This is a genomic window from Acinetobacter sp. GFQ9D191M, from assembly GCF_011174875.1.
Taxonomy (GTDB): Bacteria; Pseudomonadota; Gammaproteobacteria; order Pseudomonadales; family Moraxellaceae; genus Acinetobacter.
Map to the genome: position 1 here is coordinate 1 of NZ_JAALGV010000017.1, position 56,525 is coordinate 56,525.

Consider the following 56,525-nt stretch of genomic DNA (forward strand, 5'->3'; position numbering starts at 1 on the left):
AAAATTGTGGGACAGCAATGGGGCACTCTCTCCTTTTTCAAAGGAGGATTGGAGAGAATAAAATTACTTCAATAACGGCTTTAAGAATTTCCCTGTATGTGAAGCCTTAACTTTCACAACATCTTCCGGAGTACCTTCCGCGATAATCATACCGCCACCCGCACCACCTTCAGGCCCAAGGTCTACCACCCAGTCTGCAGTCTTGATCACATCCAAGTTATGTTCAATCACAACAATGGTATTCCCTTTATTGCGTAGCTCATGCAGGATGTCCAGCAGCTTGGCAATATCATGGAAATGCAGACCAGTGGTTGGCTCATCCAGGACATACAGGGTTTTACCGGTATCCCGTTTGGCCAGCTCACGTGCCAGTTTTACCCGTTGTGCTTCACCACCAGAAAGGGTCGTCGCTGACTGACCTAAACGGATATAGCCCAGACCAACCTGATGCAAGGTTTCCAGACGACGATGAATCACTGGAATCGCATCAAAGAAATGCATGGCATCTTCAACGGTCATCTGCAATACATCAGAAATATTCTTGCCTTTGTAGTTCACTTCCAGCGTTTCACGGTTATAACGCTTGCCATGACAGGCGTCACACGGCACATACATATCCGGCAGAAAGTGCATCGCTACCTTAATCATGCCATCACCTTCACAGGCCTCACAGCGTCCGCCTTTCACGTTAAACGAGAAACGGCCAGCGGTATAACCACGCGCTTTGGCTTCCGGAGTCTGTGAAAACAGTTCACGAATTGGAGTAAACAAACCGGTATAAGTTGCTGGGTTCGAACGTGGCGTACGGCCAATCGGGCTCTGGTCAATATCAACCACTTTATCCAGAAATTGCAGACCATCAATTGAGTCAAACTTCTCAGCAGTTAGCGTGGTTGCACCATTCAGCTGAGTCGCTGCTAGTGGCAACAGAGTCCGGTTAATCAACGTAGATTTACCAGAACCTGAAACACCGGTGACACAAGTCATGATTCCCAATGGAATGGTCAGATCGACTTTCTTCAGGTTATGCCCGGCAGCACCCATCAATTTGATCTGTTCTTCCGGTTTTGGTGGCTGAACCCGTTTTTTCGGTACTTCAATTTTCAGTTTGCCAGACAGGTATTTACCGGTCAGGGAATCTTTGTTTTCAGCGAGTTCCTGATAAGTTCCTTCTGCAATCACATGACCGCCATGCACACCGGCACCCGGACCAATATCAATAATATGGTCTGCAGCACGAATTGCATCTTCATCATGTTCGACCACTAAAACAGTATTACCGAGGTCACGTAGACGAATCAGGGTTTGTAACAGGCGATCATTATCACGCTGATGCAGACCAATCGAAGGTTCATCCAGCACATACATCACACCCATGAGGCCAGCACCAATTTGTGAAGCCAGACGGATACGCTGTGCTTCACCACCAGACAAGGTTTCGGCAGAACGGGACAGACTCAAATAGTTCAGACCGACAGATACCAGGAAGTGCAGGCGTTCACGGATTTCCTTGAAAATCTTGTCCGCAATTTCACCACGCGCACCTTCCAGATTAATGCCCTGATAATAGCTCTCGGCATCGCCAATCGACATACGGGTAACGTCGGCAATGGTCTTGTCCAGAATTTTCACATTACGTGAGATTTCATTCAGACGTGAACCATCACAAGCATCACAAGCGGCATTGGATAGATACTGCGCCAGATCATCACGCACATAATTGCTTTCGGTTTCGCGGTAACGGCGTTCCAGATGCGGCAAAATACCTTCAAATGGCATCACCCGGTTATGACGACGACCACGTTCATCAATATAGCTTAGGTCAATTTTTTCTTTGCCGGTACCGTACAGGAATTTTTTCTTGGTATTGGCATCCAGTTCATTCCAAGGCATTTCCAGAGAAAAACCAAAATGCTCAGCTACTTTTTGCAGCATGCCATAATAATATGGACGCTGACGGTCCCAGCCACGAATCGCACCCTGGCTAATGCTGACCTCCTGATTGGGAATCAGTTTGTCTGCACTAAAATGGCTACGGGTACCCAAACCATCACAGACCGGGCAGGCACCGAAGGGATTGTTAAATGAAAACAGGCGTGGCTCCAGTTCAGCCACAGCGCGGTCACATTCCGGACAGGAGTGTTTGGCAGAAAACACGCGATCATCATTTTCGCCTTTCATCCAGGACAGGATCGCAATATCTCCACCGAGACGCAGTGCAGTTTCAAAACTTTCTGCAATCCGGTTACCGAGATCATCACGTACCTTAAAGCGGTCAACCACGACTTCAATAGTATGTTTTTTCTTTTTGTCCAACTCGGGTGGTGGATCAATTTCCATGATCTCGCCATCAACACGCGCACGCACAAAGCCTTGGCTTTGCAGTTGTTCAAATAGCGCTGTGTACTCACCCTTACGTTCACGCACGACAGGCGCTAGCAATAACAGTGCAGTACCTTCTTCCAGTTCTTTAACCGCATCGACCATTTCAGTTACGGTCTGTGCCACCATAGGCAGGTCGTGTTCCGGACAGTAAGGTGTACCTACGCGTGCATAGAGCAGACGTAAATAGTCATAGATTTCGGTAATGGTACCTACAGTCGAACGCGGGTTGTGGCTAGTCGATTTCTGTTCGATAGCAATGGCCGGGCTTAAGCCCTCAATCGAATCAACTTCCGGCTTTTCCATTTGCGAAAGGAATTGACGCGCATAGGCAGACAAAGATTCTACATAACGACGTTGACCTTCCGCATATAACGTATCGAATGCCAATGAGGACTTACCTGAACCAGACAGTCCCGTAATCACCACAAACTTGTCGCGTGGAATATCAAGGTTCACATTTTTCAGGTTATGGGTACGTGCACCTCGAATACGGATGTGACTTTGGCTCATGCAATGATCCTAGAAAATTCATCAAAAACCTTTATATGATACCGAATGAAAAATGTTCAAGTGCAAATAAAAGTATTTTAAACGTCAAGTTGTGTCGGATATTGGTCAAAAGATCAGTACTAAAGCAACTGGGGGAAAACGTAGATTAGATTTGCTCTTTTCCAAACATCTAATAGATAAAATTTCATGATGCATAACGACATCAAAATTAGCTTCACTTTCCATCATTTAGGGTTTGGTTTAAAAATAAAAAAGCCCTGCATTGGACAGGGCGTAGTCAATAGAAACTAAAATTAATCATCCAGACCTGGCCACTGGCGCTGTTCATAAGCACTGTCCCAGAACAACCATTCCAGACGTGCTGCATGGGTATAGGCCTGATGCATTTTTTCCAGAGTATCGGCATCGACCCGCGCTGCCACCCGATCCACAGTAGCAATTACATTGCGTACCGCTGTATGAAAATCTTCACCAGCATAAGTATCAATCCAGGCCTGATATGGATTATTCGGCGCCGCCTTATCGACAATATCCTTACCGACTTCTGCATAGATCCAGAAACATGGCAAGAGGGTAGCCAGAACCACCGGATAACTTTCTGCCCAAGCTGTTGCCTGTAAATAAGAGGTGTAATGATGGCAGGCCAGAGTCAAAGGTGTATTTTCAAATTGGGTTTTGCTGATGCCAAAATCCTGCATAAAGCCATCATGCAGGCTACGTTCGACCACAATGGCAGTTTTAGCGGCTTCACTAAACTGGATCACGTCATCTGCTTCAAAAGCTTTGGCTGCACACACCGCCAGCGCACGGCCATAGGCCAGCAGATAATGCGCATCCTGAATCACATAATGACTAAAAGCTTCACGGCTTAATGTTCCCTGCGCCAGTTGCTGGTTAAAAGGCAGCGCCAATGTCTTTTGATAAAGTCCGAGATTACGTTGCCATACGTCTTGAGAGAAACTCATACTGAAATCCTTAGCAGTTGAAGTCAAAACATCCAGCACTATAGCAAAGATGAATCTGTTTAAAAGATCAGCAAATCTGAAAAGCAGAAAATACCTAAAAATGGTTCAGGAAGTGCTTTGGTTTATACGGCAAAAGTTTCATAATTGGGACAACTTTGAGTCTTAGTATTTCTCTACGTTTAAAGAAATGCATTTAATGAAATTTATCTAAGGTCGATATATATGTTGAAACACTTTGGTTTCTCAATCGTATTTTCGATCGTGTGCCTTGGTTTGTCTGCTTATTGGGGATTCACCCATGGTCCGGAAGCGGGCCTGCAAACCATGTTCACAGCACTGACCATTACCGCTATTCTGGCGATTATGGAAGTGTCGTTGTCGTTTGATAACGCGGTTGTCAATGCATCCGTCCTGCGCGGTTGGGATCATTTCTGGAAAATGATTTTCCTGACGGTCGGGATTCTGGTTGCAGTTTTCGGGATGCGCCTGATTTTCCCGGTGGTCATTGTGGCCGTGACTGCGGATATGGGCTTTATGGAAGTGGTGCAGCTCGCCTTAAATGCACCCAAAGAATATTCGGCCAAACTGATGGCACATCATGCCGAGATTTCTGCCTTTGGTGGTGCCTTCCTGATGCTGGTATTTCTGAACTTCTTCCTGGATGAAGAAAAAGACACCCACTGGTTCCGCATGCTGGAACGCCGTCTGGCGCATCTGGCGAATGTTCCGGCGATGTCAGTCTTTATTACCCTGATTGCCTTATTAATCATGGATTTCCAGGTCGAAGAAGCGAAACGTCTGGATGTTATTCTGGCGGGGATCTGGGGAATCGTGATTTATATCGGGGTACAGGTCCTAAGCCATATGTTAGGTGGGGAACCGGAAGTAGACGAAGAGGGTAATGCCGTTCGTCATGATGCTGAAGGCGTACCGACTGGCGTGGTAAAAGCCGGCTTTGGTGGCTTTCTTTACCTGGAAGTGCTGGACGCATCTTTCAGTTTTGACGGTGTAATCGGTGCCTTTGCGATTACGTCTGACGTGGTAATCATCATGTTAGGCTTGGCCATCGGTGCGATGTTCGTGCGTTCGATGACCATTTACCTGGTCGATAAAGGCACGCTGGATGCCTATATCTATTTGGAACATGGCGCGCACTATGCGATTGGTGCTCTGGCATTTATCATGCTGGCAAGCAGTACCGGTGTACATATTCCTGAAGTAGTGACCGGTCTGATCGGTGTGGCTTTCATTATCTGGGCAGTCATTGCTTCGATTCAATATACCAAGCGTCAGTTATTAAAAGCAGGCAAATAGCCCCGTGATCGCTGAACAGAAGCGTAGCTCCGGCTACGCTTTTTTATCCATTGGAGCGTAAAACCTCGTGGTTCAGCACGAGGATATAAGCGACTGGAGTAAACCACATGAACGACACGAAATGTCGTTTTAAATATTTGTACTATAGTCACTATTAAGAAAAATACTGTTAAAATAATTGGATGAAGACACTCAAATTACGCATAAAAGACAAACATTGCAAGGTGCTAAATCAGTTAGCATCCGAAGTAAATTTTGTTTGGAATTATGTCAATGATTTGTGTTTTAAACATCTTCAAAAAAAACAACAATTCTTTTCAGCATACGATATTGCAAAATACACGAAAGGCACATCGAAAGAATGCAACTTGCACAGTCAAACTATTCAGGCAGTGACAGAAGAATTGGTCACAAGACGCAAGCAGTTCAAAAAAGCAAAACTAAAATGGCGTGTCAGTAATAAAAAATCAGCTAGACGTTCACTAGGTTGGATACCGTTTAAAAAGGTTGCAATCAAATATGCTGATGGCTGTGTTCAATATGGTAAACACCAATTCAAGTTATGGGATAGTTACGGTTTAAGTCAATACAGGGTTAAAACAGGCTCATTCGTTGAAGATAGCCGAGGCCGTTGGTATGTATGTCTTGTAGTTGACAATGCTAAAACAGAGAAAACCACCGCTAAAACCTCAATTGGCATAGATTTAGGTTTAAAAGATTTAGCCACTTGTTCAGATGGTGTAAAACTTAAAGCCCCTCAAATCTATCGGAAATATGAACAAAAACTTGGTATTGCTCAACGTGCAAAAAATAAAAAACGAGTGAAAGCAATTCACGCCAAGATTAAAAATGTAAGACAAAACATGCTGCATCAATTCAGCCATAAACTAGTAAAAGAACATGCAGCAATCTTCGTTGGCAATGTGAATGGCAAAGCATTAGCGCAAACCAAACTAGCCAAGTCTGTGTTAGATGCCAGTTGGACAACACTAAGAACCATGCTCAAGTATAAATGCGAGAACGCAGGGGTATGGTATGAAGAAGTCAATGAAGCCTATACCACCCAAACTTGTTCGTGCTGTGGCTCACGCTCCAGTAGTCCGAAAGGTAGAGCAGGTTTAGGAATAAGAGAGTGGCAGTGTGGTGAGTGTGGTAGCTCATGGGATCGGGATGTAAATTCCGCACTGAATATTCTTGCGCTCGGGCATGAGCGTCTAGCAGTAGGAATCCCCTTGCTTTAGCTGGGGGAGGATGTCAATTTTCAGATAGTCCTCATCTTTATTTCAAATAAAATTCATGCATTCCTTTGAGCGGAATGGCCTATAATCTACGCATCAAGATTAACTAACTCGATCGCCAGACTTTATGATGAATGCCTTAGAACGTCGCTCGACCTTTGCCCTGAGCAGTATTTTCGCACTGCGCATGCTGGGGTTGTTTATGATCATCCCTGTATTCTCTGTAGCAGGGCAGTCATATGAATATGCTACGCCTGCACTGATTGGTCTGGCGGTGGGTATTTATGGCCTGACACAGGCCATTTTACAGATTCCGTTTAGCCTGATTGCGGACCGTTATAGCCGTAAGCCACTGGTGGTTTTAGGCTTGTTACTATTCGCTCTAGGTGGTGCGATTGCTGCAATGTCTGACACCATTTATGGCGTGATCATTGGTCGTGCGATTGCCGGTGGTGGGGCAGTTTCAGCAGTGGTAATGGCCTTATTGGCTGATGTGACCCGTGAAGAAAACCGCATGAAAGCCATGGCGGTGATGGGCATGAGTATCGGCCTGTCCTTTGTGGTGGCCTTTACCATGGGGCCGTGGGTGACAGGACTGGTCGGCATTTCTGGTCTGTTCTGGGTGACTACCGTAATGGGCTTGGCTGCGATTGCGATGCTGTTGATGGTTCCTAAAGTCACTCGTCATCATAAAAATTTTCAGCAAGGTTATGTAGAGCAGCTAAAACAGGTCCTGAAAATGGGAGACCTGAACCGTCTGCATATTTCAGTATTTACCCTGCATTTGCTACTTACAGCGATGTTTATTTATGTGCCATCGCAACTGATTGAAGTTGCTGAACTGCCATTATCGAGCCATGGCTGGGTCTATCTGCCGCTGCTGGTCGTGAGCTTGTTTTTTGCCTTCCCAAGCATTGTACTGGCAGAAAAATACCGCAAGATGCGCAGCATTTTCCTGACAGCGATTGGCGGGATTATCCTGGGTCTGCTGATCATGATTTTTGGTTTTGAGTCTAAATATGTGCTGATCGGTGGATTGGGATTATTCTTTATTGCTTTTAATGTCATGGAAGCCTTACTGCCCTCCTGGCTATCCAAAGCAGCCCCGATTCAATCCAAAGCCACTGCGATGGGCGTGAATGCCAGTAGTCAGTTCCTGGGCGCATTCTTTGGCGGGATCATTGGTGGACAATTGTTGTTACTCAACAACACTTCGCTCGGTTGGAGTATTTTATCGGCAATTGCTATAATTTGGCTGCTCATGAGTTTTGGGTTGGCTCAACCACGCTATCTTTCATCGCTCGTGCTTCGTCTGCCAGAGAGTAAACAAACAGATGAATGGACTTCTCAACTTTTGGCGATTCGTGGTATTGAAGAGGTTGTGGTCATGTCTGAACAGCAAGTCGCCTTTGTAAAGGTCGATAAACAGCAGGTTGATGATGTTTCGCGACAACAATTAACGCACTTGTTAGGTAAAGAGGTAGCCATTTAAACATAACTCTTATAAAGTAAAATATAGAAATAAATAGGAAGTGTACGTCTGATGCGTGGTGTTAATAAGGTCATTTTAGTTGGTACTTTAGGTCGAGATCCTGAGACCAAAACTTTCCCAAATGGTGGTTCTCTCACTCAATTCTCTATCGCAACCAGCGATTCATGGACTGATAAAAATACGGGCGAACGTAAAGAGCAAACCGAATGGCACCGTATTGTGCTGCATAACCGTTTAGGTGAAATTGCACAGCAATATCTGCGCAAAGGTTCTAAAGTTTATATCGAAGGTTCATTACGTACCCGTCAATGGACAGATCAAAGCGGTCAAGAACGCTACACAACGGAAATCCGTGGTGAGCAAATGCAAATGCTGGATTCTGGTCGTCCACAAGGCGAGCAGGGCGATAACGGGTTTAACCAGCCACGTTTTAATAACAATAACCAGGGTGGCGGTTATAGCAATAATTCACAAGGTGGTTATGGCTCAGCGCCTCAGCAAGGCGGTTTTAACAATAATCAGGGCAGTGGTTATGGCAACAATAACCAAAATAACCAGGGTGGTTATGCGCCGAAGTCTGCACCTGCTCCAGTAGCAGCACCTGCAGCCGATCTGGATGATGATCTTCCGTTCTAATCCCGACATTAGAAAGGCAAATCATCATCAAAACCCGCCATTTGGCGGGTTTTTCATATCTGGGTTCTTCTATTTTTTCACCGAGACCCACATGGTGATCACCGCCCGAAACACAACTTCTTCTGTAGTATCTTTAATTTCTACATTGACCAGATAATCGCTGCCTTCATTCCATATAAAGTTAGGCTCGGCGGGTGTCGCAATCGCAACCAAGTCAGTAGTAGCTTTTTTGACATATTCGACCTGCATGCCTTTAGGAATCCAGCGATGGGTCTTTGGAACGGTTGCATCGGTCATGGTACCGCCTGCCAGTTCAGCCATGTTACACATGGCAATCGCGTGTACAGTGCCTAAATGATTCAGTACGGCACGATGTTTCTTAATGCTCACTGCACAATAACCAGGCTTTAAATCTTCAAACAATGGAGAAATACTGCCGAAATAAGGTGCTTTTAGACAAAGTAATTTAGAAAAAAGATATTTACCGGCTGGCTTATTTTCTAAGCTTTTCCAGATTTTTAGGGCTTGGCTCATTTATAACTTCCTGTATATTATTTTTTAATCAGAATAATATTCTCATACAGAATATTATTCTGTATTGGCGCATCTGACAAAAACCAGACATCAGGCTGCCAGCCTGCTTTTAAAAATAGAGAGGATTTAAATATTAAAGATGCAAAACATGGAATTGCTGGAAAGGATTTTTAAGGGAAGACGGGCTTTACTCAAACGTCAGATTCTGGAATACGCATTGACAGAGTTTCTGCGTACAGGCATTGCTGCGACTACGATTGAAATGATCCGTGATCAGGCCGATACCAGTATCGGGGCGATTTATCATCATTTTAAAAACAAGGAGGGGATCATTGCGGCACTATATATTGCAGCGCTCACAGATCAGTCAACGCAGCGTTTGCAGGCTCTGTCACAAGTTCAGGGTATTGAACGAGGTATACAGGCGGTTATTCAGAGTTATATCGATTGGGTTGTAGCGTATCCTGATTTTGCCCGCTTTCTTTATGCCGCGCATCATACAGTTCAAAGCAGTGACTTCGGAGAAGAATTGCAGCAGTCGAATCAGCAGCGCAATCAGGACTTACAACAATGGCTGGCTCAGCAGGCAGATATCGGGCAATTACAAGCTGTTCCCTTAGAACTGCTTATGTCACTGATCATTGGACCCACTGAAAGTTATTGCCGGAGCTGGTTATCTGGTCGAGTTCAAACCTGCCCTAAATACTATGCAGCAGCCTTAGCAAAATCGGCCTGGCAATCTATACAGCATTTTCAAGAAAGTGAAGCCGCCAAAATCGATTAAACAAATCAGAAAGATAAAAATAAAAGGAATTATAAATCTAAAAATCCGATAGTTTTTATGAAAAGTTACGGTTTTACCTGTTGGTGGTTTTTGCGTATTCTTAACTACATCAAATGAACACACACTTTCACGAATAGATAGGAATAGACTTATGAGTTTAATCAATACTGAAGTTAAGCCATTCAACGCAACTGCTTACCACAATGGCCAATTTATTGAAGTGTCTGAGCAAGACATGAAAGGCAAATGGTCTGTAGTATTTTTCTATCCTGCTGACTTCACATTTGTTTGTCCAACAGAATTAGGCGATCTTGCTGATCAGTATGCTGAATTCCAGAAACTGGGCGTAGAAATCTACTCAGTATCTACCGACACGCACTTCACGCACAAAGCTTGGCACGATACTTCTGACGTGATTGGTAAAATCCAGTATCCAATGATCGGCGATCCAACCTGGACTTTGGCGAAAAACTTTGAAGTGCTGATTGAAGCTGATGGTCTGGCGGATCGTGGTACTTTCGTGATCGATCCAGACGGTAAAATCCAGATCGTTGAAATCAACGCGGGCGGTATCGGTCGTGACGCGCAAGAACTGCTTCGTAAAGTAAAAGCGGCTCAATATGTACACGCTCACCCAGGTGAAGTATGTCCTGCAAAATGGAAAGAAGGTGAAGCGACTCTTGCTCCTTCAATCGACCTGGTCGGTAAAATCTAATTCGATAACACTTTATCGAAATTAAAAAACCCAGCCCTCAGCGCTGGGTTTTTTATTATCTACTGCTCATGACTACCTAAATTAACGTCTTATAGCAAAGCTAAAGTTATAAGTAGCTACACAGAAATCTAAGAGTCGAACCGTCTTATATTTGAAATACTGCATTCTAGAAGTACGGTATTGATGACTGCTGATAAAGCTTAAAATGGCTGCATGTTCATCCTATTGTGTATAGGAGTAAAAGATGAAAAAAATTATTGGTGTTTACCGTAATCAAAACATGCACTGGGTTGGTGACGGCTTCCCGGTGAAAAACCTGTTTTCTTATGACCGTTTGGGGCAGGCCATTAGTCCATTTTTATTGCTGGATTATGCAGCGCCGTATCACTTTGCGCCAACCACTGAGCAGCATGGTGTAGGTTCACATCCGCATCGTGGTTTTGAAACTGTAACCTTGGCTTATCAGGGTGCAGTGACCCACCAGGACTCCAGTGGCGGTGGTGGTACGATTCAGACCAGCGATGTGCAGTGGATGACAGCGGGTGCAGGGGTGGTGCATGAAGAATTTCATTCTCCAGATTTTGCGCAAAAGGGCGGCCTGTTTGAAATGGTTCAACTCTGGGTCAACTTGCCAGCCAAAGACAAAATGACCGCGCCACGTTATCAGGCCATTACTGCAGCTAAGATTCCACGGATTGAAATGGATGAAGGTGCAGGACATATCCGGGTGATTGCCGGAGAATTCGGAGGTCATCATGGCCCTGCGCATACCTTTAGTCCGGTGAATGTCTGGGATGGCGAGCTAAAAGCGGAGTATGAAACTACGTTGCATGTACCTACCGGACATAATGCTTTGCTGGTTGTACTGGCGGGTGAGCTGGTGGTAAATGGCAGTCAAAAAGTCCTGGATAGCTCTATTGTGATGTTTGCGCGCGATGATGATCCTGAAATTCAGCTACAGGCCGATCAGGACACTAAATTTTTGCTTTTGACCGGTGAGCCGCTGAATGAACCTATTCAAGGCTATGGCCCATTTGTAATGAATACCAAGGAAGAAATTATTCAGGCATTTCAAGATTTTAATCAGGGTAAATTTGGTGAAATCGCGGTACAGGCCGAATAATACAGTCAGTCTTAAAACAAAGAAGCCTCTGCGCAAGCAGAGGCTTTTTTTTCTAATGCGCTGGAATTTCTTGTCGTTTTTACGAGTTTCTTGGATAAATTCATTTTGTTTATCTCTATGAATTTATCTCTTTCTTGTGCTGCATATTATAGAGTGTTTTGCGGTCTTTGTAAACCGATGATTAAAAAATCGGTTAATTAAATCATTTGTTTTTTAAAGATTTATTTTTAAATATTTAAATATAATGGCGGTTTAAGTTACTCTATATAAAGACGTTTTTTGCTATTCAAAAAATGTAATTTATTTGTAAAGTTACGTTAACTCAGACTTACGAAAAAAAAGTATTCTGGAAGATTTTAATAACCTATTTGCCGAAAGCATGGTTCATAATTTCTTTTAGTTTTTCAATGACGGATGATCAGATTGGATATCGCAGTAATTGGTAGTGGCATGGCTGGACTGGCTACTGCCAGAATTCTTCAGGACGCAGGACATCGCATTACTATTTTTGAAGCGCTTCAAGGTCGCGGCATGGACAGTCATAGTCTCGAATTTGAAGGAGGCCTCATTGACGCACCTTTACGTGTGATGAATCCTTATCTGTGGAAAAATACCTTAAGTCTGGCGACTCATCTGGGCATTAAAACTTACCCGGTACGTACCTATATGGCCTGTAGCTGGCTGTTTGAAGACCGGGTAGAAACCTGGCTAACCACGTCACGTAGCCGGATTGGCAATATTCCGATTATCAATAACCGCAAAGGCATCCAGCAATATGGCTGGCGTCTGGTTAAAGGTTTGCTGCAACTCAAAACAGCCTTGGCAAAATTCTTTAAATCCAAAAATCAGGACATCAGCCTGGCAGAATTTATCAATCGCAATGAGATTGAAGAAGTGTTCTGGCATGGTGCGGTGATGCCGGTGCTGTATACCATCTGTACCTGTAATCCAAAAACCATTGGTGAATGGCCAGCCAAACCTTTATTGATTTTCCTGCGTCAGCTAACGGATGGTGATGCCTTATTACGTATGCAGGGCGGTACTCCGGCTTTGGTAGACAAGCTGATTGAAGGCATTCACATTGAAAGTGGTGCGCCGATCGTTTCGGTAAAAGAGCAGGGCGACAAAGTACTGGTAGAAAATGCAGCTGGTCTGTCGAAAACCTTTGATCGTGTGGTTGTGGCGACACCAACCAATCATATTGATGAATTCCTGGATCATGAACAGTTTGGCCGTGATATCGAGCTGTTAAAGAAATTCAAATTTGAACAGGGTGAATTGGTCATTCACCGCGATAGCAGCGTGATGCCACCGAAACGTAAGGATTGGGCTGTACTCAGCTATATGATGGATCGCAAGTTTACCCGTCAGCAATTTACGGTTTGGCTGAATGCGGTTGAACCGAGTCTGGTGGGTAAATCACCAGTATTCCAGACCTGGCGTCCTGTGACTGAGATTGATCCGAAAAAAGTGATTTCATCAGTGACCTTGACCCGTGCGGTAGTAGATGCCAATACCATCGCCCTCAATAAAGAATTACAGCATCGTCATCTGGAAATGAACCGTAAAGTGTTCTACTGCGGCTCATGGTCATCGGACGGTTTACCAATCTTGGAATCTGCAGTGACTTCTGCCATGAAAATTGCTGCAATTATGGGAGCACCGTTGCCATTTGAAGGACTTAAACCTAAGATCGAGGTAGCACCCCAACTCGGTTATTGATTGATGCAATGGTTTCAGGCACTTCGTCAGCGTCTTCCTCAACATAAATATGCAATTGATGCTTCGTTGCTGGGAGACCAGTCGCAGTTGCCCTGGAGCAATCTGGGTTATTGGCGGGAAGGGCAGCAGGATTATGTAGCTGCCTGTCGAACTTTGGCCGACCATTTGGCAGAAATGGTCGGTTTAAATTCAAAGGATAAATTGCTGGATCTGGGCTGTGGCCAGGGTGCCAGCCTGTTGCACTGGCAGCAACACTATCAGGTGCAATATCTGGCCGGTGTAGAACTTCAGCCTGCTTGTGTGGCGAATATTCAGCAACATTTACCTAATCTCAATGCCATCTATCCGGCTTCTTTCCTGCGTTTAAAAGACATGCATTTTTCCCAGCGCTTTGATGTGGTGCTATGTCTGGATGCTGCCTATCATAGTTCCGTTCCCGAACTTCTAGATCAGGTACGCAGTGTTTTGAACACCAATGCACGGATTGGCTTTCATCATCTGATCTTGTCTGAAAAATGGAACAGCTTGAATGCGCTGCAAAAGCGTAAATATCAGTTTCTGCTGACATCCGCCGATGTCAATTTAAAAAACCTGATGTTGAAAAATGAGCTTTATCATTGTTTGGAAAATTTTGAATTTAAGAATATTCAGATTGAAGATCTGTCCGAAGCGGTATTTTCAGGTTTTGCTGATTATGTAAATCAGAATTTAAATACAAAGAAATTGAAACAAAAAGGCAAAAGACTGGATCAGTTTAAAATCCAGATGACGGCAAAGCTTTGTCAGAAGTTATATCAGGATGGGATTGTAAGATATGTGCAGGTGACGGCACAGGCGATCTGAGTATTCAAGGCAAAAAACAGCTATATAAAAATGCCAAACCCAGAAACATCAAAGCCTCACTAAAAAGCGAGGCTAAGAAAATGGTGCCGGCACACGGATTCGAACTGTGGACCTACTGATTACAAGTCAGTTGCTCTACCAACTGAGCTATGCCGGCGTTGTGGAGTGCATTTTACAGATTTTTCTTAAGGGCGCAAGCCAAAAAATAACCGTTCAATCTTATAACCAATTTTTTATTGCTGATCATTGAATCATCTTCACTCAGGCATCTACATTTAAATCATGAAATTGCCCATATCAGTGATATGGGCAAGGATAAGGGGTTGATATTTAAAATCTATTATGAGTGAGTTAAAAGGGAATTATCTGCTTTTGAGTATCCGATCCAGGTCTTGTGCGCATTCCTCTAAAGTAAAGGCCATATCAAACTGCATTTGAGGTTTGAGTTCTTGAGCAAGACTTCTCCACTGTTCAATTAATTTTAGGGCTTTTTGAATCTTATGTTTGTTGACGTCTTTGGCAATGGTCGGGGTATAACCACCGCGTTTGGCATTTTTTATCTGTTTCATGTAGTTTGCGCTGTTATTCATGTCCACTCTCCGAATAGCAGTGTTTCCACTTTTTTCTAACCCAAATAAGGAAGACTCAAGCAATAACGTTTTCTATCTTTAGGTTTTTATTCTCCTTTTATCCTGTTTTGATTCCACCATAACATAGCGATGATGACAATTAAATTAAGCTATTTTTATGCCAGTTTTTGTCTCCATCATATAAATAAACTAAAAGAAGAACATAAAGTTAAGAAATTAATAAAAATGGATATATCATGGTTTTATCCAGAGAATTTATTTCAATATATCTCAACCTATATCCTTACATCTTTAAATCTATCAAAAGAAAAGGCAAGCAATACTCATCTCAAAAATAACCAGTAGAATGAATTATCCTTTTTCAATTCATCTGTCCAAGATGCTCACTTTTAAGGTTTTAGACTATAAAAAAAGCCCAATATAAAATTGGGCTAGGGCTTAAGGCTCGACTTCTAGCGGATCACCATCTTCAGGACGAAGATGACGTGTGCCATCATCCGCAGGATCTACACTTGATCCATCTTTGGTGATCGGATTGTACATTTCATCCTCTTTTTTATCGTCAGTGAACTCCTCATCTTCGAAATCCAGAGGCTCATTATCATCATCAAAATTTAGGGGTTTTTCATCATCTTTCATAGCGATCCATCATTTTTTACCAAGATAGGATCATGCTCGAATATTCCTCAGTGTCATTCAACAGCCATCCGGCATCATTTATGTAACTTGTATAGTTATTCTTTTATTTTTAATCCATTCCCTAATAATTTCGGCAACAAAAAAGGCTCAACCCCTTTAAGATCAAGCCTTTTGCACTACGGTGAACTACCGTAAAAGTCGAATTTGGCGGTGAGAGAGGGATTCGAACCCTCGATACGCTATAAACGTATACACACTTTCCAGGCGTGCTCCTTCAGCCACTCGGACACCTCACCATGGCCGTGGATGATATAGAAAAAAAGCCAGTCTGCCAAGCTTGAAACAATTGATTTGCGGAAAAACTTTGAGCGCAATGCTATGATTCGCAAAAATGCTTGTTAAAAACGAAGACGATATATGCAAAGCACTGCACAGAAAGCAGCTCTCCCGGTAATTACGCTGGCTGCGCTTGGGGTTGTTTTTGGAGATATTGGAACCAGTCCATTGTATGCACTACGCCAATGTTTCTTGACGTCGCACCTTGCCATTAGTGAAGCTTCGGTGTTGGGCATTTTGTCCTTGATCTTCTGGTGCATCATGCTGACGGTGAGCTTCAAATACGTCACTATTATCATGCGTGCCGATAACAACGGTGAGGGCGGAATCATGTCCTTACTAGCTCTCAATTTGCGAACTACACGCATTTCTGATGACAAGAAAATTTACCTGATTGCGCTTGGCTTTATTGGGGCATCGCTGTTTTTTGGTGATGGAATTATTACCCCGGCGATTTCCGTATTATCTGCGGTTGAAGGGCTGAGTATTGCCACGCCTGTGTTTAATCAATGGTTAGAACCTCTATCGATCGGGATTATTGCGGGACTCTTTCTGGTGCAACGTCATGGTACCGGAACCATGGGTAAATTTTTTGGTCCACTGACCTTACTCTGGTTCCTGTCGATTGGTGGTTTTGGTTTATGGAGCATTATCCAGACCCCGACAGTACTGGCCATGGTGAATCCATACTGGGCCTATCATTTTGTGGTCGATCAGCCTTTTGTAGCCTTCTTGACCATGGGCGCCGTGATTCTGACCATGACCGGGGGTGAAGCTATTTATGCTGATATGGGGCACTTTGGTCGTCTGCCGATTCGTCTGGCCTGGTTCATTATTGTGTTGCCCTGTTTGTTACTGAATTATGCTGGGCAGGGCGCGTTGTTGCTGCGCCGTCCTGAAGCACTGGAAAATCCTTTTTATATGCTGCTTCCAGAATGGGGCTTATATCCAATGATTGGTTTGGCAACGGCAGCTGCTGTGATTGCCTCACAGGCGGTGATTACCGGGGTGTTCTCCATGGTGAATCAGGCTATTCAACTGCGCTATTTACCGCGTCTGAGCGTAAAACATACCTCAGCTGAAGAGCGTGGACAGATTTATCTGCCATTCATTAACTGGATGCTGTTTATTTCCGTGGTGATTCTGATTTTACTCTTTGAAAATAGTGCCCGGCTAGCAAGTGCTTATGGGGTTGCAGTCACCATGACTATGCTCTGTGGCACCATTTTAATCAGCATTCTGGCTTATGGTTTCTGGCGCTGGCCAATCTGGAAAGTGGTGTTATTTGCTACACCATTCCTGATGCTGGATCTAGTTTTTGTAGCCTCAACCTCTTTAAAAATTGCATCAGGTGGCTGGGTACCGATTATGCTCGGGGCAGCATTATTTACGATTCTGATGACCTGGAAAGATGGTCGTGCATTGGTCCTGAACCGTCTGGAAAAAGATGCACTACCGATTGACTTGTTTATTAAGAGTATCTCAATTGGGGGAGGCACCAAGTTTGTACCGGGTGAAGCGATTTTTCTGACCGGAACCCCGACCATTGTACCGCATGCGATGTTGCATAATATCAAGCACAATAAGGTGCTACATGAGCGCAATATTCTGGTAACAGTCATTACCCGGGATATTCCTTTTGTAGGCGATGAAGAACGCATCAAACTGGAAAAACTCAGTGAACATTTTTATCGAGTCACGATGTATTACGGGTTTAAGGATCAGCCAAATATCCCGGAAGCATTGCAGCATGCGTATGCAGAATGGGGCTTTGAATATGACCTGATGCAGATCAGTTTCTTTATCTCCCGGGAACGGATTATGCATACGGTGGGAGAGGGAATGGCACCTTGGCGGGAAAAACTGTTTGTTTCCATGCAGCGTAATACCAGTCCGGTCAGCGACTTCTACCAGATTCCGACCAACCGGGTGGTTGAACTGGGTAGCCAGATCGAGATGTAAAAATAGAAAAACCAGAGCTAGGCTCTGGTTTTTTTTAGGGAAGAGAATTTAGAAAGCTTTATAACAAATTATTGTTCTGTTGCTTCTGTCTCAACCGGCATTTCAGGGGCTGCGTTTAAAGGTGCATCTACCGCAGGATCAGCTTCAGCTTCTACTGCAATTTCAGTTTGCTCAGTCATCGCAGCCGCTTCAGGTGCAGCAGCTTGCTGTTCTTCAAGAGCTGGTTGCTCTACAGCTTCACCCATAGTCATTTCCTGTTCTGTAGCAGGGGCTGCTGGTTCAGACTCAAGATTGGCTGGAGCTGGATTGGTATCCGGCATTTCTGGTTGTGCAACAGGTGCATCAGGCATGCCTGGTGTTGGCATTGGCTGATTTGGCATTGATTGTTGTGGCTGCTGGCCTGGCTGAGCAGGTGCAGACATTGGCTGGTTTACCAGACGGATCTGTCCAGAGTTCACCAGGCTTTCCAGTGAGGCTTGCTGACCATTTACAGTGGTACTAATTTTAGCTTTAGATAAGCTTTCAAGTGTTTCACCCGCTTGTACAGGAGGCTCAGCGAATGCGCCGACACTGATCACACTTGTAAATATTCCGAGACCTAATAACTTAGATAGTTTGGAATTCATAAATTAACTCCATTGCTAATAATTGTACGTAATTTGAGTAGTCAGATAGCTTTGCACACTCAAGACGAGGTCACAATCAAAGCTACTTAAAGGTTAAAAAACCGCGCTGAAAGCTCACTAAAAAAACGACACTTTGTTACAAGATTTAAGAATATAGGGGTGGATTGTGTAATTATTAGGCAAATAAAGAGGGTAAGATATACTTCATATACATGGCTTGTTAAGCTCGCAAAACCCCCGATTTTGATCTTAAAAGCACGTGTAGCATGGCAAAGAAGCAGCGTAAGTCGAAGAATTCAGTTTTTCAGTTTTTTAATGAAAATAGCGTGAAAGTGATCCTGGCAATGGTCGCTTCCGGGAGTTTCGCGATTGCGTTTGGCCAGGAAAAAATCAGTCAGTGGATTTCTCTGCCGTCTACATCGAATTCGAGCTGTCTGGAACAGTTTTACCGGGACATCCCGCCTTACTTAATGAAAGACAGCCTGAAAAAAGACAGTTATTCACTGTGTTTTAATGGCTTTAATGTGGGTTATTCTGGGGTATCCAAAACGCCACTTTGGGTGGCGGAGGCCTTAACACCGAAGCGTCTGAGCCAGAAAATTCCACGTGAAGACAACTTCCATGAAGAAACACGACTAAATGCTGCTCATCGTGCGACTTTGGCTGACTACCGGGGTTCAGGCTATGACCGAGGCCATATGGCGCCAAATGCGGATATGCCAAATAAAGCTGCACAGTCTGACAGTTTCTCGCTGGCCAATATGGTCCCGCAGGCACCAAAGAACAATCAGCAGGTCTGGCGCGAGCTGGAAGAAGCGACCCGAGCAATTGTGACCAAGCAGAAGCAGGACGTGTATGTAGTGACCGGGCCAGTCTTTGCTGCCAAAAAGCTGAAAACTATTGGCAAGGGTGTAATTGTACCAACTGCCGTGTACAAAGCGATCTACATGCCGAAAACTGGTGCCATTGGTGCCTACTATGCACCTAATGATAATTCGCTCAAGGTTCGCATTGTCAGTGTCTGCTATCTGGAAGAGCAGCTTGGCATTAACCTGTTTCCTCAGTTAACTGAAGAACAGAAACGCAATACCTATCATCTGCCGTTGACTGCAAATGCTGTGAAGGCCAACCAGAAAATTGCCTATTCGAATTGGGATGCAGAAAGCCAGTGTGCTGAAGATGTGCCGAAAGAAGATCTGGAAAAACTGCAGCGTGAGTTCAAACCGTCGGCTTCAAGTTCGGCCAGTACAAGCAATACCAGCTCATCAGTTAATAAGAGCGGGATCGATCATGATACTCAGGATACGATTGTTAAACAGCTGATTGAGGCCTTGTTGCAATACATCCTGCAGCTGCTGAAATAGTGAAAAGGAGCTTGCTGTAAAAAGCAGGCTTCAGGTAGCATGCTGAAGACAGGTGAGTAAAAATAATAAAACAGAGTAGAAATTAATGTTTAAAGCATTTGAAAATGGAACCGAATCGCATGCGATTCATGATCTGACAGTTGAGAATGATCTGGACTGTGTCAGTCTGTATGGCAATCTGCAAATTACCAAAGACCAGGCTGGTCTCAAGGCAGCCAAAGTCTTGCAGGCACTGTTAAATGATATTGTGCAGCAGCTCGAAGAAACACCGGATCTGCCAGAAAAAATTGAACGCAATGATGCAGATGAAATTGAAAATCCATTTTTATAGAAATTTCTTAAATCACTATTCCGGCTAGAAAAAAGCTTCTTTAATGAGGAGCTTTTTTATTTTATTCAAATTTTTAAATCTGATATGGGACATTAATCTCTGCAGTAGCAGGATAGTCCAGAAATTTTTCCTGCACCTGGGTTTCCAGGTATTCTGAGCGCCATTGTTGTGGGGTCTGAGCCGTCCACTGCTTGAAGGCACGCTGAAATGCGCTCTGCTCAGAATAGCCAAGCAGCATGCTGATTTCCTGCAGACTCAGATGAGGATCTTTCAGATATTGCATGGCCATCATGCAGCGGATTTCCTGCATACGCTGCTGATAGGTCTGGCCCTGTTTTTGCAGGTAACGTTGTAGCTGACGTACAGAAAAATTCATCTGTTTGGCGATATGTTCAATCTGGAACATATTTTTCTGCAGACCCACCAGAATCGCCTGTTGCAAGCGTTGATCAATCTGAGTGGAGTTCGGGAGTTTTTCCAGCACCGCTTCTGCCTGTTGCATCAGTAATTTCTGTAAGGTCTGATCGCCTTTCTTTAAAGGCGTAGACATTTCACTCACAGGAATCAGTACCTGGTTTCTGGCCTGACCAAAACGGACCTTGCAGCGGAAATACTGTTCATAGACCGCAATATTTTTATTGACCGGATGTTGAAAATGGACTTCATGCAGATGCAGTTGATGCTGGTCAAGAATGCTTGAGCGAATAAATTCTGTCATGAGCGCGATAGCAATCTCATCTGTGAGTTGCGTACTCACTTTAAACGGAATCTCGCTCCAGGAAATGGACAGGTAATCTCGATCCAGACTGACCTGTAAAGGACTGCCATCATAGATCAGGCGATGATAGTCATGATAACGCATAAAGGCTTCGCCCAGCGTTTCACTGGATAATGCCAGATAGCCAATAATACCCAGATGTTTGGCCTGCACCAGTTGCGCGATTTCCAGGCCGAGTGCCGGCCGCTGCAACTCCTGGTCCAGCTGGCTGAGCAGATCGCGCCAGAGAATATAATCAAAACGCTCCAGGTTCTGGATCGCAAATAATTTCTTGGGGATGTCCAGTTGTTTGAGCTGGTAATAGTCCAAAAGCAAATGTCCTAAACCACCATATACCGAACCGACATAATCTTGGGGAACGTGCATTTTTTAATTCTTTTGTTCTGTCGTTTTTTGTCAATGATATTGAAATTATCGGTCAATATCTAGCCCTTTGTTTGACCTATAGTGTAAACAAACAGGGAGGAAAAGATCATGTGGAAAGGCTTTCTAGCAGGACTGGTCGTAGCCAATGGCTTTGAATGGTTTGCGCATAAATATGTGCTGCATGGTACGCATCGAGCAGGGCAGACGCGTTATAGCCCAGTGCCGGACAGCATGCGTTCACATTGGGAACATCATCGTGAAGTTCGCAAGACCAGATTTTCTGATTATGCCTATGTGGAAGGTTTGAAAAACTGGCGAATCCGCAATGAAATCGGTTCACTGGCCGTCGCAGCAAGCGTATTCGGGCTGGCTTTTTATCCCTTGTCCAAAGGTATGTTTTTGGCCACGCTGTATAGTGCAGGCAATTATTTCTATATGCATCGGCGAGCACATCTGGAGCCAGAATGGGCCAGAAAAAAAATTCCCTGGCATTATGATCACCATATGAATAGTAACCAAGACGCCAACTGGTGTGTAACCAAGCCCTGGTTTGATTATTTGATGGGAACCCGGGTGATTTCCTCAGCAGATTTACAGGAAAAAAATCCCCTTGGTATTGTCTTGCCGGAACAGATCTCTACGCGCTTAACCCACTTAACCCAGCGTTATTTCCCGGCTAAATGGGCTAAAGATCGTGATTAAATAACTTAAAATTCGAGTAATCTGCCACATAAAATGTTAACCATTTCTCACTTTGGTTAGCCCTGTCGTGATTTGTCAATAAATTCTGCATATATTGTCAATATTGTGCTCAGGATATCACCTATATTTGCGTCTGTTGATGATTGAAAGTCTTATCAACCTGCATACAGATTGAGTTATATTGTAAATGTCAAAGATACCAAGTGCTGTAGTTCTTCTTGGTTTTTATAGGGAGTCGCAAGACTCCTTTTTTTTGTCCAGAATTTAAATGATTTCTAAGAATAATGCATAAAAAAAGAGCGTGATATTCACGCTCTTTTTCATTTGAAGGCTGTCGTTTAAAGACGCATTTCAATACCTTGATCAGCTAGATAAGCCTTGGCCTCAGGAATGGTATGCTGGCCAAAGTGGAAAATAGAGGCGGCAAGTACTGCATCGGCACCACCATGGATAATCCCGTCAGCCAGATGCTGCAAATTGCCTACGCCACCTGAAGCAATCGTTGGCACAGTGACGCGGTCATTGATGGCGCGCATGAGGGGAATGTCATAACCTGCTTTGGTGCCATCGGCATCCATGGAAGTAATTAACAGTTCACCTGCGCCATAGCTGGCCATTTTCTCTGCCCATTCCAGTGCATCAATACCAGTCGGTTTGCGTCCGCCGTGGGTAAAGATTTCCCATTTATTCTCGCCAGTTTTTTTGGCATCAATCGCTACTACGATACATTGCGCACCAAAACGCTGTGAGGCTTCCTGTACAAACTCAGGGTTGAAGACTGCTGCCGAGTTAATACTGACTTTATCCGCACCTGCATTTAATAGTAGACGAATATCTTCGACTTTACGCACGCCACCGCCTACGGTAAGCGGTACGAATACAGATTCAGCCATACGCTCAACGGTACGGTAAGTGGTGTCGCGTCCATGATGTGTAGCGGTAATATCAAGGAAAGTAATTTCATCGGCACCTTGTTCATTATAACGGCGTGCCACTTCTACCGGGTCACCCGCATCACGAATATCAAGGAACTGAACACCCTTGACTACGCGACCGTTGTCGACGTCCAGACAAGGAATAATACGTTTAGCTAGCATAAATTTTTCCAATTATTACAGCCGATTATGAAACTCACCCACGCAAGCGCTACACCTTGGTAGATGGAAACGGTATTCTAGCAAAAATATGTAAGTTTTTTCGCAGGTTTTCTATGTCGGTTTATACCACTTTGACTTTAAAGGAAGTTCAGGATTTCGCAGCACCTTATGGACTTGAGGTGATTGATCTGATTCCCATTCAAGGAGGTATCCAGAATACAAACTATTTTCTGGTCTGCGAAAACCAGCAATATGTGCTGACCGTTTTTGAAGATATGGATGAACAGGCCGCCGGAGAAATGGTGCCGGTTTTGCAGCATCTGGGGCAGGCAGGTCTGGCCGTACCGGTGCCTTTATCCCATTCAGGCAAAGCCATTCATACGCTAAAAAATAAGCCGGCACAAATTGCACCACGCATGATGGGCGAGCATCCGATGCCATCTACCGTTGCGCAGGCGGAAGCGATTGCCATTGCTCAGGCCAAAATGCATGTCGCACTGAAAGATTTTAAACTTGAGCGTGCCTTTGTCCGTGACCATGCCTACTGGTATAACGTAGCACAGGAAATTAAACCGAGTCTGAACGCAGCAGATAAAGTCTTACTGGGTAAACTTCTGGGCTTGTATGAAGCTTTAACCGCAGTTTATCCGGATCGTCCACGTGGCTTTATCCATTCGGATCTGTTTCGTGACAATACCCTGTTTGAGGGTGATCAGCTGAAAGGAATTCTGGACTTTTATGAACTGAATAAAGATGAATTCCTGTTTGATATCGCGATTACTTTAAATGACTTCTGTACCAATTATCCGGAAGTTACTTTAAATGAAGAAAAGGCCAATGCCTTTTTAAAAGCCTATGAAACTGTTCGTCCTTTAACTGCAGATGAAAAATCATGTCTGGAGCTTTACCTAGCGATGGCTGCGGGCCGTTTCTGGATGATGCGTTTACAAGTGGCACAGAAAAATGCAGCTGAAGGTCGTACCGGTGAAGATATCTTGCAAAAAAATCCGGAAGAGATGCGTAACATGCTGATTGAACGTTTAAAATTCGTGACAGCTTAAATTTAGAATAAACAGGAACAGGCAAAATGCGCGATCAGGGACGTTTAGTGGAATGGTTTGATGACAAAGGCTATGGCTTTATTCAGCCTAATGATCCGGCCAAAGATCGCGTGTTTTTGCATATCAAGGATTTTGCCCGTCCCGGTCCACGGCCGATTGTTGGTTGTGCGCTGGAGTATCTGGTGATTCTGGACGAGCAGGGACGTTATCGTGCCCAGCAGGTTATGTACCTGAAAGCATCGCAAACCAAAACGGCAAAAGTAAAAACTAAAACATCAGGCCGAAGCCAGCCAGAAAAACTACAGCCGATGCAGGTTGCTTCTGTGGCCTATATTTTGGTACTGGCGGGACTCAGTTTAGCCGGATTGTTGAGTGGAATGATCCTGTTACTGGTGAGCCTGATGAATGTCCTCAGTTACTGGCTGTATGCCCAGGATAAGGAAGCGGCACAATTGGGCAATCGCCGTATTCCAGAAAATACCCTGCATCTGGTGGCATTTCTAGGAGGGTGGCCGGCAGCCTGGCTGGCACAGCAAAAATTACGTCATAAAACACAAAAACAACCCTTCCGGCAAATTTATTTTTGTACTATAGCTTTTAACATCATTTTGATTATATGGCTGATTTCTCCCTTTAACAGCCTGAATATCTAGAAACAACCACAGGAGCGTAGATGAACTATTCAATTGATAAAGACTCAAATCGCACGCTAACCCTGATTCTTTATATCTTATATATCGTGGCCATTTTTAGTGGTGGCTTGCTGGCAGTGATTGCACTGATTATTAACTATATGAAGCGCTCGGATGTACGAGGCTCGATTTTTGAAAGCCACTTTACCTGGCAAATCCGCAGTTTCTGGTGGTATCTATTCTGGAATATTGTAGCCTTTGTGCCGTTCCTATTCCTGTTCTTTACCCATGAAGATCCGGACCTGTTTGCAGGCGTCGCTTTTGGTGCATCTACTTTCTGTCTGGTTGTGGTCTTTGTTTCCTGGATCTGGATTGTCTATCGCGCGATTCGCGGCATTATGCGTCTGAATGACAATCGACCGATGTATACCAAATAAGATTAGCTATATTTCTCTAGATAAAAAACTCCCCCTTTTCTAAGAGGGGGAGCTCATAAGCTTAGGAAAGATCTTCCTTCAACTCTTCTATTTTTTCTTTTCTGAAAAATTTTGGTTTCCATTCGCTGGCAATTACTCCAAGTACGACCATTAAGCCTCCCATAAGTGCTAAAGCAGGTAAGCGTTCTCCCGCCATATGTCCAAATAAACTTGCCCAGATCGGTTCACCGGCATAAATGATCGCAGCTTGAGAAGGATCTACCATTTCCTGTGCCCAGTTCATCACCAGCTGAATACAGGCACTGGCGATACCGAGACCGACCAAAATACCTGCCAGATGCCAGTGGAAGCCAGGTAACTGAGATTCACCCAGTATCGGTGCCATCAGAAAACAAAATAGCGAGGCAAAAATGAGTTGTAGCACGGTGACACGCCGGGTATTCACCTTCGGAGCAAAATGACTGATAAAAATAATCTCAAGCGCAATGGCAATCGAGCCGAGCAAAGTCAGCGCCTGACCAAAATTCAGCTGGATGGCACCAAAGCCATTACCGGTTAAAAACACCAGACCGAGAAAGGCAAACAGGGCACCGACCCAGGTCATGAAATATGGTTTTTTACGGAACAGTAGCCATAGCAGTAGCGGCACTAAGGGAACATACAGCGCAGTCAGAAAGGCCGATTCACTGCTACTAATCGTTTGCAAGCCCACCGTTTGGGTTCCATAACCGATTGCAATTACAGCCCCGATGATGGCACCCGCTGCCACTTCTTTAAGTGTCATGCCTTTCAAGTGCTTCAGGGACAGCATAGTTACGGCAATTGCCGCTGCTGCAAAACGTAATCCGACAAAGATCACCGGACTACTGAAATTCAGGCCATATTGTACGGTAATAAAACTGCCACCCCAGATGATGGTAATCAGGATCAGAGCAAGTTGAGGAACTTTCGTCCTCCAGGTAGAGGGTGTTTGGGAAACAGATGTCGACATGGGAGAGAGGATCAAAAAATTGAACAATAAAAAAAGAGGTCCACAGACCTCTTTTTCAGCAGATGCTATTATAGCGCTTCTTGTTCATCCAGCAATAATTGTGCTTCACGCAGATTTAAAGTGCCTTCATAGATCGCACGACCGGTAATCGCACCTAAAATGCCAGGCTGATCTTTCAGGTTACGTACATCATCCATATTGGTTACGCCACCTGAAGCAATCACAGGCAGACCTGAATATTGTGCCAGATGTACGGTTTGTTCGATGTTGACACCCTGCATCATGCCATCACGAGCAATATCGGTATAAACAATACTAGACACGCCTGCATCCGCAAAACGTTTTGCCAGATCAGTCGCTTTTACATCAGTCACATTCGCCCAGCCATCCGTTGCCACCATGCCGTTCATGGCATCGATACCCACAATAATATGGCCTGCAAATTTTTTGCATGCTTCTTCTACAAATTCAGGATTTTGCACTGCTTTTGTACCAATAATCACAAAAGATACACCTGCTTCCAGATAATGCTCGATAGTTTCCAGTGAGCGGATCCCGCCACCAATCTGGATAGGCAATTCTGGCTGTGATTTGGCAATGGCTTCTACCACTGGCTTATGAATAGGTGTACCTGCGAAAGCACCATTTAAATCTACTAAATGCAAGCGGCGAGCGCCTTCATTTACCCAATGCTGTGCTGTTGCCACCGGATCGTCAGAAAATACGGTATCGTCTTCCATACGACCTTGTTTTAAACGGACACATTTGCCATCTTTCAGGTCAATTGCAGGGATGATCAGCATGCTTTCGCTCCTTGCTCAATCTTTAGAATGAATTACAGTGAGTTCATCTTAGCAAATAAAGTCGAAATTTCTAACTCTTAAACGGTATGAAAAAAGAAAACCTGTCTGAAGATATGCTGGAATGACAGGATTTTATTCTTCAATTTTTTTATTTATTCCAATACTCCTGAGGGAGTCTGATATCAAAATGATATTTCGCTAGAAAACTGATCTTCTGTTTGTTCAAATTTTTGAATGCGGGCGAATTTTCAATTTTAGTGAAGTATTGGGAACTTCCTTGGGTCCCAAGCCACGGTGCAGCAATTCTTCAAAGACCAGTAAAGGTGCATAGGCATCTGCAGCCGCATATTCAATCTGTGCCTGACTGAGATGTTTTTTCGCCCAGTTCGATGTCGTAACCCGTTTCGATTTAGGAAAATTCACCTGAAATAGCAAAGCCATCGCATTTTTTAATCCAAGAGGATTTTTAATGCCGAACGCACCAAAGCACTTTGACAGTTCAATCACACTGTTCAGCTCAATGCCTCTTTTACGGAAAAGATGCGCATCATTTTTCAGGCCAAAACCAACTTTAATCTGGTCTCGATTGGCAAAAATCGGTTTCAGAAAATCCCAAATGGCAGCATTCATTTGAAACAGGTAGGCCTTTTCCAGAGTGGCCAGCTGAATCAGATGCGGACCAGTGGACACTTCACCGACCTTGAAGGTCGGTTTGGACTCAGTGTCCAGACCAAAGACCGCGATCTGCTCAAGTTCTTCGCGTAGAGCTTCACATTGCTGAATGCTGTTAATCACCGCAATATTTTCAGGCGCGATATTTTGAAAAGGTGGAAAAGTCGCTATTGCCTCTTTACTCGGCAGAATATCGTTAAGCTGGGTATCCATGATTAAAGCATCTTCCATTGATGAATATTCAGGTTGAATAGAGCATACCTTAGAGAAGGAAGCTTGGATGTGAATTATTTTTCAAAAATAAAATTTTAAGCTGTAGCCCATAAAAAAGCCCGCATGATGCGAGCTTTTTAAATGTATTGGATTAGATATTCCAATCCACAAAGTTTTTTAGCAATTGAAGGCCTGCAGTATGGCTCTTTTCCGGATGGAACTGGGTCGCAAACAGGTTGTCTTTATGCAGGGCAGTACAGAAATCAATACCATAGTTACAGGTCGCTGCCACGATGCTTGGATCTTGTGGTTCCACATAGTAACTGTGCACGAAATAGAAACGTGCATCCTGAGCAATGTCTTTCCACATTGGATGGCTTGGATCGGCCTGATGTACCTGGTTCCAGCCCATATGCGGTACTTTTAAACCTGCCATTTCCGGGAAGTGTTTCACTTCACCTGCAAAAATGCCCAGTGCATCCGCACCGCCATTTTCTTCAGAGCGTTGCATCAGGGCCTGCATACCGACACAGATGGCCAATACCGGTTTGTTAAACACGGCATTACGTACCACTTCATCAATTCCGGCTTCATGCATGCCTTGCATGCAGTCACGCATTGCACCCACACCCGGAAAAACGATTTTGTCGGCTTGGGCAATCAGTTTTGGATCATTAGTCACATCTACCGTTGCACCGACGTGTTCAAGTGCTTTGGCTGCTGAGTGTAGGTTTCCCATGCCATAGTCAAGAAGGGCAATACGGGTCATTACAAGGTACCTTTGGTTGAAGCAACAGTATTCGCAGCACGTGGATCAACTTCACATGCCATACGCAGTGCACGGGCAAATGCCTTAAATACACTTTCGATCTGGTGGTGACTGTTTTTACCTTTCAGGTTGTCAATGTGTACAGTCATCAGCGAGTGGTTGACAAAGCCCTGGAAAAACTCAGAAAACAGGTCTACATCAAAACGGCCAATCATGGCACGGGTAAATGGAATGTCCATAAACAGACCCGGACGGCCAGACAGATCCACCACGACACGGCTTAAAGATTCATCAAGCGGCGCATAGAAGTGTCCATAACGGCGTAGGCCCTTTTTATCACCCAAAGCCTGAGCGAAGGCTTGACCTAAGGTAATACCACAGTCTTCTACGGTATGATGGTCATCAATTTCCAGATCTCCATCACAATGAATATCAATATCAAACAGACCATGTCGCTTGATTTGATCAATCATATGATCTAAAAATGGAATACCAGTGTTTAAAGTGCCTTGACCAGTACCATCGAGGTTCAAACGAACTCGAATTTTGGTTTCGTTGGTATTTCTTACCACTTCACTGATACGATCTGTCATAGACACGTTCCTCAAATACGTCAAAATGATTGATGTAGAAAATATTTTCGCCGTGACGACGTCACCGCATATTAGATTGCTCAGGAGGGTTTATCAATGCCTATTACCGTACATGCTTATACTTCTCTAGAAAACGACGAAGTGCGCAGCCAGCTTGAGCGACTGTATGACACTAGCCCTGAATTTAGTGATGGGGCAGATGCCATTGAACATCTAGAGCAAAACCTTGCACAGTATACCTTACTTTATACCGCAGAATTTAACACCAAAATCATCGGCGCCATCTGGTGCACGGGACAAGGCGAAAGCCGGACCCTGGAAAATATTGTGGTGCATCCGGCCAACCGTGGACGCGGGGTTGCAGAAAGGCTGGTGAGTGAGGCATGCTGTATGGAAGAGGAAAAAGGAGTAAAAGCATTCGTACCGGGATGCGGAGCCATTCACCGTTGTCTGGCAAATCTTGAAAAAATTTAAATACAGATAAATTTCAAGCAGCCTTCGGGCTGCTTTTTTTATAAATACCGGATTCAATTTGTTTTATTAGTCAGGTATTTGCTGAGAATATTGAAAATATTGCTGTATAAATATGCAAATCGATGGAAAAGTAAACATTTGATGAATTTTATACGTTATGTACTTGACGATTAAGAGCTGAAACTGTTTAATACGCGACATCGGCGTGATAGCTCAGTTGGTAGAGCAACGGATTGAAAATCCGTGTGTCCCCAGTTCGATCCTGGGTCTCGCCACCATATTCAAAACGGTTTTAAAGTTTTCAATCCCTGATCCCATCAGGGATTTTTTTTAGGCCAAAATTCAGACACTCAATCTTTTTTTTCATAATTTCGATTGACTAATGTGTCCAGATACGGCTTAATACACCGCATCGGCGTGATAGCTCAGTTGGTAGAGCAACGGATTGAAAATCCGTGTGTCCCCAGTTCGATCCTGGGTCTCGCCACCATATTCGAAAAAACCTCAAACATTGTTTGAGGTTTTTTTTCGCCTGTGATTTTTGATTCAGCCTAAGAATTAACTTGTTTTGCCATTCATCTGAGCAAGAATGAGTTCTCTAAATAATCAAGGTAATCTAATAGATAATTAAATTAAATACAGACTTTAGCAACCGATGAAGGCATTCAGGTTGTGAAATTTGAAGTAGGGGAAAGCCCATGAATAGTCTAAAAACATCTTTATTTGGGGCTCTGTTAGGTACATTTAGCATAGCAGTGCATGCGGAAGAACAGAAACCGGTGCTTACCTTGCCTACGATGACCATTATGGCTGAACCTGAAATGAGTAATGAGACTGGCTATGTTCCATTTATTGAGAATGAAGCCAATCGTCTTGCCTTACAGCATCAGGTAATCCGGGGAACCAAAGATGCAGAAAATTTCATGGTCAATCCAAATGTGCTGGCAAATCTCGATATTAAGCCGACCCAAGCTCCAGATTTGAGTTTACTGTCACCTGCACTGCAACAGTATGTGATGACCATTGCCCAGGGCTTACAATCTGGTGATCCAACCCAGGGGCTGTATACACTGCTGGAGAATGTCGGGATCGATCGAAGCAGCAGCATGCAACCAGGACGCGGTCTTCAACTACAGATTAATCTGGACAAGGTGAATCTGGGCTTATTAGAAAACTACAACAATCCATCTCCTGTAGCGCAATTTCCAAGATCTCCTTAAAGGATGAGCCAGTAATGCAAATCAATCCCCATATTGGGGATTTTTGCTTTTTTAAATCTAACTTCTGAATAATTCATATTTTTTAGGAGCTTTGTTCCTGATTTAATGGTTGGTTTTATCAGGGTGTAATGGGTTCGATTGACCGTTTATCAAACTTAACAATAAGAAGCTGTATTACTTGTAAGATTTAATCTGACGCTTTCCCTTTTCCAACCGAGGGGTAATAAGATGAATCTCCTAAAATCCATTCAAAGCTTGGGCCTGATGCTGACCTGTACTGCTTTTACTCTCCCTGTACTGAGTCATGCAGCTCCTGCTCATTCTGAAGCAACGGTACTTCCCACCTTAACTGTCATGGCAGAGCCTGAAATGCGTGCTGTGACGGAAATAACGCCTTATCAGGAAGGTGCCAGCCAGCGTAAGGCTTTGCAGATGCGCCTGATGAAAATTGAACGCGATATCCAGGCTTATAGTGTCGATGGTGATGTCGTTGCAAATATTGACATGGGGGCAGCAGCGCCTAATCCAGATCTGGACAGTCTGCCTACTGTGTTCCGGGAATATGTACTGGCAGTAGCGCAAGGCTTGCAGTCCTCAGATCCAAGAAACGGAATCTATGTGATTTTGCAACCTTTCGGTATTGACCGGAATGCAACCAATGTCCAGATCGTCCGGGAACAGTTTGATCCGAATCGGCTTGAGCTCAGTCTGCCTTTTGGTTCACGCTAGCACACAATCCGATGGGCCAGGCTGATCAGGCCATTCAGTTCTGCCATAGCTAGATCACGTCATGAAGAAAGGAAGTCTGAAAACTTATTTCCTTTCTTCAGGCTTTTTACTGGATTCATTTTTTCAGTATTGAGAAAGCACGTTCACAAATGTGAAAAGCTCTATGTCTTGAATTATGCTGGAAAAATAAGCATAGTGTAAAAAATCAATAAGATCTGGATGACAGACCTGGAGCGTGTAGATGCCCCGTGTTTTTATGATTATCGCTGGAGTGGTACTGGCAATTTTGATCTGGTTATTTTATCAAAATTCTGTAGAGCAAAAACAGCAGGCCGATTTGCAGGAATATGAAACGGTACTGGAAGAAAAAACCGGATCTATTTTGCAACAGGCACAGGATTGGTCTAAACCGATTCAGATTGATCTGGAAGATGATCGTCTGGATGGGGATTATGCCGTGATGGCCCAATTTATTCTGGGTCAGATGCGTGATCGTGCCGAGGCTCGTAATCAGTATTTACGTGACCTCAAAGCAGCGAACTGGGATCGTTTTCTGGACATTGACCGTTTAGCCAAAGATCAGGCTCAAGACTATAAAGAAACTGAAGCCATGCTGAAGCGCGTGCATGAAATTGTCGATGGTTATGAACAGACAATTCAACAGCGGGCAACCCAGCAGTTAGAGCAGGTGAAACAGCTGGACATTAAAAACCGTTATCGTCAGCAACTGGCAGATAATCTGAAAGCCAATCAGCAGCAGGATAATGCCCATGCAATTTTTGAAATTGAAAAACAGAGTCTGGCCAAAGCAGACCAGTTATTTCTGGTGCTGAAAAACAATAAATGGGAAAAGAAAAACCAGACCTTTATGTTCTATGAAGATGCACCCTTAAAGCAATTCAATAAGCTGTATCAGGAAATAGTGCAGCTCAACCAGCAAATGACTCAAGTGGAACAGCAGGCACTTAAAGAGGCGGAGAATAAACTCTAAGCATAAAGATATTATGGCTTCTTATGCCCTAAATTGTATGATGTTTTCTTGCTAGATCGATTAGTCCTGCTGCATTGCTTACATCAAAGATGTACCAGTTCTCATCTGTAATAGAACCAGCTATGCTTGAGAAAAATGAATATCCAGAAGCATGCTTGCAGACGGAAAGCGAGAAGAGGGAGCACAATCTTTTATGCAACAATTGAAATGTTATAAAGAATTTCCGGTCTGGACGCAGCAAGCTATCCCACAAGGGTTCAAGCAGCCACACAATACCAAAGCAGGCACTTGGGCAAAGCTGACTGTGCTCAAAGGTGAGCTGCATTTTGCCATGCTGGATCCGTCAGGTCATATACAGTCTGAACATGTATTTACGCCAGAGCAGCAACCACCGTTCATTGAGCCACAGGCATGGCATAAGATTATTTCTGCCAGTGAAGATGCAGAATGTCAGCTGCGTTTTTACTGCAAACCTGAGGATTACTTTAACAAGAAATATCAGCTAAGCCCGACCCATTCGGAAATTCTGGCAGCTATGCCGTATTTAAAGGGTGGTCGTGTGCTGGATGTCGGTTGTGGTTCAGGCCGCAATTCGTTGTATTTGAGTCAGAACAGTTTTGAAGTCGACGCCTGGGATGTGAATGAAAATAGTCTACAGACCTTAAGACAGATCATTCAGAATGAAGAAATCGGGAATATTCAGGTTCAGCAACGGGATTTAAATCTTGACCCCAGTATTCAGGGTCAATATGACTTCATTTGCTGTACAGTGGTGATGATGTTCCTGCAGGCCGATACCATTCCACCACTTATTGCACAGATGCAGCAGGCGACAGTGCCGGGCGGTTATAACCTGATTGTCTGTGCGATGGATACCGATGATATTCCGGTACAGCCAGACTTTCCGTTTAGTTTTAAGCCGGGACAGCTTAGTGCCTATTATGAAGGCTGGAATCTGGTGAAATATAATGAAAATGTCGGTGAATTACACCGAGTAGATGAGCAGGGCAACCGGATCAAGCAGCATTTTGCGACTATGCTAGCCCGAAAGGTCTAATAAGAGATTTATAGGTCTTTATATTTTTGACTTTAAATCTGAAAGAGCCAAAAAACAAAAAAAAGATGTCACTCGGACATCTTTTTTTATGGATTTAAAATATCTTAAGCAGATTTTTTAAACCAAGAGAACCACCCTTTTTTCTCGGCTTTTACAGCTGCTTCGGCAGGTGCTGCTTTTACTTCTTCAGCTTTTGCTACAGTTGCTTCTTTTACTTCAGCAGTTTTTACAGCTGCATCAGTTTTCACGGCTTCTACTTTAGAATCCGCTACTTTTTTCATATCTGCAGGTGCAGCTTTTGCAGCTTCTACTTTTTGAGCCGCTTCAGTTTTTGCTGCTTCTTTAGTTTGAGCAGCTTGTTGTTGAGTTGCTTCTACTTTAGCGACAGCCGCTTGTTTCTCAGCAGTAGCTTTGGCAGCAGAGTCTTGTGCTTTAACAGTCGCAGTCGCTACTTTTGCTTGTGCAGGCGCAGTTGCTTGTTGAGCAGTTTGAGCGGCAACAGTTTTTGCTTGTTCTTTCATTGCAGCAACAGGAGAAACTGTTGCAGAAGCCATAGCAGAAGCTGAAGTTGCAACGATTGCAGTTGCTAGAAGTGTTTTAAGCATTTTCATGCATAACCCCATAAATAAAGGAGAGAAATGTGGGGTTATGATACGCCTGTCAAATATAAGTGGCTGATGGATAAGTTTTTATTGGTTGAATATTCAACTAAATTTACAAAGGGATAACATTCTTTTAAAATAAAAAAACCTGTTATTAAACAGGGTTTTTTATTTATTTCTATTTTAAAGACCCAAAGGTTTTAGCATATTTGGTGTCGTTACGCTAACTGGGCCGGTCTGATAAAGTTTTCCATCGAATTTTTGATGCTTAGACCATAAAATTTGTTTCTTATCCAAATCAACATAAGAAAGTACATAGTATTGGCCTTCCGTAGGTACTGGATCATCTGCTACAACTACACCCATTGTTAAAACTGCGAAAGCAGCTGTGCCGGCAATATTACCAATCCGTTTTCCTAAAGAAGGCTGTTGTCCTAAGACCTGGATGACCAGAACCTTAGATGTGCCTAACACAGGCTTGAGATGGTCAGTTAGGCGATCTGTAATATCAATATCTACAGGTTGATAGTTATTGCTTAACGCATAACGCCCATGGCTGGCTTTAAAACTCTTTTGAAGCAGCAGTTGGATACTTGCACCATCCAGATCAGTAATTGCAGGTTGGTTGGCTGCCAAAACAGGATAAGTGCCTAAATATTCAGGTTGCGACTCTAAAGTATTACGTTTTTTATAAGTCTGAATGGTACGCTTTTCAAAGAAACCGCAATGTGTTGGCTGGAAGGTTTTGGTCACTTGAACCGCATTCTGGTTTAACTGTTTTACCAATGATTGAGATATTGCTTCGGCAGTACGATTAGATTGATCCAGTAAAATATGACTGTCACCAAGTTCTTTACGTAGTAGGCAGGCATCTGTCAAGATAGCCACAGGTTGGGTTTTAAATTCTTTTTGAATTCTTGCAAAGTAATCAGATTGTGGTGCTTTTGGTGTGCTGGCACATCCTACCAAGCTTAGACTCAGAACTGTAAATGCTAAATATTTTTTCATAATTATTTTAAATTTATATTTAATATTCAACTTTATCATAAATAAGGCTATGTGTATTTTACAAAACTTTGAATGATAGTTCGCAATAAAGAAACCCCGCAATAAGCGGGGTTTTCTGTCTCGAATTATTTAAGAATTAAACACGTTCGATCACTGTTGCAATACCTTGACCTAGGCCGATACACATCGTCGCAAGACCGATTTGCGTATCTTGTTGCTCCATTACGTTTAGCAATGTCGTCGTGATACGCGCGCCAGAACAACCAAGCGGGTGACCCAACGCAATCGCGCCACCGTTATGGTTCACGATGTCTTGCTTGTCATAAATGCCTAAGCCTTTAAGAACAGACAGACCTTGTGCAGCAAAAGCTTCGTTTAACTCAACAGTTTGCATATCTTCAATGGTCAGACCAGCACGTTTCAATGCTTTTTGAGTTGCTGGAACAGGGCCATAACCCATGATCGCAGCGTCACAACCTGCAACCGCCATAGAGCGAATCACAGCACGTGGTTTCAAACCAAGCGCTTGAGCACGTTCAGCAGACATTAACAGCATTGCAGATGCACCGTCAGACAATGCTGAAGAAGTCGCAGCAGTCACTGTCCCGCCTTTAGGGTCAAATACTGGACGTAAAGCACGGAAAGTTTCGGTGTTGGCATCCGGACGGATCACTTCATCGATATCGCACAGAACTTTATAACCGTCAGCATTATGACCTTCAATGCCTACGATCTCGTTCTGGAACAGACCATTTTCAGTTGCAGCCCAGGCACGGCGGTGAGATTCCACACCAAACGCATCCTGTTCTTCACGAGTAATGCCGTTCATGCGACCTAGCATTTCAGCCGTCAGGCCCATCATATTTGATGCTTTTGCGTAGTGCTTAGATGCAGCAGGGTTCAGGTCGATGCCGTGCATCATACCTACGTGGCCCATATGCTCTACACCACCGATGATGAAGATATCACCCTGGTTAGTCGCAATCTGTGCAGCCGCAGTGTGGATTGCCTGCATAGAAGAACCACACAGACGGTTAACCGTTTGACCTGCAACAGTCTTAGGAAGGTCAGCTAACAATGCGATGTTACGCGCAATGTTCATACCTTGTTCCAGAGTCTGGTTCACACAGCCCCAGATCACATCTTCGACTTCATTCGGGTCGAATTCGTTACGAATCATCAACGCACGGATAAGTTCAGCTGACATGCTGTCGGCACGTACATTGCGGAACATACCGTTTTTCGATTTGCCCATGGCAGTACGTACGCCATCAACAATCACAACGTCACGTGGATTTAAAGTAGCCATTCACGTCACTCCTTAACCGTAGAATTTTTTGTTGTTAGCAGCCATGTCGCGCAATGATTGCGGCGCTTCATAAGCCTTACCTAAGTGCGCGTATTTGTCGCAAAGTGCAACATACTCAGCTACACCAGTTTGGTCGATATAACGGCATGGACCACCACGGAATGGAGGGAAGCCTACACCCATGATCATCGCCATATCTGCTTCAGCCGGAGTTGCAACAATGTTGTCTTCCAGGCAACGAACAGTTTCGTTACAGAAAGCCAGCATCATACGGTCAATGATCTCTTGAGGATCAAATTCACGTTTTTCAGCAGTTGCAACAGATGCCACAAGCTCGTATGCAGTTGGATCAACCACTTTGGCTTTTTTGCCTTTACGGTCAAGTTCGTATTTGTAGAAACCAACATCATTCTTTTGACCCAGACGGTTGTTTTCGTACATCACTTGGATTGAACCTTTGAAATCAGGTTTCATACGATCCGGGAAGCCTTCAGCCATCACTTCTGCACCGTGAACGCCAGTATCGATACCGACCACGTCCATCAGGTAAGCAGGGCCCATAGGCCAGCCGAATTTTTCCATCACTTTGTCGATTTGCTGGAAGTCAGCACCATCTTTCAGTAACAGGTCAAATGCACCGAAGTAAGGGAACAGTACGCGGTTTACCAGGAAGCCCGGGCAGTCATTCACTACGATTGGTGTTTTACCCATTTTCTGAGCAAGAACAACAGTCGTTGCAATCGCTTCAGCAGAAGTCTTCTCACCACGAATCACTTCTACCAGTGGCATCATGTGTACCGGGTTAAAGAAGTGCATACCGACGAAGTTTTCAGGACGTTCCAGATTTTCAGCCAGACGCGTGATTGAAATCGTAGACGTGTTCGACGCAATAATTGTGTTTTCACGTACTTTAGATTCAGTTTCTTTCAGTACGATGCCTTTCACTTTCGGGTTTTCAGTTACTGCTTCGATCACGATGTCGACTTCTTTAAACTCGTCATAGCTTAAAGTAGGACGGATGCGAGCAAGGGTTTCACCCATTTGCGCCGGCTTCATCTTCTTGCGTTCAACCTGCTTGGTCAGCAGTTTGTTTGCTTCAGACATACCCAGTGCAAGTTGCTGGTTACCGATGTCTTTCATGATGATTGGAGTGCCTTTGCTTGCCGCCTGGTAAGCAATACCACCACCCATGATCCCTGCGCCTAGAACGGCAGCCTGGTTCACTGGATGTGCACCTTGTTCATATTTCTTAGAAGTTTTCTTCACAACCTGGTCGTTCAGGAACAGACCGATTAACGCACCTGCTTGTGGAGTTACCGCAGCTTTCGCAAAGCCTTGAGCTTCAACTTTTAACGCTTCATCACGGTGTAAGCTTGCACCTGCCTGAAGAGAATCAAGCAATAGTTTTGGCGCCGGGTATTGAGCAGGGTTTGCTTTTGCAAGAACCGCACCTTTCGCCGTATTGAACGCCATCATTTGCTCAAGCATGTTCAGCTTGATTGGATCCAGTTTTTCCTGGCGTTTTGCCTGCCAGTCTAAACGGCCATGGATCGCCTGTTTCAACAGGTCAATCGCAGCATCTTTCAGTTTGTCTGCAGCCACAACCGCATCAACAGCACCATCTTTCAGTGCAGCAGCCGGTTTTTTCGGAGTAGCCATGGCCATCCATTCAACTGCATTGTCGATACCGATCAGACGGCTTAAACGAACCGTACCACCGAAACCAGGGAAGATACCAAGTTTGATTTCAGGCAGGCCGACTTGCGCCTGTTCTGACATCACACGGTAGTCACAGACTAAGCACATCTCGAAACCGCCACCTAGTGCCATACCGTTAATCGCGGCAACTTTAGGAATGTCCAGGTCTTCGAAGCTGTTAAAAATTTCATGAACTGGTAGTGCCCAGTCAACAATTGCCTGTTCGCCTTGAGCAAAGTTATCGCCGAATTCAGTAATGTCAGCACCTACAATAAATGTAGACTTGCCTGAAGTCACGATTAAACCCTGAATGTCAGCAGCGGAAACTGCGTCAATCGCAGCCTTGAAATCTTCAATCGTTGCACGGTTGAATTTGTTAACCGACTCACCTTGTAAGTCAAAGCGGAATTCTGCAATTCCGTCCTCAAGCATTTGGACGGTAATGGCATTGCCAGCGTGGATCATGCCCTGATCTCCTTTATTTTGGAGGACTTCTAAGTTGATGTTGTGAAGCAAGCGCGCATTTCCCGCGCACTTTTTTACTTCGCTAATCTTACGATAACTATATCCAAAAAGAACAACACAAGTTGTATCAAGCCGTGACGCAAGGGTCATCAATTTTCATCGCTCAATCAAGGTGTTGTCATGTCCGGAATACAGTGAACCGTTATCGCAGTGTAATGAAGTTATTGTTTCAATTTCACTTTTTTATTGCTGTCGCGCTGTTTTTATAACGTAAATTGACCAGATAGGGAATGTTTGCTGTGTGGTGTTTTGGTCAAAATAGTCAATTGAGATTCAAATTATTCGATACGGATGTAAGAAAATGTATGCAACGCTGTGTTCTACAAGCGGGTAGGGAGAGCAAAAGCAGCTTTGTTATAATGCGGCCCAGATGTGACTTTTTTATTTTTCCCCGTTCTTTTTTAGGGCTAGGATTTTTTGGGTATTGATATGCTTAAGTGGATTATTTTGGCCATCTTTGTCATCTCAGCGTTATATATTCAGCGACGTGGCACAGTTCGGCATTCTTTTTATCGCCAGTTTTTTGACCATTCGACCCTGTTTGCACCGATCAATTTTCTGATGTACGCCTTTTCACGCGTACCGAATCAGCCTTATATCGATACGCAGCATTTTAAAGACCTAAAAGTGCTGGATGAAAACTGGGAAATGATTCGTGACGAAGCACAGGCACTCTATCAGAAAGGCGGGATCAAGGCTTCGAGCAAATATGATGACCTGGGGTTTAACTCATTTTTTAAGACTGGCTGGAAACGCTTCTATTTAAAATGGTATGACTCGGCGCATCCCTCTGCAGCAGAACTCTGCCCAAAAACTACCGCCTTGCTCAAAACTTTGCCTACCATTAAAGCGGCCATGTTTACCGAGCTGGCACCCGATAGCCGTTTGGTCCGTCATCGTGACCCTTATGCCGGTTCATTGCGTTATCACTTGGGCTTAATGACCCCGAATGATGACCGCTGCTTTATCGATGTCGATGGTCAGCGTTATTCCTGGCGCGACGGCGAGAGCGTGGTATTTGATGAAACCTATATTCATTATGCCGAAAACAAGACTGACCAGAACCGGATCATTTTCTTTGCTGATGTCGAGCGACCTTTAAAAACCCGCTGGATGGAACGCTTCAATCACTGGTTTGGTAAAAAAGTGATGACAGCAGCTAGTTCACCGAATGAGGTTGGGGATCAGACTGGTGGCTTAAACAAAGTCTTTGGTTATGTCTATCAACTCCGGGTAAAAGCCAAAGCTTTAAAAGCACAGAACCGCCAGCTGTACTATTTCCTGAAATGGTTCCTGATGCTGGGTATTTTCTTCCTGATCTTTATTCGTCCTTATCTGTTTGCCTAAGCTGCAACATAAAAAATAAAGCGCCCACATGGGCGTTTTTTATTACTTGCAGAGATTCACCACATCATTCTGATTTTGTGTAAGATAAAACAAAATAGGGGGAAGATGATGCGTGTATTTCGTTCCAAAAAAGACTGGTGGCTGCTGGCATTTTTGATCTGTATGAGCGGTTTGTTATTGCAATTATTACTGACCATGCAGGCCAAAGGGACGATGGCTCAATATCCGGTGCATACCGCAGTCTATATACTTACAATCCTCTTGGTCTGGTGGCCGGTTTGGAGTACCCGTTATATCGTGCAGGATGGGCAGTTGATTATCAAAAGCTTGTGGCTGACCTGGCAAATTCCGCTTGGTTCGATTCAGAATATCCAGCCTACAGATCACTCAGAAATTGCACCTGCTTTGTCTTTCAAGCGTTTAAAAGTTAGCTATATGCTGGCAGATCAACAAAAGTATGTCCTGATTTCACCTAAAGACCCGGATGCATTGATTCAGGCGATTCAAGCACATCAAACAGTTTAATTGGAATCGGAGGCTTGAGGCTGAACTAGCAATTGACCATTAATGCAGTCCAGATGGAGTTGCAGTTGTTCTGGATGGTTCAGGAAATAAAGCGCTAAGATCGGTTCCAGTTCAGTCCGTATTTTTCGGCCCAGATGACGGGCGCCATAACGGATGTCATGACCCTGATAAAAATGGGTCTTGGCTGCATCAGTGAGGTGAATCTGTCGTTTCTGATGTTGCAGACGTTGATTTAATTTATCCAGCTCAATCTCAACCAGTCGTGGCAGGGCATCATTTTGGACAGCTTGATAGTGCAAGGTACGGTCAATCCGGTTTAAAAATTCAGGATCGAACTTGCGCTGCATGACTTTTTCAATGATCTGCTGGGTCGGTACTTTTTTCAGACATAGTTGCTGCATTTTCTGCGGCAGATAACTGAGTTTTTCCAGATATTGCTGTGAGGCCTGTGCGCCGATATTACTGGTCATAAAAATCATGCAATTACGAAAATCGATGGTTTTGGTACCAGCAGTCAACGTCAGTCGACCAGTATCCAGTACATTCATCAGACCACGAATCACTTCAGTACTGGCTTTTTCCAGTTCATCAAACAGCATGATGCCGGGACGGGTATGGCTTCCGGCAATAGCGGTTTCATCAAACAGGCTATGGCCTTCTTTAGAGCCCACATAACCCGGAGGCGCGCCAGTCAGGGCAGCTGCATAATGTTCCTGCGCCAAAGTATTCATATCAATCCGGCAGAAAGCATCAGGACGGCCATAAATTGCTTCGGCAATCAGACGCACGGTCTCGGTTTTGCCGACACCGGTCGGGCCAAGCATTAAGGTAACCGAAAGCGGACGTTCAGGACTGGAAAAGTCAGCCTTGACCACATGCAGCATTTTTTCAATTTCATTTAAGGCGGCATCCTGACCGATGATCCGTTCCCGTAGCAACTGCATCACAGCCAGAGGTTCAAAATGAAAACGCGGTTTCCCAATTAAACGGTCACGCTCAGACTGGCTATGGCTAGAGGTGGCAGGTTGCACAACATGAATACCGGATTGGGAACTTGTCATCTTGGATCATCTCGAGATTGAACCTGTCGAGCATAGCAAAGTTAGTTCAGGCGACTTATAGCTTTTAGCAATCAGACCATATTGAGTTGCTTATAAATACGGCGGTCTGGGCATAACCTGTTTCACTTTCGATGACAGTTCGGGTGAATTTTGTGTCATCGCTTGAAAATGACACATTAAACATCACATATATCTGCATATTGCAGGTAAAAAATAGGTTTTAGGTGAACGAGAACGCACGCCCTCATATTGAAAAAATCTTGGCCAATATGACCACCTTACCCGGGGTCTACCGGATGTATGGCAAAGATGGCGAACTCTTATATGTGGGAAAAGCCAAAAATCTGAAAAATCGGGTGTCCAGTTATTTTGTCAAAACCCTTGATCATCCCAAGACTCAAGCTTTGGTGGCACGGATTTACGACATTCAAACCTTGGTGGTGCGTTCAGAAACTGAAGCTTTATTGCTAGAGCAAAACCTGATCAAGCTGCATCGTCCACCGTATAACATCATGCTGCGTGATGACAAATCCTATGTCTATATTTTTGTTTCGGCAGACAAGCCTTATCCGCGGATTGCCAGCGGTCGTGGCAAGGGCAAACATCAGGTTGGCAAGTTTTTTGGACCTTATCCGAGTGCTTACAATGCACGCGATACTTTGGTTATTCTGCAAAAATTATTCAATGTACGTTCCTGTGAAAATGGTTTCTTTGCCAATCGTACTCGACCTTGTTTGCAATATCAGATCAAGCGCTGTTCCGGCCCTTGTGTGGGTCTGATTTCGCCTGAGGATTATCAGGAAGATGTCAATAATTCGATTCGCTTCCTGCAAGGTGATACCAAAGAGCTGAATCAGGAACTGATTGCCAAGATGGAAGCAGCTGCAGAAAATCTGGAATTTGAAAAGGCGGTATTTTATCGTGACCGGATGGCGTTACTGCGTGATGTACAGGCACAGCAGGCGATTTATAAAGTCAAAGGTGAGGCAGATATTCTGGCAATTGCCTACCAGGCAGGCGTGACTTGTGTGCAGATCATGCATGTGCGTAATGGCAAAATGCTCGGCGGTAAAGGCTATTTCCCGGATATGCTGAGTGATGATCTGGGGCAAATGCTCTCGGATTTTATTGCCAATTTCTATTTCCAGGTCGCCGATGAAATTCCATCTGAACTGATCGTGAATATTGAAATGCCAGATCGGAAGGAACTTGAAGCCGCACTTTCTCAACATTTTGATAAGAAGATTCAGATCAAGTCGAAAGTCCGGGAAACCCGTGCTGAATGGCTGGAACTGGCGCAAATGAATGTACAACATGCTATTCAGGGCAAGCTGGCCAATCATTTTGAGTTGAATGAACGTTTCCATCAGTTAGAGGAAGTCGTGGGACGGCCGGTAGATCGGATTGAGTGTTTCGATATCTCGCATACCATGGGTGAAGATACGGTTGCCTCCTGTGTAGTCTTTGACAGTGGAGGTGCGCGCAAACGTGATTATCGCCAGTTTTCTATCAATGATATTCAGGCGGGTGATGACTATGCCGCGATGCGTCAGGCCTTAACCCGTCGTTATAAAAAAGCCATGTTGCCAGATTTGCTGCTGATTGACGGTGGTAAAGGGCAATTGCATATGGCGATGGAAGTCATGCAGGAACTTGGACTGGATGCCTTTATGGTTGGTGTGTCTAAAGGCGAAGGGCGTAAGCCGGGTCTGGAAACCCTGCATTTTACCGATGGCAGCAAGATTCAGCTTCCAGAAGATCATAAGGCCTTGCATCTGATCCAGCAGGTACGTGACGAAGCTCACCGTTTTGCCATTACCCGCCATCGGGCCAAACGCGATAAAAAACGGGGTTCATCCGTATTGGAAGTGATCCCAGGATTAGGACCGAAGCGTCGTCGTGATTTATTAACCCATTTTGGCGGGATTCAGGGTGTGCTTAAAGCTTCAGAAAAAGACCTGCAACTCGTACCAGGTCTGGGTTCTGTGATGGCCCGGATGATTTATAAAGTTCTGCATGAGTAATCGTTTTATATCAATTACAAGTGCAGAAATGCACATTGACCTTCGAGTCAAAGGTCATTTCTATTCATAGATTTTTCCAGCAATATATCGGTTCATCAGACAAAGTTGAAGGATCGATATGTCGTTGCAAGCACTGTACGCACAAATTGCGCAGCAAGAATGGATTGAAATGCCAACAGGCTGGGGGCAAGGAAGAACCATCTACGGAGGACTTGCGGCTGCAGTCATGATGCAAAAAGCCGTGGTGACGATCAATGATCCTGCTAAACATCTGCTGAGTACCAGTGTGACTTTTGTTGGCCCGGTACAGGAAGGTAAAGCACGCCTGACTGCGGAAATTCTGCGTGAAGGCAAATCGGTCACTACCATCGAAGTGCGTCTATGGCAGGATGAGGCTGTTCAGAGCATTCTGATTGCCAGTTTCGGCGTAGCGCGCGATTCTAGCATTCAGGTACATCAGGAAATGCAGGCCTCGGATTATGCTTCTCCTGAAACCCTGTTCCAGATTCCTGCACAGTTCAAGCTACCAGAGTGTTTTGATCATTTCGAACTCAAATGGGCAGACCTGAATCTGCCTTGCAGTTCAAGTGTACGTCCTGATTTTGAAGGCTGGTGCCGTTTCCATCCAGATCAACATTCTGACCGTGAATTTCAGTTAGCTGACCTGATGGCCATTTTTGACATCTGGCCACCTGGGGTGTTACCGATGTTTCAGACACTGGCCCCAGCGAGCAGCCTGACCTGGACTGTAACCTATGTGCATCCAGTGCAGCATCAGCTACATGATTGGTTTAAATATAAAGTGATTACCGACCATGCGGCTGACGGTTATTCAACAGAACATGCCTATCTGTGGGATGTAGAAAATCGGCTGATTGCGATGGCCAGACAGACAGTGACGGTGTTTGCCTAGTGACACTTCAAGTCAATTCGTATAAAGTGAAGCGTATTAATGATGGATTAAACCTCGAAAAAAGTGTGCATTTTCATCGTACATGAGGGGAACAATTGGCGGTGTCTATGACTACAGGTCGTATCCTGAATATTCCAAATATCTTGACCTTGGCTCGTATTATCCTGATTCCGGTTTTTTTATTGGTCGCATATTGGCCACCGGCAATGGGATTTAATGAAACCAGTCCTGATGTGACGCGGCATATTATCTTAACGACAATTTTTGTAGTGGCTGCAGTCACTGACTGGTTTGATGGTTATCTGGCGCGTACTCTGAATCAGACGTCTGCTTTTGGTCGTTTTTTGGATCCAGTTGCAGACAAGTTGATGGTCGCTGCTGCGCTTATTGTCTTAGTGCAATGGCAACCTTCGATCTCGATGGCTTTTGCAGCGATTGTGATTATTTCACGGGAAATTACAGTTTCAGCTTTACGTGAATGGATGGCTGAACTCGGTGCGCGTACCAGTGTGGCGGTGTCGACAGTGGGTAAATACAAAACCGCGTTCCAGATGATCGCAATTACGGTTTTCCTGCTGAACTGGCCACCGCTAGAAATGCTGGCTTATGCTTTGCTATATACAGCTGTGGTACTGACCTTATGGTCGATGTTTATTTACCTAAAAGCAGCCTGGCCATATCTGAAACAGCCTTAATCAATAAAAGCTCCTTGAAGGAGCTTTTTTTATAGCTAAAAATAGAGAATATAAAAATAACAGGCAAAAAAATACCCAGCCTTTGGGGGAAGAACTGGGATGAAATCGGGGGTATTTCTCAGTTATTATTATAGTTATTCAAAGATATCTCATCTTCTTGCTGGTCATTATAGGGAGCACCTTCCACAAAATCATGTGGTTTCTTGTAGCTGAATGTTGTGTTTTGTGAGAGCAATGTATACAGAATTTACAATTGATTATTTTGATACAAATCTGATTGCTTTTCAGTAAGATAATGGCTGCTTAAATTTAAAAAACACGGTAGGAAAATGACAGGTTTTGAGCCTGTTTTTTAGGTCAATAATTTTCGATTTCATGAAAGTTAAAATAGTTTTTAGAGTGCTTTTAAGAGAAATAGAGTATTTATAGAAAAAGAATATCCGAGGAGTCTCTTGTCAGGTATTTAACTCATGATCTGATGAAGAAGTAATTTTCAAATTAAAAAGGGAATTCTTTTTATAGGTTACTTTTTTATAGCATTCGAAGTGATACCTTTCGCTTAATTTACGTAAGAGAAAAACTTGAGCTTAGATAAAAAAAATTCCATGTAAGGAGTTTTTTTATTCTATGAACTTATAGCTGCTTGTCTTGTGTAAAAAACAAAAAGAGTAGGGCTTTAAACTAAAAGGGGAATCTTTCATAGATTTCCTTTTTGACAAGTAAAATTATGCGCTTGTCTTGCTTAGTTAAAACGCAGTTTAGCTCTTGCAGTATTCATAAAAAAAAGAGCCTTGTCAGGCTCTTTTTTGACATTTGAAACTACGCGCTTCGCTTGTCTTGAGTAATTTTTAGAGCAGTACATAAAAAAGAATCTCCCATAACGGAGATTCTTTTTAAAGCCTACGCGCAGCATAGCTGCTTGTCTTGCGGCGTGGCGGAGCAGTGCTTTTGATATAAGAAAAGCCCCGTTTATGGAGCTTTTCAAATGTTGACCTACGCGCACCTTCGGTGCTTGTCTTGAAGAAAAATAAGGCAGCGCCTTATTTTTCTTCAGGCTTTAGACCTTCAGCTTTTTCCAATGATTCATCATTGTTAAAGAACTTCTCGCGTTGCTCTTCAAGGAACTTTTTCGCATCCGGTTCAAACACGTTTAAACGCTTTTCATTGATCAGCGTGGTCTGGTGTTTCAGCCATTCTTGCCAAGCCTGTTTAGATATCGTATCAAACAGTTCCTGACCCTTTGCACCCGGGAATGGTGCAAAGTCTAAACCTTCCATTTCTTGTTGATACTTACGGCAAAAAACTTGTCGAGACATATCAATACTCCAATTTAAAGCGAAAGCAATTAAGCGTAAAGTTTCTCTAGGCGAGCATGCGCACGTTCGATCGCAGCTTCAACCTGTGCAGGTGCAGTACCACCGATGTGATTACGTGCATTCACAGATGCTTCTAAGGTCAGGGCTTTTTCGAATACATCTGCCTGAATCAGATCAGAGAACTGTTGCAGTTGCTCAAGTGTCAGTTCAGACAGGTCTTTACCTTCCTGTACACCCAGAGCTACCGCTTTACCCACAATTTCGTGTGCATCACGGAATGCTACGCCATTTTTTACCAGATAATCTGCCAGGTCAGTGGCCGTTGAGAAGCCACGAAGTGCTGCTTCACGCATAATTTCGATGTTTGGTACAAGCGCAGGAATCATATCCGCAAATGCCATTAATGAACCACGAACCGTATCGATCGCATCAAATAATGGTTCTTTGTCTTCCTGGTTATCTTTGTTGTAAGCAAGCGGTTGACCTTTCATTAGGGTCAACAAGCTCATCAGATCACCATATACACGGCCGGTTTTACCACGGATCAGTTCAGGTACATCTGGGTTTTTCTTCTGTGGCATGATCGAAGAACCAGTACAGAAACGGTCTGGAATATTTACGAACTTGAACTGAGCCGATGTCCATAGGATCATTTCTTCAGACATACGTGACAGGTGCATCATAATTAAAGATGCCGCAGCATTGAATTCAATACCGAAATCACGGTCAGAAACAGCATCAAGTGAGTTTTCAGCTACAGCTTCAAAACCTAGAAGCTCAGCGGTATAAGCACGGTCAATCGGGTAAGTCGTACCTGCTAGAGCAGCAGAACCGAGTGGCATACGGTTAACACGTTTACGGCAATCAATCAGACGCTCAGAGTCACGTACCAGCATTTCAAACCAAGCCATTAAGTGATGACCAAAAGTCACTGGCTGTGCAGTTTGCAGATGGGTAAAACCTGGCATGATGGTATTGGTGTTTTTAGCTGCCAGACCCAGGATGCCTTTTTGCAATTTTTTCAGTAATTCCAGGATGGCATCAATTTCATCACGGACATACAGACGGATATCTGTGGCAACCTGGTCATTACGGCTACGGCCCGTATGCAATTTTTTACCGGTGATGCCGATACGCTGAGTCAGGCGCGACTCAATGTTCATATGCACATCTTCAAGGTCAATGCGCCATTCGAAGTTACCTGCTTCAATATCTGCTTTAATGGCAGTCAGACCTTCGATAATGTCATCACGTTCCTGTTCGGTCAGTACGCCAACTTTTGCCAGCATGGTTGCATGTGCAATCGAGCCTGCAATGTCTTGTTTATAAAAACGTTGGTCAAATTGAACAGATGCTGTAAATTCAGCAACAAAAGCATCAGTCGCTTCAGAGAAACGACCGCCCCACATACCCGAAGTCTGGGCTTGTGATGGATTTGAGGAATTAGAAGATGTGGTCATGTCGGCTCAATCAGATTAAAAGCAGTAGAACGAAAAAGAGTATAACAAATTCAAAGCCCGTTGCCGAAGTCCAAGTCGATCAATCTTTTACATCTCCGACCGGATCAGTGCAAAGCTCTTATTTTTTTAGCCAGATCGGCAAGCTGCACTATTTGCTGGAAATGTTTATTGGCGGCAATGTGCTGGCCATGGTCTTAGCCTTGGCAAAAGCACAGTCCTGGCAGGCACTCAATCTGGCAGATCTGCTTCAATATATGCTGTATATCAACTGGATACTGTTATGTTTTGCAGCGCTAGTCGAGCTTTTTCATCAGCACTTTCAGCGCATGGGGATTAAGCTGGCATTAATCTGCGGATTTTTGCTATTACAGGCGATTGTTTTGGTAACTACGACCAGTCTGAATGTGCTGACTTATTTTGGCAGCAATTTGAATTTTCAGGGACTGAGTCTGGCAGTCGCACTGGATCAGGTCGGCCTACATCTGAGTTTTGGTATCCTGTTAGGCATGTTCTGTTTTCGCTATCTGTATTTGCGTGAACAATGGGCGCAGCAGCAGCACAGTGAATTACATGCACGGATTCAGGCCATGCAGGCCAGGATTCATCCGCATTTTCTGTTTAATAGTCTCAATAGCGTGATTAGCCTGATCAGTATTGACCCGGACAAAGCCGAACAAATGTTGCTGAATTTGTCCCGTTTATTTCGGGCCAGTTTTCAGGAATTGAAACTGGTCAAGTTGCAGGAAGAAATTGAACTCTGCCAGCGCTATCTGGAGATTGAACAGATTCGTCTGGGAGAGCGTTTACAGGTCGAATGGAAATTAGAAAACAAAGACTTATACTCACAAGTCCAAATTCCATTATTGACTTTACAACCCCTAGTGGAAAATAGTATTTTCCATGGAGTTGAAAAAATTTTGACAAAGAGTACCATAAGCATATTGATTGAAATCTTGCAAAATCAAATTAATATCATCATAACAAACCCCTATACGCAGGATAATAAAACATTAAAAAAGGGACATGGTATTGCAATTGAAAATGTCAGACAGCGTCTGGAAGCTTATTACGGACCTACGATGACGTTTCAAACTTTCGCCGGTGGAGGGGTGTTTACCACGGTTGTGCAATATCGCTATAAATAAAAAGAAATCAAGGAAATCACAGTTAACTTATAATCAAATGAATAATGTTGACTGGATTAAGGAGGAGAAATGGACGTCCTGATTTGTGACGATGAGCCTTTGGCTGTCGTGCGACTATCACGTTTAGTCTCTCAACTGGGGCATGATGTGGTTGCAACAGCTACGCATGGTCGTCAAGCAATTGATCTGGCTCACCAGCATGAACCTGATGTCATCTTATTAGATATTCAAATGCCTGAAATGGATGGTTTGACCTGTGCGCAGCATTTGCGTCAGCTCGACCCGATGCCGGCTATTGTCTTTTGTACGGCCTATGACCAACACGCGCTGGATGCATTCAAGTCTAATGCAGACGGCTACCTGCTTAAACCGGTGATGCAACAGGAATTGGCACAGGTTTTAGAGCATCTAATTAAACTTACCCAAGCTCAAATGAGCCAACTAAAACAAAAAGAAAATATGGAAGAAATCAATATCAGCCGCCATCAAATTGCGGCAAAGACCTATCGCGGGGTCGAATTGGTGCCAGTTGAAAATATCTATTATTTTCTGGCGGATCAAAAATATGTGACCGTACGCCATAAAAACGGCAGTGTCCTGATTGATGAAACCCTGAAGGAGTTGGAACAGGAGTTTGGACATCAGTTCATCAGGATTCACCGTAATGCACTGGTTTCGGTTCACTATCTGGAAGGCTTGGAAGTGGTGAGTTCCGGCCAGTATCAGGTGCGTTGTCGTGAACTGGAAGAGCGTCTGGCGGTCAGCCGGCGTCATTTGCCATTCTTGCGGGAACGGATTCAGAAACTCTAAACGGATCAATGAGTTCGTCTGGACCAGTATTGAAACTTGTATAAATTCGCTTGCATTTTCAAGTGAGCAGGTTAAGTTTAGACTATTGTTCTCATTGACTGTTTATTGAAATTTATGAAGACCCTAAAAATTGCTACTCGACAAAGTCCACTTGCGCTCTGGCAGGCGGAACATATCCGTGCACGCTTACAGGACCTGCATGCTGGACTTCAGGTCGAGTTAGTCACTTTTGTTACACAGGGTGATAAAATTCTTGATACGCCATTGGCTAAAATTGGCGGTAAGGGCTTATTTGTAAAAGAATTAGAAGCAGCCTTACTAGATGGTCGTGCTGATCTGGCAGTCCATTCAATGAAAGATGTGCCAATGGCTTTGCCTGAAGGCTTATCTTTGGCAGTCATCTGTGAACGTGAAGATCCACTGGATGCTTTTGTCTCAAATACTTATGCCAGTTTTGACGAATTGCCTCAAGGTGCCAAAGTTGGAACTTCCAGCTTGCGCCGTAAAACCCAGATTTTAAAACAGCGTCCGGACCTTGAGATTATCGATTTACGCGGTAATGTTGGTACACGCTTATCCAAACTGGATGCAGGTCAGTATGATGCAATCATCCTGGCCAGTGCCGGTTTAAAACGCTTGGGCCTTGCAGATCGTATTCGTCATAGTATTGTGCCTGAAGTAAGTTTACCCGCAGTAGGACAGGGTGCACTGGGCCTGGAATGCCGGAGTGGAGATCAAGCGGTATTAGATTTAATCCAGCCTCTGTTACATGTAGAAACTGATGCCTGTGTCCGTGCCGAACGTGCCTTTAATGCCTATCTGGAAGGTGGCTGTCAGGTGCCAATCGCAGGCTATGCCACTTTAAATGAAGGTGTCATTTCGATTGAAGGCCGGGTCGGTAGCGTAGATGGCGCAACTTTGCTACGCGCACAGCAAAGTGGAACCATGGCAGATGCAGAGCAATTGGGCGTGCAGCTGGCCAAAGATCTACTAGATCAGGGTGCAGGCGAGTTACTGAAAGCCCTTTATTCAAAATAATGTTGTTCATTAATACCCGTCCGAGTGATCGTGCTGCAAATTTAACGCAAGCTCTACAGACAGCGCAAATTCCGGTGATAGAGTTGCCCTTGCTAGAACTGGTACAGCAGCCTTATACGGATGAGCTAGCCAGTTTATTTAGGCAGCTACCCCAAGCAAAACTGATTGTCGTAGTGAGTCCGACCGCTGCCCAAATTGGCATGCAATATTTGCAGCAGGCAGGCCTATCATTGCATGATCTTGGAAGTGTCCAGTGGGTCGCTGTGGGTAAAGCTACCGAGCGGGCTTTAGCAAGCTACGGTATCCAGAGTTATGTGCCTGATGTGGAGACTTCGGAAGGGATGCTGCAATTGCCTGTGCTACAGCAATTAGCTACCGGATCAACTGTCGCCTTTTGGCGAGGTGAAGGTGGGCGTCAATTTATGATGCAGCATTTAAAGGATCAGCAAATTCATATATTGAATTTCATTTTATATGATCGTCAGTGTCCGCCAGTGACTTCCGAGATATTAGTTAAACATTTGACGAGCCTTGAAGCTAATCCCCGTTATGCAGTCTTGGTCAGCAGTGAAGCGAGCTGGCTTAACTGGCTAGCCTTGATGCAGCCGTATCCGCATCTCATTAATCGGGCATTGTATTTGGTTTTGGGGCCGCGTTTGGCTGCCATGCTTGGGGAATATCAACAGCAACATCAGGCTGGTTTTCAATTCGCTCAGTTAGAGGACTTAAGCGGATCGACGATTTTGCAGCAGCTACTGATGTACTAGGAAACGCATGAAAAAATTATTTATTGTTTTTTTCATCTTGAGCTTGGCGTGGATTGCCAAGCTGAGCTATGACCTGTTTGGCTTAAATTCAGCACAGACTGAATTGACCCAGAATTTGAAGCAACTGCAACAGCAGAATGCCAATCTGAATGATCAGATGGTGGCCTTAAAACGTCAAGTTGCTACGGGCCAAGCGTTAAGCCCTGAAACACCGAACAAGGGGACAGTTCAGGATACTCCTAGGGCTGATTTGCAGGATGATCTGCCTTTGGTCGAGCAATATCTGGATCTGGTTGAGTTTGCCTTGCAGCAGCAACAATATGCAATGGCGATGGAAAAGTTGAATCAATTATCCAATCAGCTTGCACATCTAGAACTGGCACCTACTCTTTTGGGTAGCCTGAATCAGGCGATTGACAAGGATCGGGAAGTCCTTAAGCAGTTCATCAACAATCGTTTAGTACAACAGAATAAATTAAAAGAATTACTGCAACAGATTGATATTGAAATGGAAAAGGAAATTCAGGTGCAGCATCAGCACCGCGCTACAGCCCAAAGCTCATTTTGGCAGCGCTGGATTCAGATTGAATCAGTCGAGAAACCGAGTGCAGTCTTAATGCAGCGTAATCTGGTCTTAAAAGAAGCTCAGCTGCGTTTACTGATTGCAGAAAATAGTGTGCAGCAAGGACAGCAGGTAGCTTTCCAGCAAGCCCTGAAAAGTGTGATCGAGGTATTGGCTCAACTTCCGGATGCGCAAAGCAAACAATGGATTCAACGGCTGGAGCAAATTAAGGCAGCACCTCAAACGCCTACTCCTCAGCTCAATACGCGTACCCTGATCGGTTAATTGCTTATGAAACAGATTTTACTTGCTTATTTACTGGTTGGTTTGCTGGGCTTAGCGATCTTGAGTGTACTGAGCTATGGTTATGGTGCGGGCTATGTCTATCTGTATTGGCGCGAACTACAGATCCAGACCACTTTCTGGTTTCTGGTGGGCTTGCTTATCGTAATCAGCTTCATGATGCATATGCTGTGGTATGCGACCAAGCGTTATCTCAGCTTTAAACAGCGTAAACATGAAACGGTATTCAGCTTTGCACGCCTACATCCTTATGAGCAGTTAGCCGTAGTTTGGTTATTAAATGCTGCACAAGATCAACGGGATTTTATCCAGCAGTCTTTTAATCAGTCGGGATTGCTCAAGTATATTATTGATGCCCGATTATCCTGGGGACAGCAACAATATAGCGAAGCATTGAGTAGTTTAAATCAGTCTAATCCTATGGCATTTGAACTGGCAGAATTACAGCGGATTGAAATCTATTTATCGCAGCAGGATGGTCAGCAGGCATTAACGCATTTAGAATTTTTAAATCAGCATGAGTTATCTCCCTGGTTAAGACGGGTCAAAACCGCTTATGAGCAGCGTTTAAATGCTTTATGGGGGCAATTTGCCTTACAGTTTCCCTGGTTATATTTACGTTCAACCAAATATGGGCATTTAGACCAAGAAGTAAAAAAAATATGGCTGCAGCAATTATTAATAGCTTATGACCAGGCTACTGAAGATGATTTGGAATATTTAAAACAACGTTATCTGGATTTAAAACAGGACATATTTAACCGTGACTATGAAGTTAAGCTATTATGGTTGAAACTATTATTTAGAATGCCGGAAATGAGCGTTGAGCATGAAAGCCTTGCTAAACATTTACTGGAACTCCAATTTAATCAGGATGTATTTTATTTATGGTTCCAGCAGCAGTTATTAAAGCAGTTTCCAGATTATGCAGATATTGAGCAGCAGATCTCAGTTTGGGATGCAAAATATACTGCACTGCCAATATTAAGTTTTGCCAAATGGCATATTCTACAGGCGACTGGCCGGGTAGAAGAAGCTCAGCAATTGCTGGATCTCTATCCAGATGACATCCGCATGAGCTATTTGAGAATTAAATCTGTATTGCAGGGAAGAGAGGATTTAATACAGCAGTTAAATGCCGTATTTGAATCGAATGTTAATTTTATTGAAATCAGAATTTGAGGAAATAATGTCAGAATTACAACAATATCCGGTGATTTATTCGCAAACTGTTGCATGGGGAGACATGGATGCGTTTGGGCATGTTAATAATGCCATGTATTACCGTTATATAGAAAGTGCCCGTTTGGCTTATTTGGGTAAATTAAATATTTTTGATGAAGATATTTTAACAGTAGTGGCTTCAAATCAATGCCGTTATTTAAAACCTGTGGTTTATCCAGATCAATTAAAAGTGGCGGCACGAATTGATGAAATTCGGAATAGTGCAGTCAGAATGCATTATTTATTATGGAGTGAACAGCAGCAAAGTATCGTGGCCACTTCAGAAGCAGTAATTGTATGTTTAAATAAAAATATGCAGAAAACTGAAATACCTGAACATATTCGGGAAAAAATAAAATCGCTGGAATTAACTGTACAACATGAAATTTAATATTGAGTTTCATCTCTAATTTAATGATTAATTTTGTAATGGCCCTTAAGTTTATTGTTGTACATTTAAAATTTTATATTGAATATTACACTTAATATAAATATGATGGGTTCGTTATTTATTAAAAGAAATAATGCTATTTATTGGAGAACATGATGCCAGACATTACAAATTTATCAGTTGAAGAGTTAAAACGTTTACAAGCAGAAGCTGAGTCTTTAATTGCTTTGAAAAAAGATCAGGAAATTGAAGATGCTTATCATCAGGTATTGGATATTGCCGACAAAGTAGGCTTAACAATTGAACAGCTTCTTGAATTTGGTGCTTCTAAACGTAAAAAAACTGCACGTAAGTCTGTAGAGCCACGTTATCGCAGTAAAAGCAATCCGGAAGACACCTGGACTGGTCGCGGTAAACAGCCACGCTGGTTAGTTGCTGAATTAGAGAAAGGCGCAAAACTGGAAGATTTCGTGATCTAATCCTTCTGCCGCATTATTCATCATCAGGCTGTTATGCATACGGCCTATGATTGATCAGCCAAGCACATCCTGCTTGGTTTTTTTATGCCTATGAATTGGCGTCAGAGAAAAAGTGTGCATAATGTGATTATAAAATGACAAAACTATAAATTTAGGGGTTTCGATTGGATAGGTTGGTCGTGGCGGGATGAGCAATAAGCCGAAAACATTAAAATGGTTGATATTTGCAATTCTAGCCTTTTTTGTCTTTGTAATTCTGCAAGTTCCTGCAGCTTGGTTAATTTCAAAATTTTATAAAAATAATCAGGTCTTACATAATGTAAGCGGGAATATCTGGCAGGGAAGTGCGGACTGGAAAAAAGGTAATCTTCGGGGAAGTCTGAACTGGCAGGTTCGTCCTTTGGACCTGTTGTTGCTGAGATTAGGGGCAAATATTGATCTGCATAGCGGTAATACCCAGTTTTCGGGTGTGATGGGCTATGGCTTGAATAAAACTTTAACCGTTAAAAATCTTGAGGGACAGCTTGCACCTGAAACTTTAAAGAAGATTGCTGACTGGCAATGGCCTACCAACCCGATTCAGTTTAAAGAACTCGATTTTAAATATAAAAAAGAGCAAGGCTTTAGTCATGTAGACGGTCAGATGCAATGGAGCGGTGGTGAGCTGATTTATACATTTGCCCAGCGTCAGGAGCGTATGAATGTACCGGTTCTGAGTGGTCAGTTATCCGATGAGAATGGGCAGCTGCTGCTGGATGTACGCGACAATCGTGATCAACGTATGTTGAATATTAAACTGGATCCAAGCCTGATGCTGGATATTCAGCTGACACAGCGCTTTTTACTCAATGCTCCTTCTTATACCGGTAAAGCTGGACTGGATACTTATGTGATTAGTACCCGTCAGCCTTTGATGGGGGGCTTCAACTAATGGCAAGCCCACTCGATTATTTTAAAAATATTGATCTGAAACAGACGGAGCGTGTTACTCCGATTTTATTATTCCTGTTAATTCTGTATTTATGCTGGAAATTGGCCGCCTTATTCTGGCTTCTGGTGGCTCCGCCACAAGCGATGCAGATTGATCAGGTAGAACTAGGGTCACAACAGGCTCAAGTGCCAAATATAAGTGCCTTTTCACTATTTCAGGAAAATACTTACGCAGCGAACACTGCTGAAACTGCCAATATTGTCTTGCAGGGGGTTGTGGTGGCGAGCCCAAGCTATAACTCTTCAGCAGTCTTGAAAATTAATGACCAGTCTGACCGTTATCGGGTCGGAGAAGTATTGGGGAATAGCGGTTTTACGCTGGCTGAAGTGTATTGGGACCGGGTGATTTTGCGTAAATCAAGCGGTGCGACCCAAGAAATCCTGTTTAAAGGGTTGGAAAATGGTTTAAACCAGCCAATCGTGCCGGATACCTCAGCATCTTCAAATCCGATGCCTCCGATGCATACGGAAAGTGGTATGCCTGAGCAACCTTCACCACAGAGTGAAATCAATCGGGCCATCCAGCAGATGCAGGAAAATAAGGACCAGTACTTACAGAATATGGGGGTAAGTGCAGCAGATGGTGGTTATGAAGTCACTTCACGAACACCGGCTGCACTGCGTAATCGCTTGGGATTA

General features: G+C 43.9%; 57 protein-coding genes and 4 tRNA genes (1 of these 61 running past the window's edge). 38 read left to right on the forward strand and 23 right to left on the reverse strand.

The annotated features are described in order from the left end of the window. Nucleotides 1-63: 63 nt before the first annotated feature. Both uvrA and tenA read right to left on the reverse strand, forming a co-directional pair. Nucleotides 64-2,895, reverse strand: coding sequence for an excinuclease ABC subunit UvrA (gene uvrA / locus G5T77_RS03050; RefSeq protein WP_166136876.1), 2,832 nt, complete (start codon nucleotides 2,893-2,895; stop codon nucleotides 64-66). 293 nt (nucleotides 2,896-3,188) lie between these two features. Continuing rightward, entirely contained in the window at nucleotides 3,189-3,860 is a 672-nt protein-coding gene (tenA, locus tag G5T77_RS03055; RefSeq protein ID WP_166136873.1) for a thiaminase II, read from the reverse strand. A gap of 222 nt (nucleotides 3,861-4,082) precedes the next feature. Between tenA and G5T77_RS03060 the strand changes: the two genes are divergently transcribed. From G5T77_RS03060 to ssb, 4 genes are all read left to right on the forward strand, one after another. After that, on the forward strand, nucleotides 4,083-5,174 hold the full coding sequence (locus G5T77_RS03060; protein ID WP_004781554.1) for a DUF475 domain-containing protein: 1,092 nt from the start codon (nucleotides 4,083-4,085) through the stop codon (nucleotides 5,172-5,174). Nucleotides 5,175-5,356: 182 nt separating this feature from the next. Beyond that, nucleotides 5,357-6,415: an RNA-guided endonuclease TnpB family protein gene (locus G5T77_RS03065; RefSeq protein ID WP_159123703.1), complete on the forward strand. Its 1,059-nt coding sequence runs from the start codon at nucleotides 5,357-5,359 to the stop codon at nucleotides 6,413-6,415. A gap of 124 nt (nucleotides 6,416-6,539) precedes the next feature. Continuing rightward, complete coding sequence (locus tag G5T77_RS03070) at nucleotides 6,540-7,904, forward strand: MFS transporter (RefSeq protein ID WP_159123704.1); 1,365 nt, start codon at nucleotides 6,540-6,542, stop codon at nucleotides 7,902-7,904. A gap of 51 nt (nucleotides 7,905-7,955) precedes the next feature. Then, on the forward strand, nucleotides 7,956-8,540 hold the full coding sequence (ssb, locus tag G5T77_RS03075; protein WP_159123705.1) for a single-stranded DNA-binding protein: 585 nt from the start codon (nucleotides 7,956-7,958) through the stop codon (nucleotides 8,538-8,540). A gap of 69 nt (nucleotides 8,541-8,609) precedes the next feature. Here the strand turns inward: ssb and G5T77_RS03080 are convergent, their stop codons facing one another. Then, complete coding sequence (locus tag G5T77_RS03080; RefSeq protein ID WP_166136870.1) at nucleotides 8,610-9,074, reverse strand: hotdog fold domain-containing protein; 465 nt, start codon at nucleotides 9,072-9,074, stop codon at nucleotides 8,610-8,612. A gap of 139 nt (nucleotides 9,075-9,213) precedes the next feature. Between G5T77_RS03080 and G5T77_RS03085 the strand changes: the two genes are divergently transcribed. The 5 genes from G5T77_RS03085 to G5T77_RS03105 all read left to right on the forward strand — a co-directional run bounded on the left by G5T77_RS03085 (nucleotide 9,214) and on the right by G5T77_RS03105 (nucleotide 14,261). Further along, entirely contained in the window at nucleotides 9,214-9,858 is a 645-nt protein-coding gene (locus tag G5T77_RS03085) for a TetR/AcrR family transcriptional regulator (protein ID WP_171521866.1), read from the forward strand. A gap of 151 nt (nucleotides 9,859-10,009) precedes the next feature. Beyond that, nucleotides 10,010-10,573, forward strand: a complete 564-nt coding sequence (gene ahpC / locus G5T77_RS03090; protein WP_005232609.1) for an alkyl hydroperoxide reductase subunit C — start codon at nucleotides 10,010-10,012, stop codon at nucleotides 10,571-10,573. A gap of 244 nt (nucleotides 10,574-10,817) precedes the next feature. Beyond that, nucleotides 10,818-11,696, forward strand: coding sequence for a pirin family protein (locus tag G5T77_RS03095; protein WP_166136867.1), 879 nt, complete (start codon nucleotides 10,818-10,820; stop codon nucleotides 11,694-11,696). A gap of 414 nt (nucleotides 11,697-12,110) precedes the next feature. After that, nucleotides 12,111-13,418 carry an FAD-dependent oxidoreductase gene (locus tag G5T77_RS03100; protein WP_125279600.1) on the forward strand — a complete coding sequence of 436 codons (1,308 nt, stop codon included), beginning with the start codon at nucleotides 12,111-12,113 and terminating at the stop codon, nucleotides 13,416-13,418. A 3-nt stretch (nucleotides 13,419-13,421) separates the two neighbouring features. Further along, complete coding sequence (locus tag G5T77_RS03105; protein WP_159123709.1) at nucleotides 13,422-14,261, forward strand: methyltransferase domain-containing protein; 840 nt, start codon at nucleotides 13,422-13,424, stop codon at nucleotides 14,259-14,261. 81 nt (nucleotides 14,262-14,342) lie between these two features. On the opposite strand, the gene G5T77_RS03110 is transcribed toward G5T77_RS03105, so the two are convergent. The 4 genes from G5T77_RS03110 to G5T77_RS03125 form a co-directional block, all read right to left on the reverse strand. Continuing rightward, nucleotides 14,343-14,418: transfer RNA gene (locus G5T77_RS03110), tRNA-Thr, on the reverse strand. Between the two features lie 205 nt (nucleotides 14,419-14,623). Beyond that, nucleotides 14,624-14,851, reverse strand: coding sequence for a hypothetical protein (locus tag G5T77_RS03115; RefSeq protein ID WP_004781576.1), 228 nt, complete (start codon nucleotides 14,849-14,851; stop codon nucleotides 14,624-14,626). Between the two features lie 438 nt (nucleotides 14,852-15,289). Beyond that, on the reverse strand, nucleotides 15,290-15,490 hold the full coding sequence (locus G5T77_RS03120; RefSeq protein ID WP_004781578.1) for a hypothetical protein: 201 nt from the start codon (nucleotides 15,488-15,490) through the stop codon (nucleotides 15,290-15,292). Between the two features lie 205 nt (nucleotides 15,491-15,695). Next, a tRNA-Ser gene (locus tag G5T77_RS03125) sits at nucleotides 15,696-15,786 on the reverse strand. Nucleotides 15,787-15,907: 121 nt separating this feature from the next. On the opposite strand from G5T77_RS03125, the gene G5T77_RS03130 reads away from it, so the two are divergent. Continuing rightward, a complete protein-coding gene (locus tag G5T77_RS03130; protein ID WP_166136864.1) occupies nucleotides 15,908-17,788 on the forward strand; it encodes a potassium transporter Kup in 1,881 nt (626 codons plus the stop codon). 68 nt (nucleotides 17,789-17,856) lie between these two features. Here the strand turns inward: G5T77_RS03130 and G5T77_RS03135 are convergent, their stop codons facing one another. After that, a complete protein-coding gene (locus G5T77_RS03135; protein ID WP_166136861.1) occupies nucleotides 17,857-18,414 on the reverse strand; it encodes a hypothetical protein in 558 nt (185 codons plus the stop codon). Between the two features lie 266 nt (nucleotides 18,415-18,680). Here G5T77_RS03135 and G5T77_RS03140 point away from each other — a divergent pair, with 266 nt between their 5' ends. Both G5T77_RS03140 and G5T77_RS03145 read left to right on the forward strand, forming a co-directional pair. Further along, on the forward strand, nucleotides 18,681-19,778 hold the full coding sequence (locus G5T77_RS03140) for a DNA/RNA non-specific endonuclease (RefSeq protein WP_166136858.1): 1,098 nt from the start codon (nucleotides 18,681-18,683) through the stop codon (nucleotides 19,776-19,778). A gap of 85 nt (nucleotides 19,779-19,863) precedes the next feature. After that, on the forward strand, nucleotides 19,864-20,109 hold the full coding sequence (locus tag G5T77_RS03145; RefSeq protein WP_004781584.1) for a hypothetical protein: 246 nt from the start codon (nucleotides 19,864-19,866) through the stop codon (nucleotides 20,107-20,109). A 73-nt stretch (nucleotides 20,110-20,182) separates the two neighbouring features. On the opposite strand, the gene G5T77_RS03150 is transcribed toward G5T77_RS03145, so the two are convergent. Then, a complete protein-coding gene (locus G5T77_RS03150) occupies nucleotides 20,183-21,253 on the reverse strand; it encodes an AraC family transcriptional regulator (protein ID WP_034170209.1) in 1,071 nt (356 codons plus the stop codon). A gap of 108 nt (nucleotides 21,254-21,361) precedes the next feature. Here G5T77_RS03150 and G5T77_RS03155 point away from each other — a divergent pair, with 108 nt between their 5' ends. After that, nucleotides 21,362-21,955 carry a hypothetical protein gene (locus G5T77_RS03155; RefSeq protein ID WP_004781587.1) on the forward strand — a complete coding sequence of 198 codons (594 nt, stop codon included), beginning with the start codon at nucleotides 21,362-21,364 and terminating at the stop codon, nucleotides 21,953-21,955. 338 nt (nucleotides 21,956-22,293) lie between these two features. Here the strand turns inward: G5T77_RS03155 and hisF are convergent, their stop codons facing one another. Further along, nucleotides 22,294-23,052, reverse strand: coding sequence for an imidazole glycerol phosphate synthase subunit HisF (gene hisF, locus G5T77_RS03160; protein WP_166136855.1), 759 nt, complete (start codon nucleotides 23,050-23,052; stop codon nucleotides 22,294-22,296). Nucleotides 23,053-23,165: 113 nt separating this feature from the next. On the opposite strand from hisF, the gene G5T77_RS03165 reads away from it, so the two are divergent. From G5T77_RS03165 to G5T77_RS03175, 3 genes are read left to right on the forward strand one after another with little or no spacing between them, the layout of a single operon-like run. Continuing rightward, nucleotides 23,166-24,113, forward strand: a complete 948-nt coding sequence (locus G5T77_RS03165; protein WP_166136852.1) for a homoserine kinase — start codon at nucleotides 23,166-23,168, stop codon at nucleotides 24,111-24,113. A gap of 26 nt (nucleotides 24,114-24,139) precedes the next feature. Continuing rightward, entirely contained in the window at nucleotides 24,140-24,766 is a 627-nt protein-coding gene (locus G5T77_RS03170) for a DUF1294 domain-containing protein (RefSeq protein ID WP_166136849.1), read from the forward strand. A gap of 20 nt (nucleotides 24,767-24,786) precedes the next feature. Further along, a complete protein-coding gene (locus G5T77_RS03175; RefSeq protein WP_034702680.1) occupies nucleotides 24,787-25,182 on the forward strand; it encodes a membrane protein in 396 nt (131 codons plus the stop codon). 61 nt (nucleotides 25,183-25,243) lie between these two features. Here G5T77_RS03175 and G5T77_RS03180 read toward each other — a convergent pair whose 3' ends face one another. From G5T77_RS03180 to hisB, 5 genes are all read right to left on the reverse strand, one after another. Then, on the reverse strand, nucleotides 25,244-26,173 hold the full coding sequence (locus G5T77_RS03180) for a DMT family transporter (RefSeq protein WP_166136846.1): 930 nt from the start codon (nucleotides 26,171-26,173) through the stop codon (nucleotides 25,244-25,246). 68 nt (nucleotides 26,174-26,241) lie between these two features. Beyond that, a complete protein-coding gene (gene hisA, locus G5T77_RS03185) occupies nucleotides 26,242-26,976 on the reverse strand; it encodes a 1-(5-phosphoribosyl)-5-[(5-phosphoribosylamino)methylideneamino]imidazole-4-carboxamide isomerase (protein ID WP_005232592.1) in 735 nt (244 codons plus the stop codon). Between the two features lie 222 nt (nucleotides 26,977-27,198). Further along, nucleotides 27,199-27,861, reverse strand: coding sequence for a 3'-5' exonuclease (locus tag G5T77_RS03190; RefSeq protein ID WP_166136879.1), 663 nt, complete (start codon nucleotides 27,859-27,861; stop codon nucleotides 27,199-27,201). A 151-nt stretch (nucleotides 27,862-28,012) separates the two neighbouring features. Further along, nucleotides 28,013-28,630 carry an imidazole glycerol phosphate synthase subunit HisH gene (hisH, locus tag G5T77_RS03195; RefSeq protein WP_004781601.1) on the reverse strand — a complete coding sequence of 206 codons (618 nt, stop codon included), beginning with the start codon at nucleotides 28,628-28,630 and terminating at the stop codon, nucleotides 28,013-28,015. Then, complete coding sequence (hisB, locus tag G5T77_RS03200) at nucleotides 28,630-29,223, reverse strand: imidazoleglycerol-phosphate dehydratase HisB (RefSeq protein ID WP_005232589.1); 594 nt, start codon at nucleotides 29,221-29,223, stop codon at nucleotides 28,630-28,632. Before hisB ends, hisH begins: the two co-directional genes overlap by 1 nt. A gap of 96 nt (nucleotides 29,224-29,319) precedes the next feature. Between hisB and G5T77_RS03205 the strand changes: the two genes are divergently transcribed. The 7 genes from G5T77_RS03205 to tehB all read left to right on the forward strand — a co-directional run bounded on the left by G5T77_RS03205 (nucleotide 29,320) and on the right by tehB (nucleotide 33,694). Continuing rightward, complete coding sequence (locus G5T77_RS03205; protein WP_166136842.1) at nucleotides 29,320-29,697, forward strand: GNAT family N-acetyltransferase; 378 nt, start codon at nucleotides 29,320-29,322, stop codon at nucleotides 29,695-29,697. A gap of 202 nt (nucleotides 29,698-29,899) precedes the next feature. Beyond that, nucleotides 29,900-29,975 (forward strand) — tRNA-Phe (locus G5T77_RS03210). 136 nt (nucleotides 29,976-30,111) lie between these two features. Next, nucleotides 30,112-30,187 (forward strand) — tRNA-Phe (locus G5T77_RS03215). Between the two features lie 208 nt (nucleotides 30,188-30,395). Further along, nucleotides 30,396-30,917: a hypothetical protein gene (locus G5T77_RS03220; RefSeq protein WP_166136839.1), complete on the forward strand. Its 522-nt coding sequence runs from the start codon at nucleotides 30,396-30,398 to the stop codon at nucleotides 30,915-30,917. 228 nt (nucleotides 30,918-31,145) lie between these two features. Then, entirely contained in the window at nucleotides 31,146-31,646 is a 501-nt protein-coding gene (locus G5T77_RS03225; RefSeq protein ID WP_166136836.1) for a hypothetical protein, read from the forward strand. Nucleotides 31,647-31,887: 241 nt separating this feature from the next. Beyond that, nucleotides 31,888-32,637 carry a hypothetical protein gene (locus G5T77_RS03230; protein ID WP_166136833.1) on the forward strand — a complete coding sequence of 250 codons (750 nt, stop codon included), beginning with the start codon at nucleotides 31,888-31,890 and terminating at the stop codon, nucleotides 32,635-32,637. 193 nt (nucleotides 32,638-32,830) lie between these two features. Next, nucleotides 32,831-33,694 (forward strand): SAM-dependent methyltransferase TehB, encoded by an 864-nt coding sequence (gene tehB / locus G5T77_RS03235; RefSeq protein WP_166136830.1) that lies wholly within the window; start codon nucleotides 32,831-32,833, stop codon nucleotides 33,692-33,694. Nucleotides 33,695-33,798: 104 nt separating this feature from the next. Here tehB and G5T77_RS03240 read toward each other — a convergent pair whose 3' ends face one another. The 4 genes from G5T77_RS03240 to fadB all read right to left on the reverse strand — a co-directional run bounded on the left by G5T77_RS03240 (nucleotide 33,799) and on the right by fadB (nucleotide 38,776). Continuing rightward, nucleotides 33,799-34,305, reverse strand: a complete 507-nt coding sequence (locus tag G5T77_RS03240) for a hypothetical protein (protein ID WP_159123721.1) — start codon at nucleotides 34,303-34,305, stop codon at nucleotides 33,799-33,801. A 174-nt stretch (nucleotides 34,306-34,479) separates the two neighbouring features. Then, complete coding sequence (locus G5T77_RS03245) at nucleotides 34,480-35,304, reverse strand: hypothetical protein (RefSeq protein WP_166136827.1); 825 nt, start codon at nucleotides 35,302-35,304, stop codon at nucleotides 34,480-34,482. Nucleotides 35,305-35,440: 136 nt separating this feature from the next. Further along, a complete protein-coding gene (gene fadA, locus G5T77_RS03250) occupies nucleotides 35,441-36,613 on the reverse strand; it encodes an acetyl-CoA C-acyltransferase FadA (protein WP_166136823.1) in 1,173 nt (390 codons plus the stop codon). Nucleotides 36,614-36,625: 12 nt separating this feature from the next. Beyond that, entirely contained in the window at nucleotides 36,626-38,776 is a 2,151-nt protein-coding gene (fadB, locus tag G5T77_RS03255) for a fatty acid oxidation complex subunit alpha FadB (RefSeq protein ID WP_166136820.1), read from the reverse strand. Between the two features lie 489 nt (nucleotides 38,777-39,265). On the opposite strand from fadB, the gene lpxO reads away from it, so the two are divergent. Together lpxO and G5T77_RS03265 are read left to right on the forward strand one after the other, a co-directional pair. Further along, entirely contained in the window at nucleotides 39,266-40,183 is a 918-nt protein-coding gene (lpxO, locus tag G5T77_RS03260; RefSeq protein WP_166136817.1) for a lipid A hydroxylase LpxO, read from the forward strand. 108 nt (nucleotides 40,184-40,291) lie between these two features. Further along, nucleotides 40,292-40,708 (forward strand): PH domain-containing protein, encoded by a 417-nt coding sequence (locus G5T77_RS03265; protein ID WP_159123727.1) that lies wholly within the window; start codon nucleotides 40,292-40,294, stop codon nucleotides 40,706-40,708. Here the strand turns inward: G5T77_RS03265 and G5T77_RS03270 are convergent. After that, nucleotides 40,705-41,769 (reverse strand): AAA family ATPase, encoded by a 1,065-nt coding sequence (locus G5T77_RS03270; RefSeq protein ID WP_166136814.1) that lies wholly within the window; start codon nucleotides 41,767-41,769, stop codon nucleotides 40,705-40,707. The genes G5T77_RS03265 and G5T77_RS03270 overlap by 4 nt on opposite strands. Before the next feature lie 224 nt (nucleotides 41,770-41,993). On the opposite strand from G5T77_RS03270, the gene uvrC reads away from it, so the two are divergent. From uvrC to pgsA, 3 genes are all read left to right on the forward strand, one after another. Beyond that, nucleotides 41,994-43,793 (forward strand): excinuclease ABC subunit UvrC, encoded by a 1,800-nt coding sequence (gene uvrC / locus G5T77_RS03275; RefSeq protein ID WP_166136811.1) that lies wholly within the window; start codon nucleotides 41,994-41,996, stop codon nucleotides 43,791-43,793. A gap of 118 nt (nucleotides 43,794-43,911) precedes the next feature. Beyond that, nucleotides 43,912-44,706: a thioesterase family protein gene (locus G5T77_RS03280; RefSeq protein WP_166136808.1), complete on the forward strand. Its 795-nt coding sequence runs from the start codon at nucleotides 43,912-43,914 to the stop codon at nucleotides 44,704-44,706. Nucleotides 44,707-44,813: 107 nt separating this feature from the next. Continuing rightward, nucleotides 44,814-45,401 carry a CDP-diacylglycerol--glycerol-3-phosphate 3-phosphatidyltransferase gene (gene pgsA, locus G5T77_RS03285; RefSeq protein WP_004781631.1) on the forward strand — a complete coding sequence of 196 codons (588 nt, stop codon included), beginning with the start codon at nucleotides 44,814-44,816 and terminating at the stop codon, nucleotides 45,399-45,401. A gap of 742 nt (nucleotides 45,402-46,143) precedes the next feature. Here pgsA and G5T77_RS03295 read toward each other — a convergent pair. The 3 genes from G5T77_RS03295 to argH are packed head-to-tail and all read right to left on the reverse strand — an operon-like array spanning nucleotide 46,144 to nucleotide 48,177. Beyond that, complete coding sequence (locus G5T77_RS03295; RefSeq protein ID WP_166136805.1) at nucleotides 46,144-46,404, reverse strand: hypothetical protein; 261 nt, start codon at nucleotides 46,402-46,404, stop codon at nucleotides 46,144-46,146. A 37-nt stretch (nucleotides 46,405-46,441) separates the two neighbouring features. Beyond that, nucleotides 46,442-46,717, reverse strand: coding sequence for an oxidative damage protection protein (locus G5T77_RS03300; protein ID WP_004781637.1), 276 nt, complete (start codon nucleotides 46,715-46,717; stop codon nucleotides 46,442-46,444). 29 nt (nucleotides 46,718-46,746) lie between these two features. Beyond that, nucleotides 46,747-48,177 (reverse strand): argininosuccinate lyase, encoded by a 1,431-nt coding sequence (gene argH, locus G5T77_RS03305; protein ID WP_051065353.1) that lies wholly within the window; start codon nucleotides 48,175-48,177, stop codon nucleotides 46,747-46,749. Here argH and G5T77_RS03310 point away from each other — a divergent pair. The 10 genes from G5T77_RS03310 to G5T77_RS03355 form a co-directional block, all read left to right on the forward strand. Beyond that, nucleotides 48,168-49,322, forward strand: a complete 1,155-nt coding sequence (locus tag G5T77_RS03310; protein ID WP_159123731.1) for a histidine kinase — start codon at nucleotides 48,168-48,170, stop codon at nucleotides 49,320-49,322. The genes argH and G5T77_RS03310 overlap by 10 nt on opposite strands. 69 nt (nucleotides 49,323-49,391) lie before the next feature. Further along, nucleotides 49,392-50,132, forward strand: a complete 741-nt coding sequence (locus tag G5T77_RS03315) for a LytTR family DNA-binding domain-containing protein (RefSeq protein ID WP_166136802.1) — start codon at nucleotides 49,392-49,394, stop codon at nucleotides 50,130-50,132. 114 nt (nucleotides 50,133-50,246) lie between these two features. Beyond that, nucleotides 50,247-51,170 (forward strand): hydroxymethylbilane synthase, encoded by a 924-nt coding sequence (hemC, locus tag G5T77_RS03320; RefSeq protein ID WP_159123732.1) that lies wholly within the window; start codon nucleotides 50,247-50,249, stop codon nucleotides 51,168-51,170. Further along, nucleotides 51,170-51,937, forward strand: a complete 768-nt coding sequence (locus tag G5T77_RS03325; protein WP_166136799.1) for a uroporphyrinogen-III synthase — start codon at nucleotides 51,170-51,172, stop codon at nucleotides 51,935-51,937. Before hemC ends, G5T77_RS03325 begins: the two co-directional genes overlap by 1 nt. Nucleotides 51,938-51,944: 7 nt before the next feature. Then, a complete protein-coding gene (locus tag G5T77_RS03330; RefSeq protein WP_166136796.1) occupies nucleotides 51,945-52,784 on the forward strand; it encodes a hypothetical protein in 840 nt (279 codons plus the stop codon). Between the two features lie 6 nt (nucleotides 52,785-52,790). Then, nucleotides 52,791-53,984: a heme biosynthesis protein HemY gene (locus tag G5T77_RS03335; protein WP_166136793.1), complete on the forward strand. Its 1,194-nt coding sequence runs from the start codon at nucleotides 52,791-52,793 to the stop codon at nucleotides 53,982-53,984. Between the two features lie 7 nt (nucleotides 53,985-53,991). After that, nucleotides 53,992-54,417 (forward strand): thioesterase family protein, encoded by a 426-nt coding sequence (locus tag G5T77_RS03340; RefSeq protein ID WP_004781650.1) that lies wholly within the window; start codon nucleotides 53,992-53,994, stop codon nucleotides 54,415-54,417. Nucleotides 54,418-54,569: 152 nt separating this feature from the next. Continuing rightward, entirely contained in the window at nucleotides 54,570-54,896 is a 327-nt protein-coding gene (locus G5T77_RS03345) for an H-NS histone family protein (RefSeq protein ID WP_079281036.1), read from the forward strand. A gap of 187 nt (nucleotides 54,897-55,083) precedes the next feature. Further along, a complete protein-coding gene (gene gspN, locus G5T77_RS03350; RefSeq protein WP_004781653.1) occupies nucleotides 55,084-55,827 on the forward strand; it encodes a type II secretion system protein N in 744 nt (247 codons plus the stop codon). Then, nucleotides 55,827-56,525, forward strand: the 5' portion of a protein-coding gene (locus tag G5T77_RS03355) for a type II secretion system protein N (RefSeq protein ID WP_166136790.1). It continues 156 nt past the right edge of the window; the window shows 699 of its 855 coding nt (coding positions 1-699); it begins with the start codon at nucleotides 55,827-55,829; the stop codon falls past the right edge of the window. The genes gspN and G5T77_RS03355 overlap by 1 nt, the downstream gene beginning before the upstream one ends.

What these genes read in the sequence shown, in the direction of transcription:
- fadA (WP_166136823.1), bottom strand. Translation starts at nt 36,613, where the DNA reads ATGGCTACTTTAAATCCACGTGACGTTGTGATTGTTGATGGCGTACGT.
- tehB (WP_166136830.1), top strand. Translation starts at nt 32,831, where the DNA reads ATGCAACAATTGAAATGTTATAAAGAATTTCCGGTCTGGACGCAGCAA.
- G5T77_RS03205 (WP_166136842.1), top strand. Translation starts at nt 29,320, where the DNA reads ATGCCTATTACCGTACATGCTTATACTTCTCTAGAAAACGACGAAGTG.
- G5T77_RS03135 (WP_166136861.1), bottom strand. Translation starts at nt 18,414, where the DNA reads ATGAATTCCAAACTATCTAAGTTATTAGGTCTCGGAATATTTACAAGT.
- G5T77_RS03085 (WP_171521866.1), top strand. Translation starts at nt 9,214, where the DNA reads ATGCAAAACATGGAATTGCTGGAAAGGATTTTTAAGGGAAGACGGGCT.
- G5T77_RS03230 (WP_166136833.1), top strand. Translation starts at nt 31,888, where the DNA reads ATGCCCCGTGTTTTTATGATTATCGCTGGAGTGGTACTGGCAATTTTG.
- G5T77_RS03220 (WP_166136839.1), top strand. Translation starts at nt 30,396, where the DNA reads ATGAATAGTCTAAAAACATCTTTATTTGGGGCTCTGTTAGGTACATTT.
- hisH (WP_004781601.1), bottom strand. Translation starts at nt 28,630, where the DNA reads ATGACCCGTATTGCCCTTCTTGACTATGGCATGGGAAACCTACACTCA.
- G5T77_RS03150 (WP_034170209.1), bottom strand. Translation starts at nt 21,253, where the DNA reads ATGCACGTTCCCCAAGATTATGTCGGTTCGGTATATGGTGGTTTAGGA.
- G5T77_RS03175 (WP_034702680.1), top strand. Translation starts at nt 24,787, where the DNA reads ATGAACTATTCAATTGATAAAGACTCAAATCGCACGCTAACCCTGATT.
- fadB (WP_166136820.1), bottom strand. Translation starts at nt 38,776, where the DNA reads ATGATCCACGCTGGCAATGCCATTACCGTCCAAATGCTTGAGGACGGA.
- G5T77_RS03280 (WP_166136808.1), top strand. Translation starts at nt 43,912, where the DNA reads ATGTCGTTGCAAGCACTGTACGCACAAATTGCGCAGCAAGAATGGATT.
- G5T77_RS03105 (WP_159123709.1), top strand. Translation starts at nt 13,422, where the DNA reads ATGCAATGGTTTCAGGCACTTCGTCAGCGTCTTCCTCAACATAAATAT.
- G5T77_RS03060 (WP_004781554.1), top strand. Translation starts at nt 4,083, where the DNA reads ATGTTGAAACACTTTGGTTTCTCAATCGTATTTTCGATCGTGTGCCTT.
- G5T77_RS03065 (WP_159123703.1), top strand. Translation starts at nt 5,357, where the DNA reads ATGAAGACACTCAAATTACGCATAAAAGACAAACATTGCAAGGTGCTA.
- G5T77_RS03120 (WP_004781578.1), bottom strand. Translation starts at nt 15,490, where the DNA reads ATGAAAGATGATGAAAAACCCCTAAATTTTGATGATGATAATGAGCCT.
- G5T77_RS03095 (WP_166136867.1), top strand. Translation starts at nt 10,818, where the DNA reads ATGAAAAAAATTATTGGTGTTTACCGTAATCAAAACATGCACTGGGTT.
- G5T77_RS03115 (WP_004781576.1), bottom strand. Translation starts at nt 14,851, where the DNA reads ATGAATAACAGCGCAAACTACATGAAACAGATAAAAAATGCCAAACGC.
- G5T77_RS03170 (WP_166136849.1), top strand. Translation starts at nt 24,140, where the DNA reads ATGCGCGATCAGGGACGTTTAGTGGAATGGTTTGATGACAAAGGCTAT.
- G5T77_RS03080 (WP_166136870.1), bottom strand. Translation starts at nt 9,074, where the DNA reads ATGAGCCAAGCCCTAAAAATCTGGAAAAGCTTAGAAAATAAGCCAGCC.
- gspN (WP_004781653.1), top strand. Translation starts at nt 55,084, where the DNA reads ATGAGCAATAAGCCGAAAACATTAAAATGGTTGATATTTGCAATTCTA.
- G5T77_RS03325 (WP_166136799.1), top strand. Translation starts at nt 51,170, where the DNA reads ATGTTGTTCATTAATACCCGTCCGAGTGATCGTGCTGCAAATTTAACG.
- G5T77_RS03315 (WP_166136802.1), top strand. Translation starts at nt 49,392, where the DNA reads ATGGACGTCCTGATTTGTGACGATGAGCCTTTGGCTGTCGTGCGACTA.
- G5T77_RS03245 (WP_166136827.1), bottom strand. Translation starts at nt 35,304, where the DNA reads ATGAAAAAATATTTAGCATTTACAGTTCTGAGTCTAAGCTTGGTAGGA.
- hisB (WP_005232589.1), bottom strand. Translation starts at nt 29,223, where the DNA reads ATGACAGATCGTATCAGTGAAGTGGTAAGAAATACCAACGAAACCAAA.
- G5T77_RS03070 (WP_159123704.1), top strand. Translation starts at nt 6,540, where the DNA reads ATGATGAATGCCTTAGAACGTCGCTCGACCTTTGCCCTGAGCAGTATT.
- ahpC (WP_005232609.1), top strand. Translation starts at nt 10,010, where the DNA reads ATGAGTTTAATCAATACTGAAGTTAAGCCATTCAACGCAACTGCTTAC.
- pgsA (WP_004781631.1), top strand. Translation starts at nt 44,814, where the DNA reads ATGACTACAGGTCGTATCCTGAATATTCCAAATATCTTGACCTTGGCT.
- tenA (WP_166136873.1), bottom strand. Translation starts at nt 3,860, where the DNA reads ATGAGTTTCTCTCAAGACGTATGGCAACGTAATCTCGGACTTTATCAA.
- G5T77_RS03340 (WP_004781650.1), top strand. Translation starts at nt 53,992, where the DNA reads ATGTCAGAATTACAACAATATCCGGTGATTTATTCGCAAACTGTTGCA.
- G5T77_RS03335 (WP_166136793.1), top strand. Translation starts at nt 52,791, where the DNA reads ATGAAACAGATTTTACTTGCTTATTTACTGGTTGGTTTGCTGGGCTTA.
- hisF (WP_166136855.1), bottom strand. Translation starts at nt 23,052, where the DNA reads ATGCTAGCTAAACGTATTATTCCTTGTCTGGACGTCGACAACGGTCGC.
- uvrA (WP_166136876.1), bottom strand. Translation starts at nt 2,895, where the DNA reads ATGAGCCAAAGTCACATCCGTATTCGAGGTGCACGTACCCATAACCTG.
- G5T77_RS03240 (WP_159123721.1), bottom strand. Translation starts at nt 34,305, where the DNA reads ATGAAAATGCTTAAAACACTTCTAGCAACTGCAATCGTTGCAACTTCA.
- ssb (WP_159123705.1), top strand. Translation starts at nt 7,956, where the DNA reads ATGCGTGGTGTTAATAAGGTCATTTTAGTTGGTACTTTAGGTCGAGAT.
- hisA (WP_005232592.1), bottom strand. Translation starts at nt 26,976, where the DNA reads ATGCTGATCATCCCTGCAATTGACCTGAAAGATGGCAAATGTGTCCGT.
- G5T77_RS03190 (WP_166136879.1), bottom strand. Translation starts at nt 27,861, where the DNA reads ATGGATACCCAGCTTAACGATATTCTGCCGAGTAAAGAGGCAATAGCG.
- G5T77_RS03140 (WP_166136858.1), top strand. Translation starts at nt 18,681, where the DNA reads ATGGCAAAGAAGCAGCGTAAGTCGAAGAATTCAGTTTTTCAGTTTTTT.
- G5T77_RS03310 (WP_159123731.1), top strand. Translation starts at nt 48,168, where the DNA reads ATGTGGTCATGTCGGCTCAATCAGATTAAAAGCAGTAGAACGAAAAAG.
- G5T77_RS03100 (WP_125279600.1), top strand. Translation starts at nt 12,111, where the DNA reads ATGATCAGATTGGATATCGCAGTAATTGGTAGTGGCATGGCTGGACTG.
- G5T77_RS03225 (WP_166136836.1), top strand. Translation starts at nt 31,146, where the DNA reads ATGAATCTCCTAAAATCCATTCAAAGCTTGGGCCTGATGCTGACCTGT.
- G5T77_RS03155 (WP_004781587.1), top strand. Translation starts at nt 21,362, where the DNA reads ATGTGGAAAGGCTTTCTAGCAGGACTGGTCGTAGCCAATGGCTTTGAA.
- G5T77_RS03270 (WP_166136814.1), bottom strand. Translation starts at nt 41,769, where the DNA reads ATGACAAGTTCCCAATCCGGTATTCATGTTGTGCAACCTGCCACCTCT.
- hemC (WP_159123732.1), top strand. Translation starts at nt 50,247, where the DNA reads ATGAAGACCCTAAAAATTGCTACTCGACAAAGTCCACTTGCGCTCTGG.
- G5T77_RS03330 (WP_166136796.1), top strand. Translation starts at nt 51,945, where the DNA reads ATGAAAAAATTATTTATTGTTTTTTTCATCTTGAGCTTGGCGTGGATT.
- argH (WP_051065353.1), bottom strand. Translation starts at nt 48,177, where the DNA reads ATGACCACATCTTCTAATTCCTCAAATCCATCACAAGCCCAGACTTCG.
- lpxO (WP_166136817.1), top strand. Translation starts at nt 39,266, where the DNA reads ATGCTTAAGTGGATTATTTTGGCCATCTTTGTCATCTCAGCGTTATAT.
- G5T77_RS03300 (WP_004781637.1), bottom strand. Translation starts at nt 46,717, where the DNA reads ATGTCTCGACAAGTTTTTTGCCGTAAGTATCAACAAGAAATGGAAGGT.
- G5T77_RS03145 (WP_004781584.1), top strand. Translation starts at nt 19,864, where the DNA reads ATGTTTAAAGCATTTGAAAATGGAACCGAATCGCATGCGATTCATGAT.
- G5T77_RS03180 (WP_166136846.1), bottom strand. Translation starts at nt 26,173, where the DNA reads ATGTCGACATCTGTTTCCCAAACACCCTCTACCTGGAGGACGAAAGTT.
- G5T77_RS03165 (WP_166136852.1), top strand. Translation starts at nt 23,166, where the DNA reads ATGTCGGTTTATACCACTTTGACTTTAAAGGAAGTTCAGGATTTCGCA.
- G5T77_RS03265 (WP_159123727.1), top strand. Translation starts at nt 40,292, where the DNA reads ATGCGTGTATTTCGTTCCAAAAAAGACTGGTGGCTGCTGGCATTTTTG.
- G5T77_RS03345 (WP_079281036.1), top strand. Translation starts at nt 54,570, where the DNA reads ATGATGCCAGACATTACAAATTTATCAGTTGAAGAGTTAAAACGTTTA.
- G5T77_RS03130 (WP_166136864.1), top strand. Translation starts at nt 15,908, where the DNA reads ATGCAAAGCACTGCACAGAAAGCAGCTCTCCCGGTAATTACGCTGGCT.